The following is a 57671-nucleotide window of genomic DNA, read 5'->3' as shown; positions in this document are numbered from 1 at the left end:
GAGATGTCTCTATTAACTGGCAAGACTTGATGGCTTACAAAAACGACTTTGTTGCCAAAATGCCGAAAGGTGTGGAGAAAGGTTATGAAAAAGCGGGTGTAGACATGTATCACGGAGCAGCCAGCTTTGAATCGGAAAACACTGTCCGCATTGGAGACAACCTATTGGAAGCAGATAAAATTGTAATTGCTACAGGTGCTCGACCTGTAATCCTGAATATACCTGGAGGTGGCTTACCCATAGACAGCACAGATTTTCTAAACTTGGAAGAGCTTCCTAAGGAAATTACTTTTATAGGAGGTGGATATATAGCGATGGAGTTTGCTCATCTGGCTGCCAGAGCAGGAAGTAAAGTAACCATAATTCACAGAGGTAAAACGCCTTTAGAAAACTTTGAAGCTGATATCGTGAAGCATTTGGTAAATGCCACTGAAGAATTGGGAATTGAGCTTCACCTTGAGTCTGATGTTATCGCAGTAGAAAAAACCGATAACAGGTTTACAGTAAAGGCAGCATCAAAAAATGGTGAAAAAACTATTCAAACGGACTTAGTTGTCAATGCTGCCGGTAGAGTGCCTGAGTTGGATGGCATGAACCTTGAAAAGGCTAATATTTCTTACAGCAAAAAAGGAATACAGGTAAACGAATTCCTTCAAAGCAAAACCAATCCATTAGTCTACGCAGCAGGAGATGCTGCTGAAAGTAATGGACTAAACCTCACACCTGTTGCTGTTATGGAAGGGCATGCCGTAGCAGCCAATATTATTCGTGGTAATTCCAAAACACCCGACTACACCGAAATGCCGAGTGCGGTATTCACCTTACCAACTTTGGCATCTGTAGGGATGACGGAAAAGCAGGCAAAAGAATCAGGTTTAGAATATCGGGTAAAAGATGGGTCAGCATCAAACTGGTACAATGCCAAACGGATCAATGAATCAACTTATGCGTATAAAGTCCTTTCAGACAATGAGGGGTACATTTTAGGAGCACACATTATTGGTCCTCATGCGGAAGAAATGATTAACCTTTTTGCAATGGCTATTCGTGGAAAGCTTACGGTTTCTGACATACGGAACATGGTTTATGCATATCCATCGATGGGATCTGATATTGGGTCGATGGTGTAACTGAAATTAGAAAAACCAAGCAATTTGTTGTTTACCACCCCGGAAGGAAACGTACCTTTAGTAAAACGCGAAGTATTATGATACCCAAAGACCTAACAAAGGATATAAAAACACGATTGCAAAGCATAAAAGGCCAAATGGATGGTTTGATAAAAATGCTGGATGAAGGGAAAGATCCGGAAAGAATCCTCATACAGTTCAAAGCTGCAAAGAGTGGCTTAGATAAAGCGCACTACCTTTTATTGGATGAAACATTTAGAAAATCTCTGGCCATTAAGATATCAGAAACTTCAAGTGCCTGTCCTGGAAATTGTGGTAATGAAGAACAAATAGAGATGCTGCGACAACAATTTCCTGCCATTGAAGTGGACGACCTCACCGAAAAAATGAAAGAAATTTCGCGACTAAAAAAGCACCTGGATCGATTCAATGAGGTGGATAAAAAATAATTTCTAAACTTTTTCTTGGAGACCACCCCATAGCACCTCGTACGTTTGTTTCAGCTTTTATTTAAACCCAAAAAAGAATAATAATGAAACGAAATGTAGAAGTATTTACTGCCAATTGCCTGGTATGTGATCCCGTGGTATCTATGGTCAGGGAACTGGCATGTAATGATTGTGAGATCACCATTTATGATTTGGTGAAGCAGTGTGAAGACAAGACCTGTCTGAGCAAACTGGAAGAATATGGGATCAAAAAAGTACCTGCTATTGCTGTGAATGGCAAACTTTTATCGTGCTGTGAAAATCAGGGGATTTCTAAAGAAGAGCTGATTAAAGCGGGTATAGGACAAGGGTAAAAACAAGTAAGGCACGGCTTACCTTATTTATTTTCCCTTGATTCTGTGCTGGTAAGGGAATTCATCAATGTAGTGACAATTAAAATAATGGGAGTCTTAAAATCACTAAAGCAGGATTTCGTCAGCATCGCATCCTTGTTTACATCAGTATCCACCTTACTGTGCTGCGCCCTTCCGTCATTACTCGTGGCGGTGGGTATGGGAGCGGTAGTGGCCGGAATGGTTTCGGACTTTCCGGCATTGATCTGGTTGAGTAAATACAAGGAATGGACTTTTCTGACGGCAGGTATTTTGATCGGGTTCAACTTTTGGCTGTTTTATGGCCGCAAAAGAGACCAGGTCTGTGAAATAGACGAATATGGCAATGAGACACCATGTGATACAGCCGCCCGGTGGAGTAAAATTATCCTATGGATATCCTTTGGCTTATACCTTCTCGGACTATTCTCAGCTTACCTGCTACTACCAATTCAACAATTTTTAGGACTTTAAAATAATACGATGAAAAGAACAGCCTTTTTAATATTACTAACTGTTACAGCCATTTCTAAGGTCAGGGCTCAGGGACACGGGCCCCTTTATGGTTTACAAACCCCCACCTTGGCAAAAGGAGGATTTGACTTTAATGCAGCAGCTATGAGCCTGGCTACCGAAGATGATCAATCCTTTATGCTTAGGTACATCTGGTCGTATGGCGTGACGGAAGATCTGCAAATTAATATCACGACATCCACCATGGTCAACAGATTGTCTGAAGCACCCAGAACAAGAAGTAACAGCAACATGCCGGCAAATGGCGACATAGAAGCATCTGTATGGTACCGTTTCTTCTCCAATGCATTTGGGGTTGGCAAACGCTTTGAATCCACGGCTATTTTAAGTGTTTCGACACCTACCGAAGAAACCAGGAGTGGTATCAATGTAAGCAACTCCATTCATGGAGCAATCTCTACCGGTTATGCTTCACGTACCTGGTATGCCTGGGTTGGCGGTGGTTATCAATATTATTTTGAGGAAGGCAATGATCAATTAGGCGACCTGCCTTACGCAAGTCTTGTAGTCGGTTATCGGCCAAACATTTTTATGGGTGATTATCCAAAGCCGGACTGGAGGGTATTTGTGGAATCGCTGGCGGAGTTCCCCGGAGCTAATACCAGTGAAGGTCAGCTTACCCCCGTTGATCAAAGAGGGGAAAAAGTTATGCTTGGACCTTCGTTCCTGGGGCTTTATGGAGCCTGGGGTATATCCTTTGGAGCATTGTTTCCGGTCTATCAGGATGTAACACAAGGCCCAAAAGAGGAATACAGGCTTTCAATGAACATTAGTTATTGGTTATAAATTTTAAAAACAGAAGAAAATGAAAAGATTAGGAATAATAGCATTGTTGACAATTTTTAGCTTGAGCGGTGTAATGGCTCAGTTGGTCAAAGTAGATCAGGAGGTTTTTGGAATGGATTGTGCTCCTTGTGCCTATGGCCTGGAGCGTGGACTTAAGAAAATGGATGGACTGGAAAGTGTAAGAGTAAGCCTCAATGACGGCAAAGCCTATCTTACGCTTGCTGCCACCAATGAACTGACCTTGCAAAAAATCCAGGAAGAAGTGAAGAATAATGGATTTTCAGCCAGAAATGCTGAAGTTACGTTAAAAGGAGAATTACAGAAAGAGCGAAATGTATGGAAAGTTAAGGTTAATGGAGAAATATTTATAGCGAGTGCTGATACTTCAGGTGACGTACTAACAAAGCTCAAACCTGGTAAGATTTGGATCAAAGGGTTTGTAAAAGATGAGGAGGATGGTGAGATAACTGGTATATGGGAAATCAGAATTATTGAAGTATTAAAATCTTAATAAAGCCAAGGAAATGGAAAATTTTGACAGAAAAAAACATTGGGAAGATATCTATCAGTCAAAGCAGTTGAATGAGGTAAGCTGGTTTCAGCCAACCCCGAAAATATCTTTGGATTTCATAAAACAACTCAACGTACCCAAGAGTGCTAAAATTATTGATATTGGTGGTGGAGATAGTTTCCTGGTTGATCATTTGCTTGGCATGGGGTATCAGGACATTACGGTGCTGGACATTTCTGAATCAGCCCTTACAAGGGCAAGGAAGAGGCTTGGTACTCTTGCCGATAAAGTGAAATGGATAGTGGCAGATGCTGCGACTTTTGTAGCAGCCGGACAATACGACTTCTGGCACGACCGTGCAGCCTTCCACTTTCTGACGGAAGAACAAGATATTGCGAGCTACTTGGAAAATGCACAAAGAAGTATAAAGCCAGACGGAAGGCTTGTGCTAGGCACTTTTTCAGAGCAAGGCCCACAGAAATGCAGTGGGATAGAAATCAAACAATATTCAGAATCAACTATGACCGCCCGCCTCCGGAAATTTTTTGAGAAAATAAAATGTATAACGGTTGATCATAAAACACCCTTTGATACCATTCAGAATTTCACCTTTTGCAGTTTTAGGAAATTACCGATAGATCCTATTTAATACTGAAATGGAAAAAGAAATTACACTCGAATCGACCATCACTTGCACCAACCGTGGGCATCAGAAGGGAGAAACCATACCAACCGATGCATGCCAGTATTTCTACGAATGCTGTCATGAAGTTTTGAAACCAAAAGAGGGTGACTGTTGTGTGTATTGCAGCTTTGGAACAAACCTTTGCCCGCCCATTCAGGATGGTGGAAACTGTTGTGGAAGAAACAAATAAATGAATCCATTCAAAATTTATTTCCAAAATGGGATTGGGGTCTATACCGGTAAGGTGGTAGAAACAAAACCACACAGCCACCATGCCACCGAGATCATTTATGGCTTGGAGGGAAGTTTCAAGGTGGCTGATGCTCAAAATAATGAAAATGAATACAGACTGTCGCTGATACCTCACGATATCAAACATCGATTCATTAATACATCAAACATCACCCCAATTTTCATTTATTTGGATCCGTTTCATTATTTGTCACGGCAGCTTGAGAGGAGCTATTCGTTAAATAAGGTAATTGTAGGGGTTGACAATTTGCATCGGTCATCAACCATGAACGACATTCGTTCCTGGGCTCTCGGGAGTGACGTAGATATTATTGTCCTAATCACACAACTTATCCATGATTTAGCAGGGTATGCTTCCCATACCATCACCATAGATAATAGGATTGTAGAAAGCACGGAACACATCAGGAATGCACTACATGATGGAATTAGCCTGGCTGATATTGCTGAAAAAGTTCATCTCTCAGAAAGCAGGTATGCTCATCTGTTTAAAGAACAGGTTGGAATCCCATTTCGAAGATTTGTGTTATGGACAAGGCTGCAAGCAACTGTTGAAGCTATCATGAATGGGAAATCTTTTACGTCTGCGTGCTATGTGGGTGGTTTTGCTGATCTACCTCACTTTTCAAAGACCTTTGTGGACATGTTTGGGGTTTCACCCTCCAGTGTGTTGAAAGCTTAGCAGGTTTATACAAGCTATCAATATTCGAACTTTTCATTTTTGCAGACTACTAAAGGTACGCAGATATGAAAAAATTCTTTCAATTCAGCATCTATCCGGTTTTTATGATCTCTGCATGGGGCCTGATCCTATGGGCTATGCAAACAGGTATAAATCAATACTTGGCTACAATCCCTATCATTGCACTCTTCGGTGTAATTGCTCTGCTTCTGGAGAGATTCATGCCCTTTGAAAAAGAATGGGTAAATGGAACAGATTGGAACCTTGATTTCACCTACTACATCATTAATTATTTAATCAAAGTGTCTGCTCAGTTTAGCTTTATTTGGCTATCAACGTATGTTGTTTTTTTTGATTGGTTCCCCACTGATTTACCCTTTTGGGCGCAGGTGCTTTTAGCCCTAACGATCATAGATTTTTTCTTGTTCTTCGTTCATTGGCAGAGTCACAAGTACCAATGGCTCTGGAAACTGCATTCTATCCACCATAGTTCAGAACGTTTATACTTTTTGAATGGAGAAAAACGCCACGCCATCCATCAGATTTTAGAGGGTGGACCCGGAATCATTGTATGTCTATTAATTGGTGTTCCTCAGCCCGTTGTAGTAGCGGCATTGGCACTTCTAGCTATCAACATGATGATGCAGCATACCAATCTTGATTACAAGGCAGGGATATTAAAGAAATTTTTCTGCGTAGCAGAGTTGCACCGTTGGCACCATCGTGCAGATTATAAGGATGCACAGGTAAACTATGGTGCCTGGCTCACGCTTTGGGATTACCTCTTTAAAACCAATTATGATGATCCAAAGATTTATGACTCAAAGGGTATTGGTGAAATTGGTATTAAGGAAGAGCCGGATTATCCTAAATCCTACATAACTCAAATGATTTATCCCTTTAAGAAATGAGGATCAAACTGAATTCTATATTGCTTTTTTTTCAAATAGGTCTAACTATTAATGTAATAGCTCAAAAAGGCCCAGATAGCATTGTTGGGAATTGGGTTTCGTCCGATGGTGTCAGGACTGTGCGCGTATACAAAGAAAAAGATAAGTACAAGGCTGATATTATTAAGTCCAATAATCCAGAAGAGACGGGGAAACTGATCCTTTGGAATCTTGTTTATGATCTTGAATCCAGGGAATGGAATGATGGAAAAATCCAGCTACCTGGTATGTCACATGAAGTGGATTGCTTTATTGAAATGAATAAAAAAGACACCATGAAAATAACGGGGTACCATGGTTGGCGAATCTTTGGGTCATCTGAGGTATATATCAAAGAATTATAGTTTAGATTTTTTTATTTGTTTCAGGGAGACATAGCTGGTATTCAAGCCCTATAGTTATGTGCGGAGGTGTGTGGTTTGACAAAGGAACGTGTAATTCAAAATGTCCTTCTCATTGATCTTTAATTGTTTCTTTATCTATTCCATAGTAGTGCTTTATGATGATCTCTACACTCTTTCCGCTGATTTCTAAAGCGGACTTTGGAGAGATTCTTTTCTTACAACAAAGGGATATAATGGTTTTGATAGCTATATGAGAAGTGATTATTCCCCATTTGGGAACGTACTCATAAGATTTATTTCCTGATACTGATTTGATCAATTCCACTTGCTTGTTGATGCCAGCTTTTTTACAGGCTTCTTTTATGTAGGCGTTAAATTTTTGATCTGATAGAGTGGGAAGTTCATGGTTGTATTTATCAAGAATCTGTATTTGTCTTTGAGTTAGCGGCACAAATAGATCTTTCTTATTCTCATAGGCTCTCATTTCAATAGAACCATCATGAATGTGATTTTTTTAGCCTTTGCAAGTCAGAATAGCTCAGGCCTGTGTAACAGTTTAATACAAAGACATCTCTAACCTTTTCGCATCTTGCTTCCTTAAAGGTGAAGGTTGCCAATTGATTGAGTTCTTCGATACATTACGGATATTCTTGTTCAAATTCGTCACGGAATATTCACTTAAACTCCACTGCAGAATCGGCTGGATGTCCCACTCAATTCCGCTGCTCATTTCGCGCTCTCTTTTGCTCACCCAATTCACCACCGAATTTGCTTAGCGAAATTTCACTTATCTGCTCAGCCAATTCGCTCTTAGGAGAGAGCGAAAAGATAGCGACTTCACCCAGCCAAATCTATTGTATGTATGCTAGCCAGAATGAACAAATCTTATTTGGTTCTTTTCGTGTAAAAACGTCAGGATCAAGTAGTGAATAAAGTACTACTTTTTTATTTTTTACAGTAACGATATGCAAGATCAAACTGAAATTATTTGCTCGTTTCGCTCAAGATCTGCTTTCTTTTTTTTCGTTCATTTTGCTAGCGAATTTTGCTTCTCTTTCGCTACCGAAAATTCGCTGCTCGGCCGCTCTTGTTTTCGCTATCAGTTTGCTTAATTCCGCTCATCAGATTTTGGTGAAATGTGATGCCTCAGTAGGTCAGGTTTGGTAAGCCATTTCGGTGCAATCATTGGCATAGTTCTGTCAATGAACTATTCTAATAATAAAGAATCTAATTCTGAGAAGCTCAGGAAGATTCAGGCAGAACTCGACGATCTATATTCTAAAGGAAAGCTGAATGTTGAGTACAAAGTTCTGGCTATCGACATGGTTCCAAAGAAGGGTACGATAGTAAAACTTAAATGTTTGTTATGTGATATGGTGAAGGAAAGGAAGCTAGCCCATATTCGAAATCGTCCAGATAAAGGTGGGTGCATCTGTAAGCGAAAGCATACAGAGAAGAAGATCTTAAAGAAGCTCCAGAAAGTACTCGGAGACGATTATGTCGTAAAAATGGTATTTAGAAAGCAAACAACTTCAGATGAAGCCAAGTACACCAAGAAACCTTTTCATGCACATATCTATGATAAGAAGTGGAGGTGTACGCACCGAGATGTAAATGTGAACAACATCTTTAGCAAGGGAACTCTACCTATGACCTTTAAGAGAATTCATGATAAGGAAGTCTCCTCTTCTGTGGAATCTCTTTGGCAATCGCTTAAAGTAAAATTTGTTGCTCGTCCACAGAGACTCTTAAAAAAAGGAGGGAAGAAACCGTACTGTCAGAGCATGATTTTCCCTTTCGTGAGATGTACAAACTGTGGTGAGGAATATTTCAAAAGGTTTTCAAGGTCTAAGAAAACAACACGCACATTCTGCTGTGGGCTAGGGGGTACGACAGGGAAACGTGAAGATTTTATAAAGAGGTGCAAACGAAATGAAGGCAAGGGATTGCTTTACTTCTGCTACCTGCGACATCCATTAGGGTTTGAATATATCAAGCATAAAGCGGGTCTTATTGTGACAGCTGATGATAAAACAAGGCCTTATGGCAGCTTCAACCCGGATTTAACAAAAACCTACATGGGGTTTGTTTATGATGAAACTGAAGAAGATCTGACTGAGGTTCCAATCGTTTATACCCCCGCTTTATCTACAAGCCCCCCGGGAACGTACCCCATAGAGCTTTACGGAGGAGCTGCGGATAATTATGAGATCAGTTTGATCAATGGAGTACTCACCATTGAAGATGCATTGGGGTTGCTAAACAATGAGGCATTAATTACTGTGTACCCCAATCCTGCCGCCGATTATTTCACGCTTTCAGATTTCAATTCTGAGTTAGATGAACTGAAAATATATGATTCTAAAGGCGCCTTAGTACATATGTATGATCAGAAGCAGGATAAATATAATGTAGCTCATCTGAACAAAGGCGTGTTTTTAATCATGATCAAAGCAGGTGATGGTAATTATATACATCGCCTGATAAAAAAATAGCGCCTTTCAAGCTCGGATAGCTGATCCTTTTTGGCTTCTTCCGGGTCTGCGTCAAACGTGGTAAAATCCGGAAGATCCTCTTCCAGGTAGCTTAATACATTGCTGCCATACTGGGCGAGCACATCATCAGAGTAATTGTAATCTCTCATAGTTTTAGTGAGTATAATTTATAGTGTGAAAAAAATGATTTACTAACAACGCATTGTAATAATCGCTAAAATAGTATTTTATTGTAAATACGTTATTCGCAGATCAGATTATTTTACACACCGCTTAGTTACCGGCAAATCCTTGTAGGTATCACCAACTATCTTGTAGGTATCATCAACTATCTTGTAGGTATCATCAACTATCCTGTAGGTATCACCAACTATGTTGTAGGTATCACCAACTATCTTGTGGGTATCATCAACTATGTTGTAGGTATCACCAGCTATCTTATAGGTACCACCAACTATCTTGTAGGTATCATTGGCTATGTAGGAGGTATCACCAACTATCTTGTAGGAATCATTGGCTATGTCCCGTCCTAAAATAAGTTGACAGGTTTTACATTAATTCTAAATGTGGTTTACAATGATAAACCATAATCCTAATTGTACTTTACCAGCATTACTGTAATCCTGGGATAAGTAGACAGGCTAAGATCTGGTCCTGTTTTAGGTTGTCATCTTATTCGTTAATCCTTCATTCTATTGTCATGGGTTTATGTAATCCTTTAATTGATTGACAGTCATTTTATTAATCCTGATCAGTCTTTACACTTACTTTTTTAGTACTGGATTTGATTGACAACTCCTCTGCTTCGTCCTGACTCCAGTTGTCAGCTCCATGTGCCTGCTCAGGTGTTTGGCCCTGCAGACTGAGGTGAGGACGCCTGGTGTTGTAGGAGGCTACTGCTACTTCAACCAGCTGCCTGGCTTTTTCTTCACTATCGATGGCCTTACACAAGTCATACTCCTGTTTGAGGATCCCGTTGATCCGCTCGGCCAGTGCATTTTCATGCGGGCTACCCTTAGAAGCCATACTGATGGCTATACCCTGGGTTTTGAGCTGGTTCACATACATATGCGAGCAGTATTGCACGCCCTGATCACTATGATGGATGAGCTTGCGATGGGGATACTCCCGGTTGCCAATGGCCATCAGTAAAGCTTTGAGCGAACCTTCTACCGAAAGGTCTTCGTGAAGCCTGTAGCCCATGATCTTGCGGGAGTGTGCATCGGTAATGAGATTGAGATACATGAAGCGATCTTTGACCTTCACATAGGTAATGTCGCTGACCCAAACGTGTTCTGAGTGCTTAATATCCACGCTTTTGACCAGATTTGGGTAGCGACGGAAGCCGTGGGTGCTGTCGGTGGTACGGGGTTTTCTTCTGTACCTGCGACGAACTTTTAATCCATAGCTGTCCATAATATCGAACAATTGGTCTCTGCCTACACTCATCCCTTGTTTACTCAATTGTTCATTGAGCAGGGGAAGTAGCTTTCTTGATCCCAGGCGTTGATTACCAACGCGTGCTCTGATTTCTGTTACTAATTCCGCCACAATGGTGTAGAAGGCAGCTCTATCTGTGCTGCGTTGGTGGCCTTTGTAATAGGCCTGTCGGCTAAATCCAAGCAATTGACACAGGTACGCCATGCCTCTGTCAGGATGTAAGGCCCGCATTATTTCGACTGCTTGGATTCTGGCTTTTTTCGGATATCGATGTTGAACTGATCCTCTGCCACATCAATGAGCGTCTCCAATGCAGCGACCTTCATGGTAGCCAAGTCTAAGGCCTTTTTAAGTGCCTCAACCTCTTCTTCGGAGGTAAGTTTTCCTTGTTGCTGCTTCTTTGTCACTTGATCTAAGATAGGATAATATCCCAATCGATTCAATAAATCTCGCTTTATACTCCACAAGCTGCCCGATGGAATACCGTGCTTTCTAGAAATAAATGTATCACTCTCCTGATTGGCTATAAGATCATCTATCACTTTTAACTTGAAGGCTATTCGGTACTTACAACTCTTGTACTTTCCTATGTCGTTCTGTGCTAACTCTGTTTTCATTTTTGACACTGTTTTGTGTCAACCTATTTCAGGACGTGACCCTATGTAGGAGGTGGATTAGCTAGGTTATCTTGGTGATCCCACGTTTCGGTGAGAATGGAAAGTGTGATGGCAAAGAGAGCATACGGGCACAAGTGGACACTTACGCCAGTGAGGGGGTGCACTAGCTAATGTATCTTAGTTTAAATTTGAATTGTATGGTTTTAAATTGATCGATTGACATTAGGTACTTATTTCCTAAATAATGGAATATATTTAAGAATGATTGAACTAGTTTCACTTAATGTTTTAAAAAAATGTGCTTGATTTGGAATTTTTGACATATATCTAAATTGTAGGCAAAAAAGGAAATCAATTAATGAAGGAATCAAATACGAAAGAACCCAGAGATTCTAAACTAATAAAGGCTTCACCAACTAAAGACTTATTCATTACTATGTTGGTCAGAGATTTAACTCTAAGAGATGCTATTGGTGACTTGGTTGACAATTCGGTAGACGCTGCGAAATCTATTTCAAACAATGGAAGCTATAATGATCTTAAAATTGACCTAACTGCTTCACCTGAAAAATTCATTATCGAAGATAATTGTGGTGGTTTCTCAGTAGATGTGGCTAGAAACTATGCATTTTGTTTTGGAAGGCCTTCAGGTTATCCTGAAACACCAGGGTCTATTGGAAGGTTTGGTATAGGTATGAAAAGGGCACTTTTCAAACTGGGAAGGAATTTTAGTGTTGAATCAACAACTACAAATTCATATTTCAAAATGTCTGTAGATGTTGATAAGTGGAATAGCGATAAAAATACCTGGGATTTTGAATTTGATGATTTTAAAGAAGGTGATGATGTGAAGTTTGATAAACAGAATACAGGCACAACAATAGTTGTTGAAAATCTTCGAGAAGATGTTATGAAACAATTTTCTGATCCCAACTTCATCAAGAAGTTGCGTAGCGAAATTGAACTAGAACATCTTTATGCAATTCATAAAGGATTAGAAATGAAGTTAAATGGCAAAAAGTTGAATGAGAGACATTTAGATTTCATAGACTCTGAGGAAATTAAACCAGGCTATTGGGAGCATTCATTTTATGATGGAAACCTTGATGTGAAAGTTTACTCAGGAATTTCTAAAGATGAAGGAGCTGAAGGCGGATGGTATATATTTTGCAATCACAGACTGATTGTCGGCCCTGATACAAGTTGGATTACTGGATGGACGGGACGAAAAGGAGATGGCGTTGCAGAATACCATGATCAGTTTCATCGATTCAGAGGTTACGTTTTTTTTGATGCGGAAAATGCTGAACTTCTTCCATGGAATACTACTAAAACAGGTATGGACCTAGATTCTCCAGTCTATAAAGCTGTTCGAATGCAAATGATTGAAATGATGAAGCCTGTTATGACTCTAATGAATATTTTGAAGAAAGAAAAAGAGGGCGATACTCCAGAAGATGAAAGGGTATTCAATAATTTAGTTACTTCACTGCGACCAGTACCGCTATCAGAAGTAATGACTGATGAAAATAAGCTTCCTGATAGCTTTTCATTTCCTACACCAGTTCCAAAGGAGAAGAAGACACAAAAAGGGACGAGAATTTTGTACTACAAACCCTCTGACGAGGTTAACAAAGTCAAAGAAAAACTAGGTATAACCTCCAATGCAGAGGTCGGAGAAAGAACATTTGAATATTTTGTTGATATGGAAATAGCTGATTAATATGTCCAAGAATCAAAGCAGCAGTTACGAAAAGATCAACTATAGTCTTCGACCCGGAAAGGCTATTGAAAGAAAAATATTCTGTGAAGCACTAGGGAAATTATCCCATTTTAGCAATTTTGAGAATTATAGATATATTGGATTTGGGTCAACATATTTCAGTGATTTTTCATTGATTCACAGAAGGCTGGGTATCAACGATCTGATTAGTATTGAAATGGACTCTGAAAACAGTGAAAGATTTGAATTCAACAGGCCTTTTTCATGTATCAGTACAATTTTCGAACATTCAAATGATGCCCTTCCACGGCTTAAATGGTCAGATCCAACAATACTATGGTTGGATTATGACTATAAGCTTGATAGGACAATGCTTCAAGACATTAATACTTTCTTCACAAGAGCGGTTCCGGGAAGTTTTTTTATCATATCCTTGAACATCAGGCCTGATGAATCTGATAAACTGGACGCTAAAAATCTGAAGAAACATAGAATTGAAAAGCTCACTCATCGAGTAGGTAGGGAAAAACTACCGGCTGACATTAATGAAAGAAACCTCGGTATAAAAGGTAATATTGATACTATTCATGAAATCATATCTGATCAGATAAACGAAATACTTCTCTCTAGGAATGGATTGATTGATGAAGATGAGGAGAAAATCAATTTTGAGCAAATATTTAATATCTACTACAGGGACGGTGTTCCCATGCTTACAATAGGTGGTATTATTTTTCAGTCCAAGCAAAGATTCATTTTTGATGCGGCTAAGTTTGATGAATACCCTTTTACAAGGAATGGGGCTGAACCTTTCGAAATCATTGTTCCCAGTCTGACATTTAAGGAAATATATACTCTTGATGAACTCCTTCCGGATCAGATCGATATGCAGGATGGAAAAATAAAAGAGGAGGCAAAAACCAATCTGCCTACCTTAAAACCAGAAGATATTAAAGAGTATTCGAAGATTTATAGGTATTTTCCAAGGTTTGCAGAGGCGAACTTTTAGGTAATGTTGGATTAAAAAATGCATAAAGTAATTGATTTGTTTGCTGGAGCTGGGGGTTTCGGTTTGGGTTTTAAACTTGCGGGATTCAATCATATAGGAAGTTTGGAAAAGGATTTATGGGCAGTTGAGACATTGAAATATAATAATCCAAGCTCAACTATAATACAGTCAGATATTAGAACGTACATTGATAAAGATCTTATTCTAGATGCTTTCCCTGAAAATCCTGATGTACTCATAGGCGGACCACCATGCCAGGGATTTAGTGTTGCTGGACCTCTTAAAGATCCGAAAGATCCTAGAAACTCATTGTTTAGGTTTTTCTCTAGATGGGTTGGGATACTTAAGCCTCCTGTCTTTGTAATGGAGAATGTAAAAGGTATTTTGACAAGAAGAAATTCTGAAGGAAAATATGTTCATTCAATAATTGAGGAAGTATTTAAGAATTACGGTTATAAAGTTGAAATATGGAAATTAAATGCAGTTGACTATGGAGTTCCGCAATCTAGAGAAAGAGTGTTTTTTGTTGGGAATATCTTCGGTAAGTCCATTGGTGAACCTGAAGTAACACATTCATTTGAATCGCATACTTCTACTAAAAAATTTATAACTGTAGGTCAGGCAATTTCTGATTTACCAGTTATTAATGCGTGTGAAGGAAATGAAGTTCAAGAGTATAATCAAAGCGCAAGTAATGAATATCAGACATGGTGTAGAATTGATTGTAATCAAGTTTTTAATCATGTTGCTATGAAGCATACAAGTAGACTCGTTGAAAGATTCAAACTGATACAGCAAGGAACATCAATTGATGAAATCGAGGATAAGTTTCAAGTAAGAAAACGGAACGGTAATGGGAAACTATCAAACAAGAAGTACAACTCCAACTATCGACATTTGATTGAGAATCAAGTTTCATATACTATTCCTGCACACTTTTATTCAACTTTTATTCATCCCAATATTCCAAGGAATATCACCGCACGAGAAGCTGCAAGAATTCAATCATTTCCAGATTCTTATATTTTTAAGGGTAAACGAACTCAAATATCAAGTAAACTGCTTAAGAAGCAAGGTAGAGATATTGAGGATAATCTTTCACAATACAACCAGATTGGTAATGCTGTTCCACCTTTATTGGCTAAAGCAATAGCAATCAGAATACAAAATTTTCTAGATGACCAATGTGAAAATGATACCGCTCGCAATACATTTTTAAAAGAAAACCCATTCTAAAATGATTTGACTAAGCATCTGTAAGGTGATTACCACCCATTTAGCACAATCCCCGCAGGTGCGCGTTTGCAACGCGTGCAACAGAAGTATCTACCTTTTGGTCATGACGGGATACCTTTCTAACCCTTGTCTAGCGCAATCCCCACCTACCGCAATCCCTCGCTTGTGCTTTTCAAGGAACAGCTCACCTCTTCTCATCCACTTTTCGACCAATCATTTTTCAAATCCTAAACATATTATCGGCCGGTGTGTTATTTTGCCATCGCAGAATGAAGCGTGCGTTTAGGTGTTCCAAAAAAGAGGTTTTCTATTAGCAATCATATGTGTATTTCTCTATGCTCCATTGAGTGCTCAGGTCACTTTAAATGGAGATGACCGCACGTATAAAATAAACCCTGACATCTCGGTCTACGCCACTCCGGATACCATCTCCGGGATAGAAGCCTGGAAGAGGATAAGCAATGGAAGTCTTGCATCCATTCCTCAAAAAGTAAACCCGGGAATCAGCAACTCCGCCTACTGGATCCGAATTTCCATTATCAATAACTCCAAAGAGTCACAGTTCTACCTGGAAGTGGACTATCCGCAGCTGGACTATCTGCAGCTTTTCAAAATTGCGAATGACTCTGTCGTTCCCCTTTATGAAACGGGTGATCGGTTCGTTTTCAGTGACCGTCCCATCATTTATCGAAATTTCACTTTCCCTATTTCCATTCCTCCGGGAGCGGAAGGCGAGTATCTTTTGAATATTGACAAGCGGCTGTCAGCCACACGCTTCCCAATGACGCTGTATGAGGATGCGGCCTTTTGGGATATGTACAATCGCGAGACCATCTTCTATGGTTTTTGCTTCGGGTTTCTGGCACTCGTCACTTTGCTGTCGCTCCTCATAGGCATTCGTCTGAAGCTGAATATTTTCTTCTGGTATGGGTTTTACATCCTTACCTTCGGCCTTAGGTGCTTCGCCAAACTGGGGTATGGTTATCAGTTCATCACCTCCGCCTATCCGGAATTCAACACGCACTTTTTCCCGTTCACCACACAGCTGTCCATGATCTTCCTGGTCATGTACATTCAGCGCTATTTCGATACTAAACAGCACATGCCGGCCTTCAACAAGGTGATGGATGCTGTGCTTTGGCTGTTTTTAATCAGCTCATTGGTCTGGGTTTTATTCCCCGGATTTATTGTAGCTGTTGCTCCTGTGTTAATTTCCATGCGATATGTCGTATTGGTGCTAACCATCATATTCGCCTATACAAGTGCAGTTAACCATCTCAGCATTGATGCTTTCAGGTCCAAAGTATTCCTGGTTGGATATTCTGTTTTTTTCCTCGGTGTGATCAGTCAGATATTGATTGAATACGGGGCAATCAGGTCTTCGCTGGTGCCCGGTGACATGCTTTTTGTCGGCTTCTTTATAGAGGTAGGGGTGCTTACTTATGCGATGGTGTATTTGATCTTTGGTATAATCAATGAAAAGAGCTCACTCGTAAGCACGAATAAGAAGCTGACAAAGATGGTAAATCAAATGGAGCAGGAATCAAAACGTGACAAACCTGCATACGTGGTTTTAAAGAGCAAAGCGGTGGTGGATCCCAGCAGGATACGCTTCATCCAATCAGATGATCATTACCTGGAGTTTCACCTTAGTGATAAAGCAAGACCAGAGGTGGATCGCAATAAATTGAGTGCAGTACTTGACATCCTTCCACCACAGTTTGTGCAGATCCATCGTTCCACCATTGTAAATCTAGAGCATGTGAAAACCATATACGGAAGCTACCTTTTGCTTAAGGATGGAGAGGAGCTGAAACTTTCACGTACCTATAAACCGAATTTAGAAGAGCGTCTGGCTAAGTAGCACCTGCATTTCGCGATAACCTTTGTGTCACTCACGACAAAAACTTGATATAACCGAATTAAGGGTACTTAATTAGGGGTATCAATAAAAGTTTAGCCTTAGTATGAGAGTTACAAAAAGTGTGATAGAGGATCAGCTTACCAATCGTGAAATTCAACTCATCCGTTGGTTGAGGAAGGGATATTCACGGAGTGAGATTGCCGATAAAATGGCCATGAGTGTGCACACCTATGATGGGTATCGTAAAAACATCAGAGTAAAACTTCAAATTAAAAGTCAGGCCGACTGGGCAGAAGTACTGATGCGGGTAGCATAATAGTAATATAAGAACCTTCTATTCGAACGATTTGGGCTAGTGTCTGTTTTGTAAGTAGGACTAATTGTTTAACTAACTAAAAACTCACAGACATGGAAGAAGCTAAAATACTAGACGAAGCAAATATTGATCACAAGAATAAGTATGAGGAGGCAATTAAGACTTTTGCAGATAAGCTGGAAGAGAAGATAAACTTCCTAAAAGGCAAAGCTGACAAAGTTGAGCACTCAGCCAAGGATACATACAATGAGAGAATTGAACTCCTGAAGCAAAAGCGAGAGGCCTTATCTAAGGAATACGAGAAAGTTAAAAATACAGGTGAAAACAAGTGGCAGGAAATTAAAGGCGAAGCGTCTGAGAAGGTAAAAGAAATCAGAACTGAAACAGAGACGGCCTACACTGGAATCCGTGACGGGTTTTCATATCTCTTTGGAAAGTTTAAGAATTAAAAATTACATATTTTGATGAGCCGACATTTTTGTCGGCTTTTTTTATGCATTTCAAAATGATCTTTTGAGGCCTCAAAAACATAAAATTCCTTTTTATATACTTGCCTTTTTTAGAAAAATCAAACCCTAAAATAAGATGAATAAAATACTATTGTTGATTTGTTTAGTAGCCGGAATAGGACTGGCTAAAGCCCAGGATGAAGCGTCATTCACAGATGAAGAGTTGACCAAATATGCAACCGTCATGGTGTGGGCCCAGATGGAAAAAGAACAAATGACTGAGACCTACAATGATTGGATCAATAATGATGAAACATTAGAGGCCGCACGATTTGTGAAAATCAAATCAGCAAACGGAGACTCATTGAAATTGCAGGAAATAAAAGTGACAGATGAAGAGATAGTTGCCTTCGAGCAAATTCAGGTAAACTACGATTCGATGACCGCTTCTTTCAAAGAAGTGTACGTTGGGAAAATCAAAGAAGACATTGGAGCAGGATTGTACAACCGACTGAAGAAAGCGATGCGAGGAGATGCGGATCTAAAAGCCAGATACCAGGCGGTATATGATGGGTTGATGAATGAGCAGTCTGCAACAGAAGAGGAGGACGAATCTGAAGAGTAGCACTACTTTTTAGCCAATGAATAGCGAACCTCATCCTGATCGATGAGGTTTTTTTATGGGTGAATTAATGATATTTAACTCTTCGGATCATTAATTTTATTACAATGAAACTCACCCTATACCTGTTGATGCTACAAATGGCGGTGGCTTTGGTTTCACAGTCTTTACAAGACACTGTGAAACTCCAGGATTTAATGGATCAGGCAGATTATTACTCGGATAGAAATTTTGACTCTTGTTATCTGTATTCCCAAAAGGCCGTATCTCTTGCTAAAGCGATAGGAAATGATAAGTGGCTGGGGCATGCCTACAATACACATGGGGATTACTTCTTAATGAAAACTGAGATTGACTCAGGCATCTTCTATTATAAAAAGGCAAAAGGTTTTTTTGAAAAATCAGGCTACATACGAGGTGAGTTAGATACGATGAACGGGATCGGATCCATGCTTTACAATGGCGGTAATTATCAGGAAGCACTGGATTATTTGATAGAGGCATTGACCCGGTTGCAAAAAGGCAACTACTCATTTGATCAACTGGAGGCCGCTTTGATGATAAACGTCGCACAAGTGTATCAAAACCTCAAAAACTATGAGAAATCTAACGAATACAATCAGGCTTCACTAGAGATTTTGCAAAGGCTGGGAAATGGTCCGGGCGTGGCAAGCGCAATGGGGAACATGGCTTTTAATTTGATTGAAATGGAGGAGTATGAGCAGGCCCTGGAGGTTGCCAATGAAGCCAAACAGATTTTTGGAGAGACCGACCTCATAATGGGGGTTGGGGCGTGTAATTACGTGATTGGCAAATCTTACCGAAACCTGCAGGATTTTGAAAAAGCGGAGACAATTCTGTTAGAAGCTTTGGGTCAGCTTAGGTCATACGGTGATCCATACCTAACGATATTAACACTGATAGATCTTGGTCGGTTATACAATGAAATAGACCAACTGGAGAAAGCTGAATTACATTTAGAGGAGGCACTCTCCCTTGCGAAAGAAAATACGCTAAAGCCGGAGCTCATTGATATTTTTCATGAGCTGTCAACACTCTATGAAAAATCCGGTGCTTTTGATAAAGCACTTTTTTATACCCAAGAACACTTTGCCATTCAGGATAGTCTATTCAATGAAAAGATAAGTGCCCAAATGGCAGAAATGGAATCTAAGTATCAATCTGATCGCAAGCAGCAGCTATTGGAAATTCAAGATCAACAGTTGGCTAAAGAGGCTACATTGAGAAATGCATTGATCGGAGGGGTGGTATTAGTGCTGATCATCTCAGGGTTGATCTATCGAAATCAGCGATTGAAAACAAAAGCGCTATCTGAAAAAGAAGCGTTGCTAAAGGAAATACACCACCGGGTGAAAAACAACCTTCAGGTTATTTCCAGCCTTTTGAACATGCAATCCAGAGGTACTGAAGACGAGGGGATGAAAGAGGCGATCAGAGAAGGGCAGGCCAGGGTAAAGGCTATGTCACTCATCCATCAAAAGCTGTATCAGAATGAAAACATCTCTGAGATAGACTTTGAAGACTACAGTCAGCAATTGTTAAGTCAATTGGATGCTGTATATAAAAAGGCTGAAAAGCAAGTGAAACATGCCATAGATGTTAAGGGAATATCGTTGGACATTGATACGGCTGTACCACTCGGTCTTATCCTAAACGAACTCATCTCCAATGCTTACAAATATGCATTTGATGACGTAGATGAAGGTGAACTGAAAATCACATTGGAACGAACAGATGATAAACACCTACAGCTTGAAGTGGCGGACAATGGCATAGGGTTACCTGCTGATTTCAATATTGATACAGCCAAATCACTTGGGCTAAAGCTGGTCAATATCCTGACAAAGCAACTAAAGGGTACCTTGCAGATTGAGCGAGGAACCGGAACGAGATTTTTAATTCAATTTTCTGAAATAAATCCTAAAGTCGCATGAGTAAGGTCAAACTGCTGATTGTGGAAGATGAGATGATCGTGGCGGAGGATATGCGTCAGATACTGGACGATCTGGGGTATGAAGTGGCAGGGGTGACTGGTGATCCGGCAGAAGCCAAAAGGTTGTTATCGGCAACCGAACCTGATATTGCTTTGATCGATATTACGCTTGGTGTAGATCAGCATGGCTTGGAGTTAGCCAAATATGTGAGGGATGAGATCAATATTCCATTCATCTTTTGCACCTCTCATGCCGATCAAAAAACCGTCAAAGAAGCAAGCGGGCTACATCCGAATGGATATCTGGTGAAGCCATTCGATGAAAATGACCTGTACTCATCCATAGAAGTTGCTCTTTCCAATTTCGCTGATAAGGAAGTAGGGAACAGTGAGAAAAACGAAAGCCTGATCATCGATGAATTTCTCTTTATCAAAGAGGGCAATCTGTATGTGAAAGTGTTGGTTAAGGACATTACTTATTTATCACCGGAAGGAAATTATACCAATATTCATATCGAGGGAGGAAAGAGATATGTTGTGAGATCCGCTCTGAAAGATTTCCATCAGCAATTGCCAGAAAATCAGTTTTTTAGAACCCATCGATCATACGTTGTGAATATTGAGAAAGTCTCTGCAATTAATTCAACCCAGGTGTTTATTAATGATGAGGCCATTCCACTGGGGAAAAATTACCGCGATGATCTATTGAATAGCATCAAGAGGCTTCATTGATCACTCCCTACATTTTATTCAGATACATAATAGGGCTGTTCATCCCAATTAATTGAAGCACCCTGTTAGGGCAGATAGCTTAGCTGAAAAGTGTCTGCCATGAGAAAATTCATTTTTGTTTTAATCGCGTCATTTGCCAGCAGTTTGGCATTTGGTGCTTTCCCTGAGATTGTCCAGCGTATAGACCGACAAAGATTGCTGGACGGATTTAGCCCATATAGCATTGATTTGAGTGAAGTATTTAGCGATCCTGATGGGCAAGTTCTTACTTATCAGGTAGAGAGAGGATGGGATGAAGTAATAACTGTGGCTATTGAAGGAGACCAGATGACCATCTCTCCAACGACCGGTCTTGGGGTTGCTAAAGTAACGGTTAAGGCTACTGATCCAGATGAGGAATCCAGTCAGTTTAGTTTCATCGTTCAGGTTACTGAACCTGACAATCAAGATCCTGTACTGGATAGTGCGATCCTCAATGTAACGGCCTATTACAATGATATGATGGGGGACTTTAGCTTCTATGCAGAAGTAGATGTTGATCAAAATTTTTCAGATCCGGATGGTGACAACCTTACTTTTAATGGAGATACAGACCTGAAATCTGCTGTAATTACCGTAGTGGATGGCAGCCTTCGGATAGCAAGTAGTAGTGGAGGTGGGGGTGTATTTGATATTTTCGTTAGAGCTCTTGATGGCAAGGGTGGAGTAGCGGTAGATACGTTTTTTATTCATACCTATTCTGACTTTGATGGTCCGTTTGTTCTCAACCCATTGCCACCACAATATCTGCAAAAGGGTTTTGAGTCTGAAGAGATTGATATAAGCAGAGTCATGTTCCTGGGTTCTTTGGAAGTGCTGGAAGAAGTGAGTGCAAGCGCTGCTGATGAGTCTATAGTGAAGGCCTCTTCCACCTATATGTATCATCCTACTACCGTCGTGGTGGAGGAGGAGGGCGCAGGTGAAACCGAAGTAACCATCAAATACCAATTCACCAGCTTTGCGATCGAGCATACTTTTTCAGTTGTAATAAATGCTCCTCCCACACTGGTTTCGTCGATTGAGAATTTATCTTTTGTAGAGGGGTTTGGTACAGCATCCGTTGATTTTCAAAGTGCTTTTACAGATGAGGATGAAGATGAATTGGTATTCGCAGCTGAATCATCAAATGAAGCTGCTGTGGAAGTGAGTATTGCTGAAGGACAGTTACTAATCACTGAAATGGGGTTAGGAGAATCTACCATTGAGATAACAGCAACAGATGGAAAAGGCGGGGAGCTGGTAGTTGATTTTGTGGTATCGGTGACAGAACCCCCACTGGCTGTGAACAATGGCCTAAATGATGTTCATGTGTTTCCCAATCCGTTCAGTGATCGAGTGAATATTAAAGGATTCCCTGAAGGGTTTCAATTTTCAGTCTATGCAACGGATGGAAGAGAATATTACTCACAGAATTCACAATCTGGCCGATCCATTGACCTTTCCCCGCTTGCTACCGGGCAGTACTTCATGAGGATAACTAACGGACGACAAACTAAAACCATCAAACTAGTGAAGAGCAACTAAGTGAAGCAGCTAAGGCAGACCCGATCAATTAGATTGATTGGTGGTGACCCTGATGAGAGATCGTCAGGGTTTTTCTGTGTTTAGTTAGAGAGTGTTCATCCCTTTGTCAGGCTCTTTTACATACATGATTTGACCAGTTATCCCTAAAGATGGAATCTGATTCTATCCATACCTAGCTTGATCGCTAAAAATATCTGCGAACCATCCATGCAACAAATTCCTACTCATGTCTGGATCGGGTGAATGCCTTTTTGAAATCTAAAATTTTGAAAGAAAATGAAAACTGCCTTAATCAAACTATCCTTTTGCATGATCACTTGTTTTTCTTTTACAATTACAAGTGCTCAATCCATTTACTATTCCCTGCTGCCAGATTTGACACAATTGACCTATTCTGGAGACCAGATTGACGTACGTACGCTTACAGGAACAACTAGCATAGGGTTTGTGTCATCTATTGAATTTGATGATGCAGGCAACAAAATGTTCTTTACAGATGGCACGTTGGATAATGTGTTTGAAACCAACCTTTCTTCACCTTATGATATAACATCTGCTACAGAAGTTACTAATACACTTTTTTTTGGCACTGTAGATGGTTTTGTAGATGATATGGAGTTTTCGCACGATGGACATAAACTCTTTCTTCTAGGGACGGCCGGCATCCACGAGTATAGTTTGAGTATCGCCTATGATATTGCCAACGCTTCTTTTGTCCAGTCGCGCGATTTTGTCAATAATTACAAAGGAATGCGCTTTAATGATAACGGCACCAAAATGTACTTGATTAGTGCAGATGAATTCATAAAAGAGTATACGTTATCGAGTGCGTATAACCTGACCAGTGCCACAGAGTCGTATGAACTGAATCTGGGTGCAACAGGAGAAACTAATGCACAGGACCTCTTTTTTTCAGCTGATGGATCAAAGATGTGGATAACAGGGGTCGTTCGTTCCAAAATATTTGAATATGAATTAGCCACCCCCTTCGGTTTATCTACTGCCACCCTAAAAGATGAATTTCTCTTTTCATCCCAGGAACCAACCGCTACCGGGCTTACTTTTTCCAAGGATAGGAAACACGCATTTATTTGTGGTGCCATCTCAAGGAAAATCAGCAGGTTTGACTTTGATCCGGCAGGTTTTCTAGAAACAGAAGATCCATCTGACCTTTCTGGTAAATTGGTGGCCTCCATTGCAGGAGGTAACTTCACAAATGCCGGCGCAACACTTAGCTTACTGGACGATTATACTTTACCAAATATCAGCTTCCTGAGCTCGTCATTTGATGTTCGTCAAAGTGGGAGACATGTAGTACTATCTTTGTCTGGAGAGATGGATCGCTACTTCGAGATAGACAATATTTCCTGCATAGAAGTATCATTTACTGACGAGGCTTTTTCTGGGTTAACTGCTGACGAAGTAACTAATTCCACAGCGTCAACAGGAATAGGAATTAGCTTTCGAAACAATCTCACAACTCTCATACAATCTAGTGTAGAGCCTGTCACAAACGATCCTGTTGTATACGCTACGGTTTACTTTAGTAGATCCATCCCCACTTTGTCGCCCTCAGACTTCATGGTAACGAATGGCTCTATTCAAAATATTTTAACTGCAGATGGCACAGAGTATGATATTGAAATCGTGCCCACCACCGATGGGAATGTATCAATATCTCTAGGTGATGGTGCTGTACAATCTGCTGAGGGATACTTGAATGAAGCCTCAAATGAGTTGATTTTTGAATATGACGCTACTCCTCCGCAAGCATCTATCTTCAGTAACCAAACGGGACGCACCAATGTAGCTTCCTTTGAAGTGGTTATTGATTTTGGTGAAGGTGTAGATGGATTTTCCTTGGAAAGTTTTGACGTACAGAATGCGACTGTAGACAATTTCTTCGAAGAAGATATCGGAGAATACATTGTCACCATCTCACCTCTCGATGAGGGGGAAGTCACTGTTTCAGTAGGAGATGGAGTCGTCACAGACGATGCGGGGAACGTTAATTTTGGCGATAGTTATCAAATAATTTATGATACTTCCGGTCCGATCATGGAGGTAACATCAGGAATTTCTTCCCCTACCAATGCGTCTGAATTAAGTGTAGAAATCCTTTTTGACGAAACTGTCTTTGACTTTACGACAGATGATTTGGAAGCAAGCAATGCCACACTGTCCGGTTTTACTTCCGTAATTGTGGGCATATCATATGAGTTGATCGTGCTGCCCACAAGTGATGGTGAGGTAGTTCTGAACTTACCTGCTGGACGAATAGCAGATGATTTAGGAAATACGAATAGCCATCATTCGTTTTCTATTGCAATGGTGGATTATACCTCTCCTGAGGTAAGCTTTACTACCGATTTTGGATCGGTTTCTACTTCAACCACATTTGTCATTGAAGCCACATTTTCTGAACCCATAGCTAACCTTGAAGCTGCTGATTTTGAAACCTCAGCAGGGTCAGTTGTAAGCGTCAATCAGTTATCAGCGCTTAGCTACGAGTTGAATATTGAATCAGAGGAAGGAACTGTATTTACACTGAGCATGAATGAGGGGGTAGTTTCTGATCTGGCGGGAAATGGGATAGTACCTGCATCCATCACCATCGAAGTGGAAAAAGCATTGGGATTGGAAAATAGATCGGCTATTCAGGTGTATCCGAATCCCGTAATGGATCAACTGAAGGTGTCTTTTAGGGATTCCAGAGAGGGGAAACTTGTACTCTATAATTTGGAAGGAAAAAAGGTATTGGATGTGCGAATTTTTAGTGAAAAAAAGGTGGACGTATCTCACTTACCTTCAGGACTATACCATGTAGTCTTGCTGGATGGTGAGCGTTTGTATCAATCAAAACTGTTGAAAAAGTAAAAGGTCGATTAAAGGAGCTTTAAGCCATTCGGTTGCAGGGAGATCAACTTTTTCTTATAAAGAATCCCCACTGACCGCTTGAAGTTCTTTTTACTCATCTGCAACAATGATTGAATCTCTTCTGGGTCACTTTTGTCGTGGAGTGGGAGGTAGCCATCATTCTTTTTCAGCTCATCCAGAATCTGTTGTGCCCCCAGTTCCAGGTTTTCTAAACCTTCTTTCCTGAGGCTGACATCTATTTTTCCATCAGGTCGGATGGTCTTTACAAAGCCCTTGATTCGGTCGCCTTCCAGTACATCATGGAAGAGATCGTTTTCATAGATCAGCCCTTTGTAGCGATTGTTTATTACGACATTTACACCCAGGTCAGTGGTGTTGGCAATGAGCAAATCCACTTCCTCACCTTCTTCAACTAATGGCTCGGTATCGAAGTATTTACCAACCTTAGCAGTAGCTGCTACACGATCCGTTTTTTCATCCAGAAATACATAGACCAGGCACCATTGACCTTTTTGTAGTTTGTTTTTTTGTTCACGGAAGGGGACCAGCAAGTCTTTATCAATGCCCCAGTCCAGAAAGGCACCTACATTTCCCGTGTCTTTCACTTTCAGGTAAGCGAACTGATTGACCTGAGCAAAGGGTTTTTGGGTGGTGCAGATAACCCGATCTTCAGAGTCCCGGTAGATAAACACCTTAACCTCATCACCCTTTCTGGTACCAACAGGGATATACTTGGTAGGTAACAATACATCCTCACGACCATCTGTGAGATATGCTCCCGGATCGGTCAGTCGATCTACTTTAAGTGTTTGGAAAGTGCCTATTTGCATAGCGCAAAAGTAGCTCCATATTTTTTAGATGTTTTTCAGAAGCCTGTTAGCTTCTTCAATGGCTCGTTTGTCTTCCAGGTACATCTCTGACCGTGGTTTTCTTTGAGACACCTCTTTAAAAAGGTTGATAGCTTCCGTTTCATCCCCCTTTTCCTTCAATGCTTCGGCATAGAGCTTTACATTGGTTGGGTTTTTTTCAGTTGTTTCATAAGCCAAACGCAGAAGTTGAAGTGCTTTTTCTTTGGATGGCCAGGTGAGGACAAGAGGCACCTTGGGTATTTTAAGATGCATACCTCCCAGTAGTCTTTTTGCCCCTGCCTCGGCAAACGTGCTGTCTTGTTGATCAACCTCCTTCAGGACGTTTCTCATCTCGTCAGTGATTCCTTCCTTGTGTGCCTTAATCATACTGATGGACTGTCCCCATCTTCCAAGATTTACTGCATAATAGTATTTGATGCCCACGTGATTGGGATTTGATTCAATGCTTTTCTTTCCTATCTCAACAGCCTCTTTGAAGATTTTTTCTTTGCGTTGATTGGAAAGACTGGTAAACGTTCCCTTAAATTCATAGGCACGCAAAAGAAGTGCTGTAGCATCCGGCTCATCCGCCTTAGACAAATGTCTGATAGCCCGATTGATAAATCGCTTTTTGGCAACCAGGCCGTTCGCCTTGTCTGCTCTTTGAGCGAAGAAGTTTTGTCCTTTCTCAAAGTGTGATTGACCACTAACCCAAAGGCTTATCAGTAAGAAGCACAGGAAGATTAGAGATTGTTGTTTCAAAGCTTCATCTCCGGTATATCACCATCAACAACCAATCTCCCAGCTGTGGCATTTTTGATTTCTTCTACAGAAACACCGGGAGCTCTTTCTCTTAGTTTAAATCCTTCCGGGGTTATATCCAGCACGGCTAGATTTGTGACAACTTTATTGACGCATTTCACACCTGTGAGGGGTAAGGTACACTCCGATAGTAGCTTTGATTCTCCAGCTCGGTTTGTATGCATCATAGCCACAATGATATTCTTGGCAGAAGCGACCAGGTCCATCGCACCACCCATGCCTTTCACCATCTTTCCGGGGATTTTCCAGTTAGCGATATCTCCCTGATCGGTTACTTCCATAGCCCCAAGTACAGTAAGCTGGACGTGCTGTCCTCTGATCATCGCAAATGAAGTGGAGGAATCAAAAATAGATGCTCCGGGTAGGGTAGTAACGGTTTGCTTACCCGCATTAATCAGGTCTGCATCCACTTGTTCCTCCGTAGGGAAGCCACCCATGCCGAGCAGTCCGTTTTCGGATTGAAACTCGACACTGATTCCCTCGGGGATATAATTAGCCACCAAAGTAGGGATACCTATGCCCAGATTTACATACCAGCCATCTTCCAGTTCCTGTGCGATTCGTTTCGCAATACCATCCTTATCAAGCATAATTATCCTTTTTTGATTGTTCTCTGTTCAATTCGTTTTTCGTATTTCTCACCCTGGAAGATTCGCTGTACAAAAATCCCCGGAGTATGGATGAAGTTTGGATCTAGCTCTCCCGGCTCTACTAGTTCCTCCACTTCTGCAATCGTGATTTTTCCTGCCATTGCCATCGGTGGGTTAAAATTCCGTGCGGTTCCTTTATAGATCAGGTTGCCCGCTCGATCACCTTTCCAGGCTTTGACGATAGCGAAATCAGCCGTAAGTGCTGATTCGAGAATGTGTGGTTTACCGTTAAACTCTCGTACTTCTTTGCCTTCTGCAACCTCTGTTCCATATCCTGCTGGGGTGAAGAAAGCTGGGATGCCGGCACCACCTGCTCTGCATCGTTCCGCTAATGATCCCTGCGGGATAAGATCCACTTCCAGTTCTCCGCTAAGCATTTGGCGCTCAAACTCAGCGTTTTCTCCTACATAGGAAGAGATCATTTTCTTGATCTGCTTTTTCTGGAGTAAAAGTCCCAGTCCAAAATCATCAACCCCGGCATTGTTCGAAATGCACGTCAGTCCCTTGATATTGGCTTTGACGAGTGCAGCGATGGAGTTTTCAGGGATGCCGCAAAGCCCGAACCCTCCAAGCATCAGGGTCATATTGTCTTCAATTCCGCGGATGGCTTCTTCCGCATTGGCTACTACTTTATCAATCATGGTTTGAAGTTATGGCGAATGTGCAAATTAAAAAAGCCACCCACAGAATTGTAGGTGGCTTGATCAAATATTTAAAAATCCTTATTCATCCTTCAAACACTCCACAGGATTTACTCGTGTGGCTTTGATGGTTTGATAAGAAATGGCCAGAAGGGTCAGTAGTGCTGCGGCTATCGCTGGTAATAGAATAATGAAGACTGAAATAGAAGTTCGATAGACGAATGTTTCCAACCAGTCATTCATAAACCAATAAGCGATTGGAAGACCGACCAAAAATGCAATACCAATTAAAACCAGAAAACGGTTACTAATAATCATCCAGATGCTGGTGGTTGAGGCCCCCAATACTTTTCTGACCCCTATTTCTTTGATCTTGGTTTCGATGATGAACCCAACCATTCCAATCAATCCGAGACAGCCAATAAGTATGGCAATCACTGCGAATACTTTGATCATGGTAGCGAGCCGTTCCTCGTTTTGATATTGCTCATCAAAAAGATCATCAACGAACCGATAGTTCGCATCGGTCTCAGAGTCAAATTGAGCATATACTCCCTCGATATAATCGAGCGTTTCCCGCATATCGTCACCGGATAGTTTCAGGCTAATTCTGCGATACCTATCCATGTTTACGAACAGCATAGGCACAATTGGGCTGTGAAGAGACTCGAAGTGAAAATCTTCCATCACCCCAATAATTCTACCTTCAGAAGGACCGTACCCAAGCTTTTTACCTACTATTTCAGCTGGATCTTCAAAACCCAAAGCCTTAGCGGCTGCAAGATTTATGATGTAATATCCTGTAGATATGGTGTCCGGTTGTAGCACTGTTTCTGTTCCTTCACGGAAATTTTCACCGGCAAGAATCTCTATGCCATAGGCATCAAGAAAATATCTATCAGTCGTGACTACAGGTAATCTGAAATTGGTAGCCACAGCAGAGTCACCTTTGAAAAACCTTGAGCCCCAGCTATCAGCTAACCGACCAGTTGGAATTCGTGAGGAGTAGGCTGCTTTTTCAATCTTAGGATTTTTTAAAAGCTCATTCCTGAAGGTCTCCGGGTTGTAGTCTCCTCTTGGCAAAAACAAACTTAGCATTTGCTCTCGATCAAAACCCGGGTCGGAGTTTCTAATGAATCCCATCTGACTCTCAATCACACCTATGGCGAAAATGAGGCCAATCGTTACTATGTACTGGAAGGTGACAAGGAAGGAGCGGAAGTTCCATTTGCTGGCATTCATTGCCTGCTCGCCTTTGAGTGCTTGTACCAGATTTATCTTAGATAAGAACAAAGCAGGGTAGAGACCGGCAAGTCCGCCCACAAGCAACATTAAAAGGATTAGTCCTATGAATATGTCTGGTTGGAGGATGGGGTTGAAAGCAAGTTCTTTTCCCATAAAATCATTGAGGTATGGGAGTGCCCATATAATGAGCAAGACAGCCAGAGGGAGCGATACAATAACAACCAAAAGGGACTCAGACAGAAATTGCTTAATTAGAGATGATTTGAAAGCGCCTATTACCTTTCGAACACCCACTTCTTTCATTCTTCGGGAATAATGAGAAGTCGCGATATTCATGTAATTCACACAAGCTACCAGCAGAAGAAGTATTCCAATTACACTAAATATATAGACCTGATCGATTGAACCGTTTGTTTCAAATTCGCCTTCAAGATTTGAAGTAAGATGGATATCTAGCAGAGGCTGAAAAACAAAATCATAATAATCTCTGGCATAATAACCGGGCTGAAATTCACCCATGTATTTATCCCAGAATTCTTGATTGGCACTCGTGGTTAATTCAGGAATATTAGCTCCTGGTGTAGTTCGGATATAAGTCATCCAATTGTAGTTTCCGCCCACATTATTGGCTGCATCTTCGCCCATAATCATCTCCACAAACCGGATAGGAGCCAGGTAATCGAAGTGGAAGTGTTGCTGTTCCGGCATGTCTTCCATTACGGCAGTAACTTTGAAAGGAGCGCCTTGTCCATCTCTTTCGAGGGTGATTGTCTCACCCAGAATATTTTTCTCTTCCCAATCAGACCCGAATATCTTAATTGCAGTGGATCGGGTGAGTACCAGGGAATAGATATCCGGAAATGCGTTCTCCCGATTACCAGCTATAAATTCAAAACTGAAAATATCGAAAGCATCCTCATCACAAAAAATTACTTGTTCCCCAAGAAACTCCTGCTCCTGGTATTTCAGGTCAGGAAAAGCCCAGGGATAGAAGCGTGTAGCATGTGTTATTTCACTGTAATCTTCTTTTAGCCTGCTAGCATGCCCACCAGATGCAAATGCCCAGTGCCGACTTAGGTCACCATCAATAGTATAGTTTTTAACCGTGACCCGATAAATATTCTCAGCATGTTCATGGTGTTTGTCATAGCTGAGTTCGTCTTTAACAAAGAGTGCGATTAATACAAATGCAGCAAGACCTGTTGCTAGGCCAACCACATTGATTACAGTACTGGATTTATATTTCCAGAGGTTTCTTAGTCCGATTTTAAAGTAGTTTTTGAACATAGTCGTTTCCTTTTCAATTGAGTTTTGAGCTTCTATTTTTTTTGCCATGTCTGGCTTAAAGAGCCGGATGATTTGCCAGTTATACCAGCGCCTCGCCCGGCTTAGTCCTTTGCTTTTGATTAGTAATTGATATTCCTCTTCCAGATCTCCCTGCACATCTTCGTAGTAGTCTTCCTTTAGAAACCATGCTAGGAATTTGGTAGACCAGGATGGGGGAGAATGCCGCTGCTTATCCATGCTTTCGAGTATTCATATGATACATCAGGGATGGCAGACCAAAGTTTCATTCGTGTTTCTTTGGTATAGTCCAATGCTGCTTTCCCTGTTTTTGTCACCTTAAAATAACGCTTTCTCTTTCCTCCGCGAATAGCTGTGGCTTCACCAAATTCAGATTTGAGGTATTTTTTCTTTTCCATCCTGCGTAGCGCAGATTGAAGGGCACTCACGCTCACTTTTCGATCCAAACGATTTTCTATTTCTTCTTTGATGGACACTCCATAGGCATCATCATGAAGGATGGCGACAGTTAGCAAAACAATCTCCTCAAACTCACCAAGTTGATACTCTTTCATTTAGTTCAAGATTAAATTTCTAAATGTAAACTTAATAATAAAATTTCTAAACGTAAATAATATAAAAAGGTTGAAGAGGAGGGTCTATCAAAAGGGCTCGAAGATAAATCACTCCAAATATGATTTCTTATAATGAGATCTTGACCTCAATTAAACATCCCTATAATCCCCTCAAGGGGATATTCCTCCTTTGAATCGGGCCGACGTTTCGGGGTTGAGGGGGATTTCAATCTGATTATTTTAAAAATCTCGGTTTAGATAAACGGAAAGGGCACAAAAAAAACCGCCCCGAAGAATCGGGACGGCCTACAAATTGATCTAACTTATTTAAAAATTAGATTGTTAGCTTAAAGTTAACAGGAACAGCAATTAATCCAACAACAGGATCGCCATTTGAATTTTTTGCTGGCTCAAAGTTAAGCTTTGGTAATATTTCTTTTACAGCATCTCTAAGTTCCGTGCATGGGTATTCTTTGAAATGCTGATTGATAACCTTTCCGTGCTGATCAATTTTCAAGGTCACCAGTACCTGACCTTCAATGCCTTTTTCTTTACATGAAAGGGGGTATGTAATGTTGGAGATTACTTCTTTATAGTTCACTGGCTTAGGATTTTCAGCTTTTCCTTCACCGTTATTGGCCTGTACTCCAAGTACGAAAAGTGCCATTGCTATAGTTAATAATGTCTTCTTCATAATCTCCTGTTGTTTTTAATGTTTCTTTAATGTTAAGCTAAGAACGATGTAATGTTACCTAATGTTTACTTTAAATCAAAATTTAGGTAACACACAGTTAACATTAAGTTAACATTGGATAATATTTTCGGTGAAATGTGGTTTTATGAGGTTTAATTACCACTTTGTGGATAACTATTTTCTGATCTACTGACAGTTAATCTTGCGTGCAGTTATTTTCGTAATATGTCACTCACCATCTATCGATCATCTGCAGGTTCCGGAAAAACCTACACACTGGCCAAGGAGTACTTAAAACTAGCCCTTAAAAGTCCGGACTATTACCAGAAAATCCTGGCAGTCACGTTTACCAACCGTGCGGCTGAGGAGATGAAGGAGCGTGTACTAGAGTTCCTGATTGATATCTCAAAAGGTAATCATGAGCTGATACCTGTTTTTGCTGAGGAATTGGAGAAGTCTTCCGATCAGGTAGAAAAAGCAGCTAAAGAAGCACTTACTCACTTACTCCATCACTACGGGTATTTCAATATCACTACCATTGACACCTTCTTTCATCGGGTGATCAGAGCTTTTTCAAGGGAGATAGGTCTTCAGGGGAGTTTTGGCATTGAGCTCGATACCGATAAAGTGGCTGAGTTCATTACTTCTCACGTGTATCAGGGGGTAGAGGAGAATAAACAACTGCGTGACTGGCTGTTAGACTTTTCTATGAGCAAGGTGCTGGATGGTAGCAGCTATGAGTTTAAGGATGATGTAAGTGAGCTGGCGCGGCAACTCTTTAAGGAAGAGTTTAAGAAACTGCCCAAAGCACAATTTGATGACGAGCAGGCACGGGAGAAAGTGAAAGAGTTGAAGGGAGAGCTGCTCAAAAAGAAGTCCATCTTCGAGAATACCTTGAAGAAATATGGTGAGGAGTTTTTTGACTTAGTTGGAAATTCAGGAATAGACCTGGACGAATTTGTCGGAGGCAAAAAAAGAACCATTCCCAATTTCTTTGAGCGCCTGAAAAATGGAGATTTCTCCATCAACAAAACGCTTACAAGCGCCAGTGAGGATGCCGGGTCATGGTCGACGAAGACCAGTGCAAAGAGAGACCTGATCATTCAGTTTGCAGAGCAAAATGGCATTCCACTATTAAACAAAGTGATCCAATACGCAGAGGAAAATGAGAAGGATTATCTGACAGCTAAAGTTATCCTTCGGCATTTGTTTACCGTTGGGTTGATCACGAATCTGTCGCAACAGCTACAAGAATACAAAAAGGAAGAGGAGGTGATTATGATCTCAGATCTGCCGGACTTCCTTTCGCAGATCATTGACGATTCGGGTTCGCCTTTTATCTATGAGAAAGTAGGCACCCGCTATGCGCATTTTCTGATTGACGAGTTTCAGGATACGTCACAGTTTCAATGGAACAACTTTAAGCCGCTGCTGGAAGAAAGTTTGGCTTATGGGAATCAGAATGTCATTGTGGGAGATGCCAAGCAGTCCATCTATGGTTGGCGTGGCGGAGATCCGACCTTGCTGCTCAAAGGTGTGCAACAAGATATACCCGCAGAGGTCGATCCATCTAAAAGCACTAACTGGCGGAGTGCCCGAAATGTGGTGGAGTTCAATAATCATTTGTTCAGCAAACTCCCAGAGATCATGGTCACTGAAATGGGGGAGGCGATCACGGAGGATGAGCGTGATACGATCTTATCAACTTATCAGGATGTGGAACAAAAAGTGGCTCCTAAACATCAGGATTCAGACGGACTGGTTCAAGTAGAATTTCTGGATGCTGAGCGCGGCGAGTGGAAGCAGCGGGCGATGGAGCGCACCACGGAAGTCATTGAACAATTGTTCAAAGAGGGTCATCAATTGAATGACATAGCGATCCTTGTCCGCTCCAACCGGGATGCATCGGACATTGTGAGTCATGTGCTGGAGTACCGAAGAAACACCGAGGACACCAAAGTTGAGGTGATATCCGCCGAGGGGATGTTGCTGGCCAACTCTTCTGTGGTACAACTATTACTCTCTGCATTTAAGCACTTGATCCATCCGGAGGATGCGAGCATTCTGGCCGACCTGGTGTATCGCTATCAGCAGGACAGTAAAAACAAGCACTTTGAATCGCATGCTGACTTCTCCAAACTTTCGAAAGGTGGCCTTCCTACAAGCTTTACCAAATTCAAGCAACACCTTTTACACCTTCCGATCCTGGAACTAACAGAAGTGCTGATCCGGTGCTTTGAACTTGATAAGGTGTCTTCGGAGTATGCCTACTTGCAGGCTTTTCAGGATGCCGTGCTGGAGTACAGCAAAAACCACCGTTCAGATCTCAGGCTTTTCCTGGAATGGTGGGAAGATGAAAGTAAGAAACGTTCGGTGCAGTTGACCGGTGCACTGGATGCGGTGGAGGTGATTACCTCGCACAAATCCAAAGGGTTGCAGTATCCGATAGTCATCGTGCCGTTTTGCAACTATCGCTTTGATGCAATGTCCCAGCCCATCTGGTATCAATCTCCATATGACAGCAACGAAGCAGTGCCGGTGGATTATAAATCGGAGCTGGATAAAACCTACTTCTCTCCAAACTACAAAAAGGACTTTGCCAAGTGGCACCTCGAGAGTATGAACGTGCTTTACGTCGCTTTCACCCGTGCAGAAAACGGGCTCTATGCTTTTTGTGAGCCACCTCCGAAAAAGCAGGATGGGATGTATGGAACCGCTTCCAAACTACTATACAAATACTTCGATCAGGAGCAGCCGGAAGGATGGAAGGCGGCATCTAATATCTTCCACCGTGGCACACTTCCTATCAAACACCGTGAGAGCAGTGATGAGCTAACGGCACTAAAAGGCTACCCAACGTATAAATGGAGTAATAAGCTGACGGTGCGCAAAACGGGGAAAGCGTATTACGACGATGAAGTAGAGAAGCAGCGAAACGAAGGTATTCTTCTGCACCAGATTCTTTCAGAGATTATCCACTGGGAGGAGACAGCTGACGTGCTGGACCGATATGAGCGAGCCATGCAGATTACTCAGGAAGACCGCAAGCGCTATGAAACGCTGATCAATAACCTTTGGACTGATGAGACGATCAAGAGCTGGTTTAGCGGGGAAGGAGAGGTGAAGACCGAAGTGGTGGTGCTACCTAAAGACGGAGACACCAAACGGATGGATCGGGTGGTGATCGACGGTAAGAAAGCTACGGTGGTTGACTTCAAGAGTGGCCGACCTAAAAGCGAAGACAACCGTCAGCTAAAAGAGTATGCCGCATTACTCTCAGAGATGGGCTATGAGGTAGAAGGGTTTCTGCTGTATTTGAAGAGTGGAGAGGTTAGGCATCTATAATTTTCTCTTTGGAGAGGGTGTTTTTTGTTAAAGCACTTCCCTTTGATTGGAGGTTTATCATTCCTCTCATTCTTCGAGTAGTATGTTCCTTAGAACTCCATCTACCTGGTTCGCACTAAGACCAACACTCATTTTTGGATGATATAAAAGGCGAATTAGATCTTTATCAATTTTAGAATATTCAATGACTTTTGTTGAAAAAGCTTGCTGAAATATACTTTCGGAATATAAGAACGAATCTCTGGCCAGTCCTAAAGATTGTGTTAATTCTTCCCTAAGCAGATGTTTCTGTTCGATTGAGTTAGCTCTAAAAATGTCTACATACATGTAACCGGTGTAGAGTTCGCTCGAGCCATTCCAAAAAATGGTGAATAAACCCCAGTTCGAATCAATAAGGTTTGATTGTGATGGAAAAATTTCAGAGTAAGAAGCTCCGGAACCGAAATGAATGTAGAAATTGGATTGAACCGAGTCATTTACTATTTCAACTGAAAAGCCTGAAGCAGTTAAACCATTTATATCCTTGACAATGATGTCTAGTTCTGATAGAAGTTCAGATGTTGGATTTCCTCCAACATATATTTTCATATCATTATTCCATCTTCTTGTGATTTTGCTTGCTTCACCGAATTCAAAACCCAGAGCTACCTCTTTAAAATAATTGATTACATCAAGCCCATAATCAGTTAGTTCTGAATCAGGTAACACGATTTCATCCTCTTTGGAACATGAGAATGTCAGGAGGGATAAAACAGAAACAAACAATATCACTTTCTTCATTTCAGGCAGTGTGCTTAATATTTAACTATATACTAATACTCTCAAAAATAGTTAAATCAAAATTTAACACGTTATTTGCCACGATCTAATCATTAACTATTAGAAAGTGTATTACCTTATTCCTTCCCGATCCAGCAGATACATCATAGCAGCCATGCTGGCAGCTCCTAGTTCCAGCTCGCGCTGGTCTACGGCCTCAAAAACGTCTGCCGGGGTGTGGTGGTAGATGAAATAACGCTGAGTACTTGGTCTCAATCCGATCAGCAGTGTACCCTGAGATCGGAGCGGACCGATATCCGCCCCTCCGCCGTTCTGATCAAAATCCCAAACCCGGTAGGGCAGGAAGTAGTCCCTCCATGCTTTGACTTGTTCGCGTTGTTCTTCCGAACCGGAAGTAGAGAAACCCAACGGCTGAAAGCCACCGGAATCCGACTCCAATGCAGCTATGTGTTTTTCGCCTTTTTCTTTTGCTACTCGGGCATATTCAACGCCTCCTCGCAGACCATTCTCCTCGTTCATCCACATGACGGCACGAAGGGTTCGTTTGGGTTTGATGCCCAATGCTTTGAAAAGCCGTACTGCCTCAATGGCCTGCATGCATCCACTGCCGTCATCATGGGCGCCTTCACCCACATCCCACGAGTCGAGGTGACCGCCGACAGCTATGATCTCGTTCGGAAACTCAGTGCCTCTCAGCTCACCGATGACATTATAAGAAAGCACATCGGGAAGCATCTGGCAGTGCGTCTCGATGTAGGCATTTACTTTTTGCTCTTTCAATACCTGGCTGAGCAGGTCAGCGTCATTGGTGCTGATGGCTACAGCTGGAATCTGGTTGATCAATGCTTTGTATCGGAGTGATCCCGTGTGAGGGATGTCGTCCTGCCGGTTGGTTACCGATCGAATGATGATGGCTTTGGCTCCATATTTTGCCGCTTCAGAAGCACCTGAAGATCGCTGGATCACCGCGCCACCATAGGCGCCAAAGGTGTTAATAATGGTGGGATCCATTTCACCATTGTAAAAGACAATTTTGCCTTCCACCTTTTTACCTAGTTCATTCACTTCATCGATCCCACTCACCTCGATTACTTCTGCCAGCACACCGTCCGGACCGGTACCTACCGAATTGCCCAGTGCCAGGGCATTGAAGTTGATTGTGCCGTGTTTATCCGTATCAACAGCTCGTACAATTTCCTTCTTTCCGCGTACCCAGTGGGGCACCATTACCGGTTGCAAATACACGGTATCGAATCCATACGATTTCATGAGGTGACGGGTATACTCAACTGCAGCCGCTGCTTGCGGAGAACCTGATAGGCGGTGACCAATTTCTTTGCAGAGATACCTCAGGTTTTCATAAACGTGACCATTGGTCAGTGTCTCATCATAAATCTTTTTGATTGTTTCCTCATGTTGTGCGAATGAAAGACACGGGATGAGTAGTAGGAGTGTAACTAATTTCTTCATAGGATTGAAATTAGTCCAGCCAGCACAAATGGAAAAATGTTAATTGATGAGTGGCCTAAATTTCAGATAGAAGTTCGGGCATCACCCGATGCCCTCCATCATACCAGTGTAGTTCGGGTTCTCTACCGAGAGCGCTTTTTACTACCTCATTTTGTTTGGGGATCATTTCATCCTTGAAATACACATCTTCCTTACTGGTGTAGTAATGGATGCCTTCTTTGCCTGATAAATATGCCCAGTCCTTCGGGTCCGTATCCGGAGGGAACGTGCCTGCCCAGATAATCATTTTGCTAAAGGGATTTTTGGCGTAAGCAGCGTATCGTCCCATGGTGGCAGTTCCCTGGGAGAAGCCGAAATAAACCAGCTCTTTGCCTGAAAGGTCAAATTGCTCAAGTACCGCATCGATGTACACATATTGGTTTTCAATTTCCGTCAGCCGATCTTCTTTGGTCATCCATGAAGCGCCCACTCTCCCATAGACGCCATCCAGGTAATACTTAGACAAACCCTGAGGAGCAATAATGAAGTTCTTCTCAGGATCCAGTCCTTCAAACTTCTTGATGAAATATTCCGCCAATTGTCCATAGCCATGAAAAACCAACCATATGCGTTCGGTTTTATCCGTAAGTTCGTTTAGGGTGTAGTAGGAGGCTTTTGTAGAAAATTTGATATGGTTTTGCACAACTGGGTTATACTTGCGTTTTTTTAAACTTAAGTAATAATGATTAGAATTTTTTATGTCATTCTTGTTCTGGGCTCGTTAAGTGCCTATAGTCAAAAATCCGGTTTCAAAGGTGGACTGAATATCGGTAACGAAAAGGCCACACAAGGCGGGAATTCAGCAACTGCAACAGCAAAGTTATCATTCATGTTAGGTGTCTACACTGAGGCTAAATTGAGTGAGCAATTTTTTTTAAGTCCCGAATTGGTATACAGTATTGATGGGGGGAAAACAGAAGGTTTTGGGGATACTTTCACTGATAATTTCAGCTATTTATCAGTTCCATTAATGCTTAAATATTATGCAACTGAAAAATTCAACTTGCATGTGGGTCCTCAATTAGGTTTTTTATTAACTGCAAAAGTCAAAAGCAGTGGAGGTACCGCTGATATTACCTCATCGTTGAAGAAAACTAATTTCAGTATGGCTTTTGGTGGAGAGGGTAATTTAGGTAGCGTTAACTTGGGATTAAGAATGATTTTGGGACTCACAGATATTGCAAATGATGAAGTGTTTGGTGATGTTGAATATAGATTGAATACTATTCAAATTTATTTGGCCGTTCCTTTCTAAGAATGTTGAGAAAGACCTGATTCTTCATTGGGTCTTTCTCATCCCGCCACCCATTGCATCATCAACCCACATAGATAAGCCCCGTACGTTCCAAGTACATATCCAAGCACCGCCATCAATACACCAACAGGCGCAAGCGATGGATGAAATTCTGAAGCAATAACCGGTGCAGAAGCGGCACCTCCCACATTTGCCGTGCTACCAACTGCAATAAAGAAATAGGGCGCCTTGATCAGCTTAGCCATGATGGCAAGTAGCAAAACATGGAATAGTATCCAGGTGATGCCCAGGAAGAAATACCCGGGATTTGAGAAGATGGCTAATATGTCCATGTTCATCCCGATGGCTGCTACCAGAATATAAATAAATGCTCGTCCGATCCTGGAAGCACCTACGCCTTCCAGTTGACGTGCCTTGGTAAATGAAAGCCCCACACCCAAGGCGGTTGCAATTACCACAATCCAGAAAAATCCGGAGGTGAGACTATACTGCTCTAGTGCTGGAAATTGCTCCAGGTATGGAACGATCAGGTCGCTGCAAAAATGAGCAAATCCGGTACAGGCAAATCCGACCATAAGCACCTTCATCAGGTCGGTCAGATTGGGAATCTTAGCGACACTGGCCTGATAGTCCTCCATTTTCACTTTCAGTGCCTCAATAGCAGAAGAATCGGCTTTTAGTTTTCTATCGATGAGTTTGGTCACTGCTACACCGGCGATTAGAACGCCCAACCAGGCATTTCCGACAATGATATCTACGGTCACCATGGTAGAGAAAAGCTCATCGTTCACCTGGAAGACTTCCTTCATGGTAGCCTGGTTAGCTCCACCGCCAATCCATGAGCCGGCAATGGTGGTCATGCCTCGCCATACTTCATTGGGTGCGACACCCCCTACCAGATCAGGCGCAATTTGAGAGAAAATGATGATCGTGAGCGGTCCACCGATCATAATACCGACTGTGCCGGTCAAAAACATGATCACGGCCTTTGATCCGAGTTTTGCTATTTCTTTCAGGTCAACACTGATGGTGAGCAGTACCAAACTGGCCGGCAAGAGGTAGCGAGAAGCGACGAAATAAAGATTAGATTGCGACGGATCAATAAGCCCCGTAGCTTTCATCAGCGAAGGAAGAAAGTAGCAGACAAGCAGGGCAGGGATGTACGAATAGAATTTTTTCCAGAAGGGATGATCCAGAGACGAAGTATAAAACACTGCTCCCAGCATGAGCATCAGCATCCCAAAAATTACGGCATCATTTGTGATCAAAGGTTGGTCCATGTTGTCGAGAATTAGACTCAAGGATAATGATTTCCTTGAGCATATCTATGATTATTTTATTTTTGAAAGAAAAAACAATTATGGGAAAAGGCGACAAAAAAAGCAGAAGAGGAAAAATTTGGAAAGGGACTTACGGTGTAAACCGACCTAGACCTTCAAATAAAAAAACAGCTGAACAGCCAGCTAAAAAATCATCCAAAAAGAAATAGTCAATGAGGACATTGTGGCTGATCTGCACCATGTGTTTGATGCATGTGGTAGTGGGGCAAAAGACATACGTGGGAGTGAAGGCAGGCGGTCATGCATCATCGGCGTTCATCGAGCATACGATTTTCAATATCAACATGAATACCACTTTCCTGCCTGGTGCGAATGGTGGTGTTTTTATCAGGTATTTGCCAAAAGAAGGAGACTCATTTTTAAATTCCGGTATCCAGCTGGGAGTCAACTATGTGCAGAAGGGATGGAAACAGGTTTTTCTTCCCATAGAAAATCAGCCATCCTATACAGCAAGGATGACCTACGTAGAAATACCATTAGAAGGTATTGGATACTTTGGAGGTAAGAATAAATATTTTTTGTCTGCTGGTCTTCATTTAGAGTTTCTAATTGATGATGATCTGGACCTACAACCAACAAGTACCAATCTCATTTCAGACTTCTATACATATGATGAAGCCAGGGATCGAGAGGTTGGTTATGGAGCCCGACTTGCCGGGGGCATGTTTAGGGATTTTTCCTTTGGGACGTTGCAATTAGAGGGATTTTTTAGCTACAGTTTCAGTAATTTTATTGATGCAGGAGATTTAACAACTGAGACACCAGATATATCCAATCACTGGATGCTAGGGTGCACGATAGGTTATATGATCTCTTTCGGCAAGAATGCAAAAGATGAAATGGAATAAAAAAAAACTGAATTCACTCAAGTACATGAATGTGCTTGTGCTTCCTATTGTAGCCTGGATTAGTTTTAACTCACATGGATGGCTGACCTATCTACCATTGTTAGAGTCGTTCGTTTTTATACCATTGTTGGAACTAGCCTACAAGCCGAATCCACAAAATCTCACACCTGAAAAAGAAGCCCAGCGCAAAGATGATCCGATATATGACTGGCAACTTTATATCATGGTACCTATCCAGTTTGGATTGCTCATTACGTTCCTGTTTTCTATGCAGGAAGCCGGACTCACATTAGTGGATAAAATTGGCAGGATTACAGGGATGGGTTTGTTATGCGGGGTGATTGGCATTAATGTGGCTCATGAGTTGGGACATAGAAAAAAGTGGTACGAACAGCTAATGGCAAAAGCACTATTGCTCACCTCTCTGTATATGCATTTCTTTATTGAGCACAATAGGGGCCATCATAAGAATGTGAGTACGAAGGAAGATCCATCCTCGGCAAGGTATGGTGAGATGCTATATAGTTTCTGGGTTCGTTCGGTCGTATTTGCATACCTCTCAGCATGGAAACTGGAGGCTAAGCGACTGAGTAAGAAAGGAGTTTCCGCTTTCTCTATACAAAATGAAATGCTCCGGTTTCAATTGATTCAAATTGTATTCACGCTCACCATTGGTTTTGTTTTTGGCTGGGTGGTGATGGGTTATTTTATACTCGCTGCAGTAATGGGCTTTTTGTTACTTGAAACAGTAAACTACATTGAGCACTATGGACTGGAGCGTGACAAGAAAGGGGAGGTGTACGAACGAGTGATGCCCCATCATTCATGGAATTCTGATCACATGGTCGGGAGGATTATCCTATTTGAGCTTTCTCGTCATTCTGACCACCATTACATCGCCAGCCGTAAGTATCAGATACTTCGCCATATTGATGAGAGTCCACAGATGCCTACAGGCTATCCCGGCATGATGATATTGGCAACAATTCCTCCTCTGTGGTTTGCCATTATGAACCCCAAAATAAAACGAATAAAAGAACAGGACTTAGCTCAGGCAGCTTAGAGATTCAACCAGTAGTTGAGTTTGATAACGAGGGCCCTGTTCCGAGTTACAAAACCATCCGTTAGATAATTATCTGTGTAGACAATAAATAAATCCGATACAGGTTTAAAACGCCACTGAAAACGTGAATTGTGTCCAAGGTTTTCATCCTGTGTATTGTATTGAACGAAGGTTGTGAAAAACACTTTATTCGTTAGCGTGAGATCTATCCGTGGACCAATCAGGATCAAATCAGAGTCATTGTATGGATCTGGCAAATCGACTCGATTGTAGTTAAAATTCATCTGGACCTGCAGAACAGGCGGTAGGCGATAAGTAATACCTGATCCCAGACTAAACAACCTGCCGTTGTAAAAACCACCATTACTGACATCCAGGGAATAAATGAAATTTTTTCTTCGATCTGATCGATAGAAAAACCGATACCTGTACCACGAGTAATCTGTGTCTTCAGCCAGTTCCTGTCCCTCAGAGCCTGACGGATCGAAGGAACGAGTAAGTGTCACCAGATTCCAGTTTGTACCAACCTCCATGTATGAGGTATTTAAAAAAGAAAACCCATACTCCAGTGATGCGTCATTATCTAGCTGATTTCCACTGTTATCTGTTACTCCGCCAAAATTTAAGGCCGGTCCATGTCGCTGAATTTTTCCTTCGGAGAACCAATTCCAGTTGGTTCCGGCACCATAGGTTGTGATGCCTGTTCGTGGTACAAACCCGACCTCAGCATTGTGATTTTCTCCAATACGTGTGAAGTTAGTTCGCCAACCGAATTTTGGCGTTTGGTATCGAAGGAAAGCACCTGTGGAATATTTATTGTCTTCTTTTTCAGGATCCACTGATTGGTGATAGTAAAAGTCACCTATCCATCTATTGTCTTTAGAAGCCAGGTCATAATCCAGACCATAGACGTAATTATATGCCGAGAGGGTATAAAGCGTATCATCCGGGTTGATCACTTGACCCTGTCGGTTTAAAACAGAATTATTCTCCACCCGGAATGAATCTAAAGCTACCTGTCCCAGGTTTGTTCGTCCTACGAAAATTGCACTAATGCGGGAGCGTTCGAATACCTGTCTTTCAATTTTAACAACCGAATAGTTTTGTGCAGGTGAAATGTCAGTGCTGGTTTCATCTTCATTAGTAACCATATCCAGCAATCCTATTCGCCATTTACTGCCAATTTTTCCACTCAATCTGGCACCAGATATAATAGGTACATTTCTTCGAGATTCTCCTGAACCTTGAATGCCAATTCTACGGGAGAAAAAGGGACGGGTGTTTGGAAATCCTCCTTCTGCAAACAAATCCTGGTTTTCAAGAAAGAATTGTCGTCGCTCTGGAAAGAAAATTTCAAATCGCTGAAGATTTGTTACCTGCTGATCTACCTCTACCTGCGAAAAATCGGGGTTGAAAGTCAGGTCCAGGTTAAGTGAACTCGACACGGCTACTTTCGCATCGAAACCTACATCTCCGGACGTTTCCCTTGACTCGCCTCCTTCGTGATTTTTTCCGGTCCTACCTGCAATGTATGGTATGAAGGAAATATTTGGCCCTGCAGACTCTGGCGGGTTATCCCATTCTATGGTTCCACTAAAATTCATATTGCTGGGGCTATACCCTTGAGGTACCCGGATCCAACTGGTTCGTTCATTTCTTTTTTGGTTGTTTCTCAACACCTGAATATTCCATTCAGAAACGTTATTGTAGCGAATAGATTTGAAGGGAATCGCCATTTCAACAGACCAAAAACCATCGCCATGAAAAACTTCGCTAAACCATTTATTATCCCAGTCATCTTGTACCCTTCCGTCCAATAGTACGAGTCCTTCACGCTGGACATTATCGGGAGTCACCTGAAAAGAAAAGGCATTCGTTCGATCGTTATACGGATCGATATAAACTGCTACATTATCGTTTTGGTCATAGCCGAAATCTCTTCGAAGGGTAGTTGTAATAAAATCGCCTTCAAGATTGTCGTAACAAACGATACCTATGTATACATTTTTACTATCGTAAGTAATGCGAAATAGCGTGGAATCCCGGGCTGGTTTTGAGTCAGTTGGATACCATTGATAGAAATTACGCCCCACATCGGCGGATACCCACGCTTTTTCTTCTAAAACCCCGTCAAGGAATATGGGGCTTTCTGTTTGTTTTATTTGATAAGAAGTTTCAATTGCCTGATTTTGGCTCCAGGCTGAAAGTAAGCAGATAACAGATAATATTAAACTACCCGTTATCCTCATCCATCGGGATTAGATGCTGGTCTGCTATAGACCGCAGGAAATTCTTGTTGGAGTTAATACTTGGATCTTTGTAAATGTAAGCCGATAAATCTGCGATTACTCCTGGCTTATACCCTAAGTTCAAAGCGACTTTTTCACAGAACCTAATCTCATTAGAGTGCACTTTTCCGTCTGCCTTCATCATTCTTATGATATTAAAAAGGTAATTGAATTTCTCATCAGGAGGAAGATTTTTTAGCTTTGGAATAGGGAGTGGATTGTTGATTAACTCGGATGTTCTTTCCTCAGAGATTCCGAGACCATCAGCGATAAATAAAATCAGACGGTATTCCTCTTCAGCCACTACATTATCTGCCTTGGAGAGGTGAGCCAGAATGCTAATTTGTTCTTCGTTCGATAACATGACGGAAATTTAGTTTAAAAACCTTAATCCTTTCAAACTTCTGAAGCCAGTCATAAAAAAAACAACAATTTTTATCTGCCGCTTGTTTTTTAAAAGTAATTACAATTAGTTTAGCGATTCAAATGATTATGACAAACAAATATTGGTGGTGGCATATCGACAATCCTGATTGTTGACGAGCCGCTGCTGTGTTTAAAAATATCTAAACCCTGACAGTTATCGTCAGGGTTTTTTTGTTTCTAGCCATGAGTAAAATAAGTATTAAAACACGCGAACGAACGATTTTAGCAGATACCATCACGCCTGTAAGCATCTATCTGAAACTCAGGGATCGGTTTGCTAATTCATTTCTCCTCGAGAGTTCCGATTACCACGGAGCAGAGAATAGCTTTTCCTATATCTGCTGTGCACCGTTAGCATATATCAGAACTGATGGGGTGACGGTTGAGAAAAAATTGCCGGGAGAGAAGGTGCATAAATATGCGCTTGAGAATCTGACCGAAGAGCTAGAAAGTTTCGCATCGTCTTTTCAGTCTGGGAAGTCTGAAGGGTACATTAAGTCCGGACTGTTTGGGTATTTCAGCTATGATGCGAAAGCTGAATTCGGTGATTTATCTCTTAAGGAAAAGGACGTCACTATACCGCTTGCTCAATACCATTTATTTCAATTCATTATCGCGCTTGATCACTTTAGGAATGAGTGTCATATTATTGAAGCGTACGTTGATGAACCAACAGATGACTTATTTGATGAAGTAACAGCTTTGATTCAACAAAGGAACCTTCCGGGATATCCTTTTAAGACAACTGAGAAGAAGACGTCAAACAAGACAGATGAGGAATACCTGGAAATGGTGAAGAAAGGAATACATCATTGTCATGTCGGAGATGTGTTTCAGGTGGTACTCTCAAGGAGCTTCAAAGTACCATTTCAAGGTGATGATTTTCAGGTTTACCGGACTTTACGGTCGGTCAACCCATCGCCTTATCTGTTCTATTTTGATTATGGAGGTTTTAGGATTTTCGGATCTTCTCCGGAAGCCCAGATTGTATTGAAAAATGGGAAAGCAGAGATTCACCCGATAGCTGGCACTTTTCGCAGAACAGGAAACGATAAAGCAGACTCAGAGCTGGCAGCCAGGCTTATGGAGGATCCTAAAGAGGATTCAGAGCATGTGATGTTGGTAGACTTAGCCAGAAATGATCTAAGCAGAAGTTGCGATAATGTAAAAGTAGAAACCTATAAAGAGGTTCAGTACTATTCACATGTGATTCATCTGGTTTCAAAGGTTACCGGGGAGATCAGAAAGGACGCATCTTTCATGAACATCGTTGCTGAGACGTTTCCGGCAGGCACACTTTCAGGTGCCCCTAAAATCAAGGCGATGGAAATCATTGAAGAAAATGAGAGAACACCTCGTGGATTCTACGGCGGGGCGGTAGGTATTATGGACTTTGAAGGCAACTTTAATCACGCCATTATGATCCGTAGCTTTCAAAGTAAAAACAATGTTCTGAAGTTTCAAGCCGGCGCAGGGGTGGTAGCACAGTCTAAACCAGAAAACGAACTTCAGGAAGTATTTAATAAAGTGAGTGCATTAGAGCATGCAATTAAACAGGCAGAAGAATTATGAAGAAGGTATTGGTTATAGATAACTACGATTCTTTCACCTATAACCTGGTGCATATCCTTCGGGAGCTTGGAGTGGAAGACACGATGCGAGTGGTTAGGAACGATGAATTTCAGTTAGATGAAGTTGAAGCATTTGATTATATCCTACTTTCTCCGGGTCCTGGACTTCCAAAGGATGCGGGCTTAATGCCTCAGGTAATAGAGCGATATACGCCTACAAAAAATATTCTTGGCGTATGCTTAGGACACCAGGGGATAGCTGAGGTGTTTGGGGCGAAGTTGTTAAACCTGCCGCATGTTTTTCATGGCATGGTCACACCGATTGAGATTATGGGAGAAGATGAGCTATTCAAAGGTTTGCCCTCAAAGTTTAATGTGTGCCGATATCATTCATGGGTAATTGAAAAAGGAAGTTTGCCTGAATCCTTTGAGGTAACAAGCGTAGTAGAGAATGGAAACATTATGTCAATAAAGCACCGAGAATTCAATGTTAGAGGAGTTCAGTTTCATCCGGAATCGATCATGACTGAGCACGGAAAACAGCTGATGAAAAACTGGTTAGAGCTATGAAGGAAATTTTAGATAGACTGATAAATAACCAGACACTCTCACGAGAGGAGGCCAAAGAGGTATTAACCGGGCTTGCAACGGGCCAATACAACAACAGTCAAATTGCGTCTTTTCTGACCGTCTACCTGATGCGTGCCATTCGGGTTCAGGAGCTAGAAGGCTTTAGGGATGCCATGCTGGAGCTGTGTAATCCAGTAAACCTGGAGGGTTATAACACGATCGATGTGTGCGGAACAGGCGGTGATGGTAAAAATACCTTTAATATCTCAACGATATCCTCATTTGTTGTAGCTGGAGCCGGAGTGAATGTAGCTAAACATGGAAATTATGGGGTTTCATCAGTTAGTGGATCGTCCAATGTGCTGGAATACCTGGGTGTAAAATTTTCAGGAGATGCCGACAAGATGAAACGTTCAATTGATGCTTCCGGGATCTGTTTTATGCATGCGCCATTGTTTCATCCGGCCATGAAAAACGTGGCGCCAATTCGTAAAGAACTGGGAGTGAAAACGTTCTTCAATATGCTGGGACCAATGGTAAACCCGGCGTTTCCACCCAATCAATTGGTTGGTGTTTTTAGCCTGGAGTTGGCTCGTCTATATGGCTACCTGTATCAAAATACGGACAAACATTTTTCAATCGTCCATTCTTTGGATGGATATGATGAAGTGTCACTAACCAGTGACTTCAAGTTGATTTCAAATCGATCTGAGGAGCTTGTCTCTCCGAATAATATAGGGTTTGACCTGTTGGTTCAAGAAGAACTTCACGGAGGAGAGACCATTAAAGAAGCGGCAGACATTTTCAATAAAATCCTGGGAGGTGAGGGGACTGAAGCTCAAAATCATGCGGTTCTTGCTAATGCGGGTTTGGCCATAGCCACAACGAACCAAACTCCCATACTGGAGGGTATCGAGGAGGCCAGGGAATCGCTAAATAGTGGTAAAGCACTTCAATCATTTAAGAACTTTTTAAGCATCAATAATTAATGGACATCTTATCAGAAATAGTAGCCAACAAGCGAAAGGAAGTTGCATCCAGTAAAGAGCTTTATCCAACCAAATTACTCGAGAAAAGCATCTTCTTTGAGGGGCAACCCGTTTCATTGAAGAAATATCTGAAACGCGAAGACAAGTCTGGGGTTATCGCTGAGATTAAGCGAAAATCGCCCTCTAAAGGTGAGATGAATAAGCATGTATCAGTGGAGAGAACATCAATAGGATATATGCAGGCGGGAGCATCCGGACTATCTGTTTTGACAGACAAGAAGTATTTCGGAGGCGATCCGGAAGATCTGAAAGTGGCTCGTTCCTTTAATTTTTGTCCCATTCTTCGTAAAGATTTTATGATCGATGAATATCAAGTCATAGAATCGAAATCATTAGGTGCGGATGTAATTCTTTTGATAGCAGCAGTATTGAATAAAAGTGAAATTGAAAAGTTAGGTTCACTCGCTCAGAGTTTAGGTATGGAAGTGCTGCTGGAAGTGCATAATGAAGATGAACTCAAAAAGAGCATTACCGACACAGGGGTCGACCTGATCGGCGTAAACAATCGTAACCTGAAGACTTTTGAGACAAACATTCAGACATCTAAGGATCTATCGTCCTCTATCCCATCTGATTTTGTGAAGGTTTCTGAAAGTGGGATTTCAAACCCTAAAACCATTAAGGAATTAAAGGAGTACGGCTATGAAGGATTTTTGATTGGAGAAACATTTATGCAAACCGGTCGGCCTGAAAAGGCTGCTAAGGAATTTATTAGACAATTAAATCAACTCACTACCTCTCTTGAGAAAGAGTGAAACGATTGATCATTATAAATCTGATGCTTATGAAATATTCGCAGATATTAGAGTACGCAAGATCCCTACGAAAGAATCGAACACCCGCTGAGAAGATTTTTTGGGCAAATGTTAGAAATCGGAAGTTCAAGGGATTAAAGTTCAACCGTCAATTCATAATTGAGCATGAGGATAGGTCCTATTTTATTGCTGATTTCTACTGTCATGAACATAAACTAATTATTGAGGTCGACGGTGGAATTCATACTCAACAAATTGAATATGATAAGATCAGAGAGGATATACTTTTTGATTTAGGCTATAAAGTGCTTCGATTTAAAAACGAAGAAATCCTAAATGATTGGATGAACGTGGATGAAAGGCTTGCGGCTCAACTCACCCCTAAACCCTCTCTTGAAAGAGAGGGGAAAGAATTCGAAGAATTCAGGGGAGAGTCAAAAAACCTAAAACTAAAAGTATGTGGCATGCGTGATCCCGAAAATATTAGAGGCTTAATAGATATTAAGCCGGATTTTATGGGATTTATCTTTTATCCAAAATCTCCTCGATATGTAAATGAAATGGACGAGGATTTTATCATGCGTATCCCCATTAGTATTCGTAAAGTAGGGGTGTTTGTCAATGAAACATTGGAACGAATTGTGGAATTAGCTGACAAATACGGTCTCGAGTACATTCAACTGCATGGAGATGAGGATTTAGCATTTGCAAAAAAGCTGAAGGAGAAAGGGCTGAAAATCATCAAGGTGTTCCGGGTAATGGACACGATTCCTTTCGTGGCAAAACAATACCAGGGTATAGCTGATTATTTCCTATTTGATACGGCTTCCATGAACTACGGAGGATCGGGTCGTCATTTTGATTGGAACATTCTAAAGAACTATAATCTGGAAACACCCTTTCTACTAAGTGGGGGCGTGCAACTGGAAGATATCGAAAAGATAAAAGCTATGGAAGTGAGCCAGCTAGTAGGGGTCGATGTGAACAGTCGATTTGAACTAGAGCCTGCGAAGAAGAATCTGGATATGTTAAGAGAACTGAAATCTGTTTTATGAGAAAGTTTGATGTAGACGAAAGAGGATACTATGGAAAATTTGGTGGGGCATATATACCTGAAATGCTCTATCCAAACGTGGAGGAATTGAGACAAAAATATCTGGGTATCATTGATTCAGAAGACTTTAAAAATGAGTTTGACTATTTACTAAAGACATATGTTGGGCGACCAACGCCACTCTATTTTGCCTCGCGATTGTCTGAGAAATACAAGACAAAAATCTATTTGAAGCGAGAGGACCTTTGCCATACCGGAGCTCATAAAGTCAACAATACAATTGGTCAAATATTGCTGGCAAAACGATTGGGTAAGTCAAAGGTCATTGCTGAGACTGGTGCTGGCCAGCATGGAGTGGCAACAGCTACCGTTTGTGCGCTGATGGGAATGGAATGTGTTGTATACATGGGAGAGATCGATATGGCCAGGCAAAAGCCCAATGTGGAACGGATGAAAATTCTGGGTGCTGAAGTTCGGCCTGCCGCATCTGGTAGCAAAACACTGAAAGACTCGACCAATGAAGCGATGCGTCACTGGATCAATAATCCCAATGACACGCACTATATCATCGGTTCCGTAGTTGGTCCTCATCCATACCCGGACATGGTTGCAAGGTTCCAATCTGTGATCAGCATGGAGATACAGCAGCAGTTGCAGGAGGTTGAAGGTAAAAACGCTCCTGATCATGTGATTGCATGTGTAGGAGGAGGAAGCAATGCGGCCGGAGCTTTCTATCACTTTCTGGATGATGAATCAGTCAATTTGATTGCTGCTGAAGCAGCGGGTTTAGGAGTTAACTCAGGAAAGTCAGCTGCTACAACAGCACTCGGTAAATCGGGTGTGCTTCATGGAAGTAAGACACTTCTCATGCAAACAGAGGATGGGCAGGTAGTAGAGCCATACAGTATTTCTGCAGGGTTGGATTATCCTGGCATTGGACCCATTCACGCGCATCTTTTCGACGCTGGTCGAGCTGAATTTTACAGCATTACCGATGAAGAAGCGATGATTGCGGGAGTAGAATTGAGCAAGCTCGAAGGAATCATTCCGGCCATTGAATCTGCACATGCGCTGGCTGTTTTTGGAAACAGGCAATTTGGTAAGGACGAAGTGGTGGTTGTGAATTTGTCTGGTAGGGGAGATAAGGATTTAGAGACTTACATCAAATGGGGGAAGTACTAGAATGAATAATCAATTAGTCATGAATCGAATTGATCAGGTATTTCAGGAGAAGCGAAATATTCTGAATGTCTATTTCACAGCAGGGTTTCCAAACCTTAATGACACGTTACATATTGCCAAATCGCTGGAAGAGGCCGGGGCTGATATGCTGGAGATAGGGATGCCATTCTCGGATCCACTTGCCGATGGACCCACCATTCAAAACAGCTCTCAGAAAGCCCTCGAAAATGGGATGACGGTCAAGTTGCTTTTCGAGCAGTTGAGTTCTTTACGAGAACACGTTTCGATTCCGGTATTACTTATGGGGTATGTCAATCCAATCTTACAGTATGGGATGGAGCGATTTTGTGATGCCTGTGCCGAGACGGGTGTTGATGGAGTTATTATTCCTGATTTACCAATGCAAGAATATCTGGAGCTCTACAGGGATCAATTTCAGGCAAAAGGAATTCATAACATATTTCTCATTAGCCCAAATACCTCAGAGGAACGAATCAGACAGATTGATAAGCAATCCAATGGATTCATTTATGTGGTTTCGTCTTCAAGTATTACCGGAGCTAAAAAGGGAATTCAGGAAGGTCAGACAGCATATTATCAGCGAATCAAATCAATGAAGTTAAAAATCCCACAATTGATCGGGTTTGGCATTTCTGACAAGGAGACATTTGAGACGGCCTGTGAGTATGCCAACGGGGCAATTATTGGCAGTGCCTTCATCAAGCAGCTAAATGAGGATTCATCAAAAAAAGCAATAACTGGTTTTGTTAAAAATATAAAAATGTAAAACAATTCCCCCTTTGAAGGGGGGTGAGATGGCAGAGGGCGATAGGAGGGAGATGTTTAATGGGCTGACTGATAAAATATATGATCATACAATTAGAAAAAGGAGTAAATGGAGAAGTGCTGAATTCTGTGGAAAGAGAACTTCATGCATTGAAATACAAAACCACCCATGTACAGACACAGTACGGGAGTTACTTAATTGGAACAGGTAAAAAGCAGTTTGATATTCGAAAAATCGGCCACCTCAAGGGTATTAAAGATATCCATGTAGTTTCTGATGACTACAAACTGGTTTCCACTAAATGGAAGGTGAATCCCACCATCATTGATCTGGGTGATAATGTGAAAATTGGCGGAGGGCATTTTTCATTGATGGCCGGACCCTGCAGTATAGAGGGCGAAGAAAACATTATGGACACCATTAATTTTCTCAAGGCAAATGACATCAGGATTATGCGAGGAGGAGTGTATAAGCCAAGAAGTTCACCTTATTCCTTCCGAGGTTTAGGGATAGAGGGGCTTAAGCTGTGGCATAAGCTGGCTCGGGAAAATGGAATTAAAATCATCTCCGAGGTAATGCAGGTGTCCCAAATCGAAGAGATGCACGACTATGTAGATATTTTTCAGGTTGGCGCCCGAAATACACAGAATTACAACCTGCTTGATGAGCTTGGAAAAGTGGATAAGCCCGTTTTGTTAAAGCGCGGTATCTCAGGCACAATTGATGAACTTCTTCACAGCGCGGAGTATATTTTTTCCGGAGGAAATGAGCGCTTACTCCTTTGCGAGCGGGGCATCAGAACCTACGAAAAAGCTTCTAGAAACACATTCGATATCAATGCGATTCCAATCCTGAAAGAGAAGTCACATCTTCCGGTGATCGCTGATCCATCGCATGGTATTGGTATACGTGATCATGTGGGACCTGTAGCGATGGCAGCTACGGTAGCTGGTGCCGACGGTGTGATCTTCGAAACACATTGCCGACCTGAGGAGGCCTTCTCGGATGGGCAGCAAACGCTGGATTATAATGAAGCATCCAGATTAATAGAAAAATTGAGGACATTAAATGAAATAACAGCTAACTAGGATGAGACAGATTTACGAAAACTACACACAGGAAGACTTTGAGGTCTGGAAGATCTTATTTGATCGCCAAATGAAACAATTCCCCACTCATGCCTGTGAAGCTTATCGGGATGGACTAAAGATTGCCAATTTTGAGACAGGAACCATTCCGGATTTTAAAGAAACCAATCAAATCCTTCAGGATACTACCGGGTGGCAGTTAGCCGTGGTTCCGGGTATTGTACCTGACTACACCTTTTTTGAGCTAATGGCTAATCGAAGGTTTCCTGCTACTACCTGGTTGAGGAAGATGAAGGAGCTGGATTACCTGGAAGAGCCTGACATGTTTCACGATGTGTTTGCCCATGTTCCTCTTTTGACCAATCAGCATTTCGTGAACTTTTTGGAAGAGCTAAGTAAGATTGGATTAGAGTATGTTGGAAATGATTATGCTATTCAGCTCTTGTCACGCGTATACTGGTTTACGGTGGAGTTTGGTTTGATCCAGGATCCAGCTGGTTTAAGGATCTATGGAGCAGGAATATTGTCTTCTGCAGGGGAGACCAGGTTTTCCCTAAGTGAGAAGCCACCAAAGCATGCTTTTAGTATCGATCACATGCTGGATACGGCCTACCGAAAAGATGTCTTTCAAACCGAGTATTTCATCACAGAATCCTACGAACAGCTTTATGATTCTATTCCGGAGATCAGAAAGCTGATGGCTGAAAAACTGAAGACAGTTGCTTAAAGATGTGGATAAGCTGGTGGAAAAGTGATGGAAAACTTGTTGAAAACTAGATAGTTACATTCTTTGGAGATGTAAAATTATGGTCTACATTAGTATCATCAAACAAGGGATAGGAAACTGAAACCGAAGGTTTCCAGTCAGACAAAGGGAAGTTGATTTTAAGTTTGGCTTGGGTCAACGAAGTTTGAATGACTGCCGAGGAAAAGCGGTCGCAGGGGCAACCCTCGAAGGCACATCCAAAGGGATTCCGAACAGTAGTTTGGAATATTGCAGTTGCTACGGCAGTTGCAGTATTAAAAGGGTGAAAATCGTTCTCGATTTTTCACCCTTTTTGTTTTTTATGCATACTCCGTATTTCTTCTGATTCATTAAATCAATCAAATCTTTATCTTTAGGGAAACAATCGCCTAGCCAAATGAAGAAATTTGACGTCTGTGTCATAGGTGGTGGGCCTGCAGGATATGCAGCAGCCATGAGAGCCATCGATTTCGGTAAACGTGTAGCATTAATAGAAAAAGATAAATTGGGTGGAGCCGGAATCCATCAGGGAGCACTTTGGAGCAAAACCTGGTGGGAAATTTCCCGTGAAGCCCGAATGATCAACCTCCATGGAAACACGCTCAATCTGAATAGTACAGAATTCAGCTTTGAAAAGGTTAAGGGAGAAGTAGCCCAGGCTGTTGCACAGCGAGTGGATTTAATGACCCATCACATGGAAAACATCAACCTTAGTTTGGGTGATGAGCTATTCGAATATATTCACGGTACGGCTAAGGTGACATCTAAGAATAGGGTTGAAGTAATTGGAAACGGTCAGGATCAAACCATCGAAGCGGATTATATCATTTTGGCAACTGGCAGTGTGCCGAGAAAGCTACCACATCTACCTATAGATGAAGAGATCGTTTTCACTTCTGATGGGCTAAGTAACCTTACTAAATTCCCTAAATCAATCGTGATTGTTGGAGCCGGGGTGATTGGTTGTGAGTTTGCTACTATCTTTTCCAACTTCGGTCATACGAAAGTTCACCTCATTGACAAAGGGGATCGAATTCTGCCATTTGAGGATGAGGATGTGGTGAAGGTGATTGAAAAGAACCTTGAACTGAAAGGAGTTCTCATTCACAGGAATTCCAAGTTGATAGACATGAAGGTAGATGGGGAAGAAGTGGTGTATATCCTCGAATATGACGATGGGAGTAAAGAGAGTTTCCGGGTAGAAAAAGGACTTATTTCCATTGGTCGGGTGCCACAATATGACAACCTGGTAGACGACAGCATTGGAGTGGAAATAGACAATCGAGGTATTAAAGACGATCTCACACAGACCTCTGTTTCAAATATTTATGCAGTAGGAGATATAACAGCAGACATTTCACTCGTCAATGTTGGAGAGTTAGAGGGTCGATATGCGGTTGAGCGAATATTTGGTAAGCCAGAGCAACCACTTATTTATAAAAATATCTCTTCGATCATGTTCTTGGATCCAGAGATTGCCGGTGTAGGAATGAATGAAATTCAGGCCAAAGAAGCTGGTTTGGAGTACAAGATGGTGAGTTTGAACTACGAGACGATCCCTCGTGCTACAGCGATGAGAAATACAGAAGGATTTATCAAAGTGCTGGTAACAAACGATGAAGCAATGAATATTCTAGGTATGCGTGTAGTAGGTGAACACGCATCGAGTGCTATTCAGGCTGTAGCGTTATTGATATCACAGGATAAAAGCATAAAAGAACTTGCTGAACTTATTCATCCTCATCCTTCCATTATTGAGGGAATCCAGGAGTGCGGTAGAATCCTGATGGGTAAGCCGCTTTTCAAACCGCGGGTATTGAGAAGTGCTATCAGATGTCAGGTGTGGGATGGAAAAGGGTATCACGATCAGGTCGGATAAAAAAGAAGAAAGGAGCTGTGAAGCTCCTTAGCCATTATTTAGGAAAATTATTATTTGTACTTGTCAGCTGTTTAGCCATTGCAGCTCCGATTAGCGACTCCAAAGGCGTGCCTCCTTGCTCTTCTCCTCCAATGATCATGGTCTGAGGGAAAGTCAGCTTGCTTAATTCTGCTGCCACACCCACCGAAGTTTTATACTCCCATTCGGCTCGTTCCTGAGGTGTTAGTCCGGCAGTAACCAGTTTTGCATTTTCATAGGCTTTAGCATCTGCCGAAACCTTCTTTTGCTGAGCTTTGAGCCTTTCAGTTTCCAGAGCGATAGCTGCCAGTTCCTTATTGGTTCGTTCTTGTTTAAGCTTTGTTTCAATCGCAATAAGTTGTTTGACCTGCTCTTTTTCCTGATTAACACGCTCTGCTGCTTTATCACGCTCACCTTCTGCAATGATCCGGGCTTGAGCGGCCTTAGCAGTTTCAACCTTTTGTTGCTCTATCTGCCTTTTAGCAGACTCGTCGCGCTGGGCTTCCAGACGCTGCTTAAAAATCGGCTCAAGGACCACATCGTCTACAATTACCTGAGAAACAATGATATTATTTTCAGTCAATTCGTGAGGGATACGCTTTGGTAGCCCACTTTCAAGAACGAGCTCCACTGTATATCGTGTACGAATCTCTTTGATCTCTCTTGAAGACTCAGTTTTTTGAATATCAGCGTATACCGTATCCTTATGTTCAATTTTAATTACAGCATAAGCACCATCTTTCAGTTGTTCATCCAATGTTTGTCGGAAGCTTTGTGCTTCACCGGAGATATAATCCTGAGCAGCATACATGTAGCCCGTATTATTTGTTTGCTCACGTATCGTTGGGATAAGCGTGTTTTGAACGAGGTTATCCATGGTTCGATATTTTATGGCAAGTGTGATGAAATCTTCTTCATTTGTGGGCAGTTGAAATCTACCTGAGATTTTAACTTCAGCTGTTACCTGATCGATAAACCGGATTGGAATCGGATCCATCAAGCCTTCTATATCTTTAATTTCATCGCCATCTCCTACCACTTTTACATCGATATACTTTTGCCAGGGAACTACTTTAGCAAAACCCCTGAACTTGATTCCCTGATTCATCACTACATCACTATGTCCGGTAGGATATACGAGGAAATATTGATAACCTGGCTCTGCCCAGAAGAATAGGTAGGGCAACATGGCTACCATAAAGCCAACCCCGGCAATAAACAAGGATATTTTCTTAGTGAACATTAAGAGGAATGGGGGTGCCTTTCTTCGGATAAGGACACCATCTTCAATAATATCCTGCTCACTGAGCTGAGGTCGGAAATACAACATAAATAATCCAAAAAGAATGATAAGAATACCAAGTAAGATCATAGGTTTTCAAATTTAAAGGTGAAACATATGCAACTATTTGTATAGTTGCATTTACAAATACATACTATATCTTACGTATCATAGATTGTTTATGTTTCAATATTCAGTTAATTATTTCAATAAAATTAGTATAAGCAGTATAATAGATTTAAATATTAAACTAGTCAGTATATAATATTGAATTTAGGATTTTAATCAAAATATTTCACGTACAATAATTTATATCAGCAGGCATATTTTATGGATATGTATATTTGCTTTAGCAACTATTACTAGTTAAAATTATGTAGCTAGATGATTGTTGGTTTAATGGCGCTGATACAACGCTTTCCAGCCATTAACAGAATCATAACCTTTGACTGATAGTAATTCTATCTGATTTTCAGTAATTTAACTG

General features: G+C 41.6%; 57 protein-coding genes (1 of these 57 cut by a window edge). 39 read left to right on the top strand and 18 right to left on the bottom strand.

Going from position 1 to position 57671, the window contains the following annotated elements; genetic code table 11:
* The 11 genes from ACOQON_RS10455 to ACOQON_RS10405 all read left to right on the top strand — a co-directional run.
* Positions 1-1130, top strand: partial view of an NAD(P)/FAD-dependent oxidoreductase gene (locus tag ACOQON_RS10455; protein WP_350205646.1) — the 3' portion only. The gene continues 211 nt to the left of window position 1, outside the view; only the last 1130 of its 1341 coding nucleotides appear in the window; its start codon lies off the left edge, out of view; it ends in the stop codon at positions 1128-1130.
* Between the two features lie 77 nt (positions 1131-1207).
* Entirely contained in the window at positions 1208-1579 is a 372-nt protein-coding gene (locus ACOQON_RS10450) for a metal-sensitive transcriptional regulator (RefSeq protein ID WP_420575385.1), read from the top strand.
* Positions 1580-1662: 83 nt separating this feature from the next.
* Positions 1663-1932, top strand: coding sequence for a thioredoxin family protein (locus tag ACOQON_RS10445; RefSeq protein ID WP_420575384.1), 270 nt, complete (start codon positions 1663-1665; stop codon positions 1930-1932).
* A gap of 87 nt (positions 1933-2019) precedes the next feature.
* On the top strand, positions 2020-2424 hold the full coding sequence (locus tag ACOQON_RS10440; protein ID WP_350219569.1) for a hypothetical protein: 405 nt from the start codon (positions 2020-2022) through the stop codon (positions 2422-2424).
* 9 nt (positions 2425-2433) lie between these two features.
* Complete coding sequence (locus ACOQON_RS10435; RefSeq protein ID WP_420575383.1) at positions 2434-3270, top strand: hypothetical protein; 837 nt, start codon at positions 2434-2436, stop codon at positions 3268-3270.
* Positions 3271-3289: 19 nt separating this feature from the next.
* Positions 3290-3781, top strand: coding sequence for a heavy-metal-associated domain-containing protein (locus tag ACOQON_RS10430; protein WP_420575382.1), 492 nt, complete (start codon positions 3290-3292; stop codon positions 3779-3781).
* Positions 3782-3794: 13 nt separating this feature from the next.
* On the top strand, positions 3795-4430 hold the full coding sequence (locus ACOQON_RS10425) for a class I SAM-dependent methyltransferase (protein WP_420575381.1): 636 nt from the start codon (positions 3795-3797) through the stop codon (positions 4428-4430).
* A gap of 7 nt (positions 4431-4437) precedes the next feature.
* Positions 4438-4656, top strand: a complete 219-nt coding sequence (locus ACOQON_RS10420; protein WP_420575380.1) for a GDCCVxC domain-containing (seleno)protein — start codon at positions 4438-4440, stop codon at positions 4654-4656.
* Positions 4657-5400 (top strand): AraC family transcriptional regulator, encoded by a 744-nt coding sequence (locus ACOQON_RS10415; protein WP_420575379.1) that lies wholly within the window; start codon positions 4657-4659, stop codon positions 5398-5400.
* A 65-nt stretch (positions 5401-5465) separates the two neighbouring features.
* Entirely contained in the window at positions 5466-6311 is an 846-nt protein-coding gene (locus ACOQON_RS10410) for a sterol desaturase family protein (protein WP_420575378.1), read from the top strand.
* Positions 6308-6694 (top strand): DUF2147 domain-containing protein, encoded by a 387-nt coding sequence (locus ACOQON_RS10405; protein ID WP_420575377.1) that lies wholly within the window; start codon positions 6308-6310, stop codon positions 6692-6694. Before ACOQON_RS10410 ends, ACOQON_RS10405 begins: the two co-directional genes overlap by 4 nt.
* A gap of 109 nt (positions 6695-6803) precedes the next feature.
* Here ACOQON_RS10405 and ACOQON_RS10400 read toward each other — a convergent pair whose 3' ends face one another.
* On the bottom strand, positions 6804-7178 hold the full coding sequence (locus ACOQON_RS10400; RefSeq protein WP_420575376.1) for a hypothetical protein: 375 nt from the start codon (positions 7176-7178) through the stop codon (positions 6804-6806).
* 718 nt (positions 7179-7896) lie between these two features.
* On the opposite strand from ACOQON_RS10400, the gene ACOQON_RS10395 reads away from it, so the two are divergent.
* Positions 7897-9189 (top strand): MBG domain-containing protein, encoded by a 1293-nt coding sequence (locus ACOQON_RS10395; RefSeq protein ID WP_420575375.1) that lies wholly within the window; start codon positions 7897-7899, stop codon positions 9187-9189.
* Here the strand turns inward: ACOQON_RS10395 and ACOQON_RS10390 are convergent.
* Positions 9162-9338, bottom strand: a complete 177-nt coding sequence (locus ACOQON_RS10390) for a hypothetical protein (protein ID WP_420575374.1) — start codon at positions 9336-9338, stop codon at positions 9162-9164. The genes ACOQON_RS10395 and ACOQON_RS10390 overlap by 28 nt on opposite strands.
* A 249-nt stretch (positions 9339-9587) precedes the next feature.
* Between ACOQON_RS10390 and ACOQON_RS10385 the strand changes: the two genes are divergently transcribed.
* A complete protein-coding gene (locus ACOQON_RS10385; protein WP_420575373.1) occupies positions 9588-9722 on the top strand; it encodes a hypothetical protein in 135 nt (44 codons plus the stop codon).
* A gap of 208 nt (positions 9723-9930) precedes the next feature.
* Here ACOQON_RS10385 and ACOQON_RS10380 read toward each other — a convergent pair whose 3' ends face one another.
* Both ACOQON_RS10380 and ACOQON_RS10375 read right to left on the bottom strand, forming a co-directional pair.
* Complete coding sequence (locus tag ACOQON_RS10380) at positions 9931-10833, bottom strand: IS3 family transposase (RefSeq protein WP_420575372.1); 903 nt, start codon at positions 10831-10833, stop codon at positions 9931-9933.
* Positions 10834-10859: 26 nt separating this feature from the next.
* On the bottom strand, positions 10860-11246 hold the full coding sequence (locus ACOQON_RS10375) for a hypothetical protein (RefSeq protein ID WP_420575371.1): 387 nt from the start codon (positions 11244-11246) through the stop codon (positions 10860-10862).
* A gap of 358 nt (positions 11247-11604) precedes the next feature.
* Between ACOQON_RS10375 and ACOQON_RS10370 the strand changes: the two genes are divergently transcribed.
* The 11 genes from ACOQON_RS10370 to ACOQON_RS10320 all read left to right on the top strand — a co-directional run bounded on the left by ACOQON_RS10370 (position 11605) and on the right by ACOQON_RS10320 (position 25591).
* The gene (locus tag ACOQON_RS10370; RefSeq protein ID WP_420575370.1) at positions 11605-12969 is read left to right on the top strand and encodes an ATP-binding protein; all 1365 of its coding nucleotides are present in this window, start codon (positions 11605-11607) and stop codon (positions 12967-12969) included.
* Position 12970: 1 nt separating this feature from the next.
* Positions 12971-13978: an O-methyltransferase gene (locus ACOQON_RS10365; protein ID WP_420575369.1), complete on the top strand. Its 1008-nt coding sequence runs from the start codon at positions 12971-12973 to the stop codon at positions 13976-13978.
* 18 nt (positions 13979-13996) lie between these two features.
* The gene (locus ACOQON_RS10360; RefSeq protein ID WP_420575368.1) at positions 13997-15214 is read left to right on the top strand and encodes a DNA cytosine methyltransferase; all 1218 of its coding nucleotides are present in this window, start codon (positions 13997-13999) and stop codon (positions 15212-15214) included.
* A 286-nt stretch (positions 15215-15500) separates the two neighbouring features.
* Positions 15501-17078 (top strand): 7TM-DISM domain-containing protein, encoded by a 1578-nt coding sequence (locus ACOQON_RS10355; RefSeq protein WP_420575367.1) that lies wholly within the window; start codon positions 15501-15503, stop codon positions 17076-17078.
* Between the two features lie 103 nt (positions 17079-17181).
* Positions 17182-17394 carry a response regulator transcription factor gene (locus ACOQON_RS10350; protein WP_420575366.1) on the top strand — a complete coding sequence of 71 codons (213 nt, stop codon included), beginning with the start codon at positions 17182-17184 and terminating at the stop codon, positions 17392-17394.
* 92 nt (positions 17395-17486) lie between these two features.
* Complete coding sequence (locus ACOQON_RS10345; RefSeq protein ID WP_420575365.1) at positions 17487-17843, top strand: hypothetical protein; 357 nt, start codon at positions 17487-17489, stop codon at positions 17841-17843.
* A gap of 136 nt (positions 17844-17979) precedes the next feature.
* Entirely contained in the window at positions 17980-18468 is a 489-nt protein-coding gene (locus tag ACOQON_RS10340; protein WP_420575364.1) for a hypothetical protein, read from the top strand.
* A 104-nt stretch (positions 18469-18572) separates the two neighbouring features.
* Positions 18573-20420 (top strand): tetratricopeptide repeat protein, encoded by a 1848-nt coding sequence (locus ACOQON_RS10335; RefSeq protein ID WP_420575363.1) that lies wholly within the window; start codon positions 18573-18575, stop codon positions 20418-20420.
* Positions 20417-21151 (top strand): LytR/AlgR family response regulator transcription factor, encoded by a 735-nt coding sequence (locus ACOQON_RS10330; RefSeq protein ID WP_420575362.1) that lies wholly within the window; start codon positions 20417-20419, stop codon positions 21149-21151. The genes ACOQON_RS10335 and ACOQON_RS10330 overlap by 4 nt, the downstream gene beginning before the upstream one ends.
* Before the next feature lie 99 nt (positions 21152-21250).
* Entirely contained in the window at positions 21251-22714 is a 1464-nt protein-coding gene (locus ACOQON_RS10325; RefSeq protein WP_420575361.1) for a T9SS type A sorting domain-containing protein, read from the top strand.
* A 276-nt stretch (positions 22715-22990) separates the two neighbouring features.
* Positions 22991-25591 (top strand): Ig-like domain-containing protein, encoded by a 2601-nt coding sequence (locus ACOQON_RS10320; RefSeq protein WP_420575360.1) that lies wholly within the window; start codon positions 22991-22993, stop codon positions 25589-25591.
* An 8-nt stretch (positions 25592-25599) separates the two neighbouring features.
* Here the strand turns inward: ACOQON_RS10320 and ACOQON_RS10315 are convergent, their stop codons facing one another.
* From ACOQON_RS10315 to ACOQON_RS10285, 7 genes are all read right to left on the bottom strand, one after another.
* The gene (locus ACOQON_RS10315; protein WP_420575359.1) at positions 25600-26421 is read right to left on the bottom strand and encodes a S1 RNA-binding domain-containing protein; all 822 of its coding nucleotides are present in this window, start codon (positions 26419-26421) and stop codon (positions 25600-25602) included.
* A gap of 24 nt (positions 26422-26445) precedes the next feature.
* Positions 26446-27201 (bottom strand): tetratricopeptide repeat protein, encoded by a 756-nt coding sequence (locus tag ACOQON_RS10310; protein WP_420575358.1) that lies wholly within the window; start codon positions 27199-27201, stop codon positions 26446-26448.
* Positions 27198-27854: a 3-oxoacid CoA-transferase subunit B gene (locus tag ACOQON_RS10305; protein ID WP_420578687.1), complete on the bottom strand. Its 657-nt coding sequence runs from the start codon at positions 27852-27854 to the stop codon at positions 27198-27200. Before ACOQON_RS10305 ends, ACOQON_RS10310 begins: the two co-directional genes overlap by 4 nt.
* Positions 27854-28552 carry a CoA transferase subunit A gene (locus tag ACOQON_RS10300; RefSeq protein WP_420575357.1) on the bottom strand — a complete coding sequence of 233 codons (699 nt, stop codon included), beginning with the start codon at positions 28550-28552 and terminating at the stop codon, positions 27854-27856. The genes ACOQON_RS10305 and ACOQON_RS10300 overlap by 1 nt, the downstream gene beginning before the upstream one ends.
* An 81-nt stretch (positions 28553-28633) precedes the next feature.
* The gene (locus ACOQON_RS10295) at positions 28634-31321 is read right to left on the bottom strand and encodes an FtsX-like permease family protein (RefSeq protein WP_420575356.1); all 2688 of its coding nucleotides are present in this window, start codon (positions 31319-31321) and stop codon (positions 28634-28636) included.
* Positions 31273-31656 carry a PadR family transcriptional regulator gene (locus tag ACOQON_RS10290; protein ID WP_420575355.1) on the bottom strand — a complete coding sequence of 128 codons (384 nt, stop codon included), beginning with the start codon at positions 31654-31656 and terminating at the stop codon, positions 31273-31275. The genes ACOQON_RS10295 and ACOQON_RS10290 overlap by 49 nt, the downstream gene beginning before the upstream one ends.
* 334 nt (positions 31657-31990) lie before the next feature.
* A complete protein-coding gene (locus ACOQON_RS10285; RefSeq protein ID WP_420575354.1) occupies positions 31991-32350 on the bottom strand; it encodes a TonB family protein in 360 nt (119 codons plus the stop codon).
* A 225-nt stretch (positions 32351-32575) separates the two neighbouring features.
* Between ACOQON_RS10285 and ACOQON_RS10280 the strand changes: the two genes are divergently transcribed.
* Positions 32576-35695, top strand: a complete 3120-nt coding sequence (locus ACOQON_RS10280) for a UvrD-helicase domain-containing protein (protein ID WP_420575353.1) — start codon at positions 32576-32578, stop codon at positions 35693-35695.
* Between the two features lie 66 nt (positions 35696-35761).
* On the opposite strand, the gene ACOQON_RS10275 is transcribed toward ACOQON_RS10280, so the two are convergent.
* From ACOQON_RS10275 to ACOQON_RS10265, 3 genes are all read right to left on the bottom strand, one after another.
* Entirely contained in the window at positions 35762-36475 is a 714-nt protein-coding gene (locus ACOQON_RS10275) for a DUF2927 domain-containing protein (RefSeq protein ID WP_420575352.1), read from the bottom strand.
* 111 nt (positions 36476-36586) lie between these two features.
* Positions 36587-37945 (bottom strand): M20/M25/M40 family metallo-hydrolase, encoded by a 1359-nt coding sequence (locus tag ACOQON_RS10270; protein ID WP_420575351.1) that lies wholly within the window; start codon positions 37943-37945, stop codon positions 36587-36589.
* A gap of 55 nt (positions 37946-38000) precedes the next feature.
* Positions 38001-38627, bottom strand: coding sequence for an alpha/beta hydrolase (locus ACOQON_RS10265; protein ID WP_420575350.1), 627 nt, complete (start codon positions 38625-38627; stop codon positions 38001-38003).
* A 39-nt stretch (positions 38628-38666) separates the two neighbouring features.
* Here ACOQON_RS10265 and ACOQON_RS10260 point away from each other — a divergent pair, with 39 nt between their 5' ends.
* Positions 38667-39239, top strand: a complete 573-nt coding sequence (locus ACOQON_RS10260; RefSeq protein WP_420575349.1) for a porin family protein — start codon at positions 38667-38669, stop codon at positions 39237-39239.
* Positions 39240-39277: 38 nt separating this feature from the next.
* On the opposite strand, the gene ACOQON_RS10255 is transcribed toward ACOQON_RS10260, so the two are convergent.
* A complete protein-coding gene (locus tag ACOQON_RS10255; protein WP_420575348.1) occupies positions 39278-40519 on the bottom strand; it encodes a DUF819 domain-containing protein in 1242 nt (413 codons plus the stop codon).
* 26 nt (positions 40520-40545) lie between these two features.
* Between ACOQON_RS10255 and ACOQON_RS10250 the strand changes: the two genes are divergently transcribed.
* From ACOQON_RS10250 to ACOQON_RS10240, 3 genes are read left to right on the top strand one after another with little or no spacing between them, the layout of a single operon-like run.
* Positions 40546-40728: a 30S ribosomal protein THX gene (locus tag ACOQON_RS10250; RefSeq protein ID WP_420575347.1), complete on the top strand. Its 183-nt coding sequence runs from the start codon at positions 40546-40548 to the stop codon at positions 40726-40728.
* Positions 40729-40731: 3 nt separating this feature from the next.
* Positions 40732-41427: a porin family protein gene (locus ACOQON_RS10245; RefSeq protein ID WP_420575346.1), complete on the top strand. Its 696-nt coding sequence runs from the start codon at positions 40732-40734 to the stop codon at positions 41425-41427.
* Complete coding sequence (locus ACOQON_RS10240; protein ID WP_420575345.1) at positions 41414-42490, top strand: alkane 1-monooxygenase; 1077 nt, start codon at positions 41414-41416, stop codon at positions 42488-42490. Before ACOQON_RS10245 ends, ACOQON_RS10240 begins: the two co-directional genes overlap by 14 nt.
* Here ACOQON_RS10240 and ACOQON_RS10235 read toward each other — a convergent pair.
* Both ACOQON_RS10235 and ACOQON_RS10230 read right to left on the bottom strand, forming a co-directional pair.
* Positions 42487-44739 (bottom strand): DUF5916 domain-containing protein, encoded by a 2253-nt coding sequence (locus ACOQON_RS10235; protein ID WP_420575344.1) that lies wholly within the window; start codon positions 44737-44739, stop codon positions 42487-42489. The two genes, ACOQON_RS10240 and ACOQON_RS10235, sit on opposite strands and share 4 nt — an antisense overlap.
* Positions 44723-45142 carry a TerB family tellurite resistance protein gene (locus ACOQON_RS10230; RefSeq protein WP_420575343.1) on the bottom strand — a complete coding sequence of 140 codons (420 nt, stop codon included), beginning with the start codon at positions 45140-45142 and terminating at the stop codon, positions 44723-44725. The genes ACOQON_RS10235 and ACOQON_RS10230 overlap by 17 nt, the downstream gene beginning before the upstream one ends.
* A gap of 245 nt (positions 45143-45387) precedes the next feature.
* On the opposite strand from ACOQON_RS10230, the gene ACOQON_RS10225 reads away from it, so the two are divergent.
* From ACOQON_RS10225 to ACOQON_RS10180, 10 genes are all read left to right on the top strand, one after another.
* Positions 45388-46776 carry an anthranilate synthase component I family protein gene (locus ACOQON_RS10225; RefSeq protein WP_420575342.1) on the top strand — a complete coding sequence of 463 codons (1389 nt, stop codon included), beginning with the start codon at positions 45388-45390 and terminating at the stop codon, positions 46774-46776.
* Positions 46773-47345, top strand: a complete 573-nt coding sequence (locus ACOQON_RS10220) for an anthranilate synthase component II (RefSeq protein ID WP_420575341.1) — start codon at positions 46773-46775, stop codon at positions 47343-47345. Before ACOQON_RS10225 ends, ACOQON_RS10220 begins: the two co-directional genes overlap by 4 nt.
* Entirely contained in the window at positions 47342-48334 is a 993-nt protein-coding gene (gene trpD / locus ACOQON_RS10215) for an anthranilate phosphoribosyltransferase (RefSeq protein ID WP_420575340.1), read from the top strand. The genes ACOQON_RS10220 and trpD overlap by 4 nt, the downstream gene beginning before the upstream one ends.
* Positions 48334-49149, top strand: coding sequence for an indole-3-glycerol phosphate synthase TrpC (trpC, locus tag ACOQON_RS10210; protein ID WP_420575339.1), 816 nt, complete (start codon positions 48334-48336; stop codon positions 49147-49149). The genes trpD and trpC overlap by 1 nt, the downstream gene beginning before the upstream one ends.
* A 29-nt stretch (positions 49150-49178) precedes the next feature.
* Positions 49179-50204: a DUF559 domain-containing protein gene (locus ACOQON_RS10205; RefSeq protein ID WP_420575338.1), complete on the top strand. Its 1026-nt coding sequence runs from the start codon at positions 49179-49181 to the stop codon at positions 50202-50204.
* Positions 50201-51385 (top strand): tryptophan synthase subunit beta, encoded by a 1185-nt coding sequence (gene trpB / locus ACOQON_RS10200; RefSeq protein WP_420575337.1) that lies wholly within the window; start codon positions 50201-50203, stop codon positions 51383-51385. The genes ACOQON_RS10205 and trpB overlap by 4 nt, the downstream gene beginning before the upstream one ends.
* 19 nt (positions 51386-51404) lie before the next feature.
* Positions 51405-52172: a tryptophan synthase subunit alpha gene (gene trpA, locus ACOQON_RS10195; RefSeq protein WP_420575336.1), complete on the top strand. Its 768-nt coding sequence runs from the start codon at positions 51405-51407 to the stop codon at positions 52170-52172.
* An 80-nt stretch (positions 52173-52252) separates the two neighbouring features.
* Complete coding sequence (locus tag ACOQON_RS10190) at positions 52253-53260, top strand: bifunctional 3-deoxy-7-phosphoheptulonate synthase/chorismate mutase (protein WP_420575335.1); 1008 nt, start codon at positions 52253-52255, stop codon at positions 53258-53260.
* Position 53261: 1 nt separating this feature from the next.
* On the top strand, positions 53262-53987 hold the full coding sequence (locus tag ACOQON_RS10185; RefSeq protein ID WP_420575334.1) for a phenylalanine 4-monooxygenase: 726 nt from the start codon (positions 53262-53264) through the stop codon (positions 53985-53987).
* A 415-nt stretch (positions 53988-54402) separates the two neighbouring features.
* Positions 54403-55884, top strand: a complete 1482-nt coding sequence (locus tag ACOQON_RS10180) for a dihydrolipoyl dehydrogenase family protein (RefSeq protein WP_420575333.1) — start codon at positions 54403-54405, stop codon at positions 55882-55884.
* Between the two features lie 34 nt (positions 55885-55918).
* On the opposite strand, the gene ACOQON_RS10175 is transcribed toward ACOQON_RS10180, so the two are convergent.
* The gene (locus tag ACOQON_RS10175; protein WP_420575332.1) at positions 55919-57274 is read right to left on the bottom strand and encodes a cell envelope integrity protein TolA; all 1356 of its coding nucleotides are present in this window, start codon (positions 57272-57274) and stop codon (positions 55919-55921) included.
* Between the last annotated feature and the right edge of the window lie 397 nt (positions 57275-57671).

The organism is Ekhidna sp. (assembly GCF_965221965.1).
Taxonomy (GTDB): Bacteria; Bacteroidota; Bacteroidia; order Cytophagales; family Cyclobacteriaceae; genus Ekhidna.
The sequence above is the reverse complement of the archived record's forward strand: the minus strand, read 5'-3'. Positions and strand labels throughout refer to the sequence as shown.

Bases quoted from the DNA above. Each gene is read 5' to 3' on its own strand.
- ACOQON_RS10320 (WP_420575360.1), top strand. From the start codon at position 22,991: ATGAAAACTGCCTTAATCAAACTATCCTTTTGCATGATCACTTGTTTT.
- ACOQON_RS10350 (WP_420575366.1), top strand. From the start codon at position 17,182: ATGAGAGTTACAAAAAGTGTGATAGAGGATCAGCTTACCAATCGTGAA.
- ACOQON_RS10285 (WP_420575354.1), bottom strand. From the start codon at position 32,350: ATGAAGAAGACATTATTAACTATAGCAATGGCACTTTTCGTACTTGGA.
- ACOQON_RS10400 (WP_420575376.1), bottom strand. From the start codon at position 7,178: ATGAGAGCCTATGAGAATAAGAAAGATCTATTTGTGCCGCTAACTCAA.
- ACOQON_RS10405 (WP_420575377.1), top strand. From the start codon at position 6,308: ATGAGGATCAAACTGAATTCTATATTGCTTTTTTTTCAAATAGGTCTA.
- ACOQON_RS10190 (WP_420575335.1), top strand. From the start codon at position 52,253: ATGATCATACAATTAGAAAAAGGAGTAAATGGAGAAGTGCTGAATTCT.
- ACOQON_RS10295 (WP_420575356.1), bottom strand. From the start codon at position 31,321: ATGGATAAGCAGCGGCATTCTCCCCCATCCTGGTCTACCAAATTCCTA.
- ACOQON_RS10330 (WP_420575362.1), top strand. From the start codon at position 20,417: ATGAGTAAGGTCAAACTGCTGATTGTGGAAGATGAGATGATCGTGGCG.
- ACOQON_RS10450 (WP_420575385.1), top strand. From the start codon at position 1,208: ATGATACCCAAAGACCTAACAAAGGATATAAAAACACGATTGCAAAGC.
- ACOQON_RS10395 (WP_420575375.1), top strand. From the start codon at position 7,897: ATGAACTATTCTAATAATAAAGAATCTAATTCTGAGAAGCTCAGGAAG.
- ACOQON_RS10445 (WP_420575384.1), top strand. From the start codon at position 1,663: ATGAAACGAAATGTAGAAGTATTTACTGCCAATTGCCTGGTATGTGAT.
- ACOQON_RS10290 (WP_420575355.1), bottom strand. From the start codon at position 31,656: ATGAAAGAGTATCAACTTGGTGAGTTTGAGGAGATTGTTTTGCTAACT.
- ACOQON_RS10240 (WP_420575345.1), top strand. From the start codon at position 41,414: ATGAAATGGAATAAAAAAAAACTGAATTCACTCAAGTACATGAATGTG.
- ACOQON_RS10275 (WP_420575352.1), bottom strand. From the start codon at position 36,475: ATGAAGAAAGTGATATTGTTTGTTTCTGTTTTATCCCTCCTGACATTC.
- ACOQON_RS10185 (WP_420575334.1), top strand. From the start codon at position 53,262: ATGAGACAGATTTACGAAAACTACACACAGGAAGACTTTGAGGTCTGG.
- ACOQON_RS10205 (WP_420575338.1), top strand. From the start codon at position 49,179: ATGAAATATTCGCAGATATTAGAGTACGCAAGATCCCTACGAAAGAAT.
- ACOQON_RS10365 (WP_420575369.1), top strand. From the start codon at position 12,971: ATGTCCAAGAATCAAAGCAGCAGTTACGAAAAGATCAACTATAGTCTT.
- ACOQON_RS10315 (WP_420575359.1), bottom strand. From the start codon at position 26,421: ATGCAAATAGGCACTTTCCAAACACTTAAAGTAGATCGACTGACCGAT.
- ACOQON_RS10335 (WP_420575363.1), top strand. From the start codon at position 18,573: ATGAAACTCACCCTATACCTGTTGATGCTACAAATGGCGGTGGCTTTG.
- ACOQON_RS10225 (WP_420575342.1), top strand. From the start codon at position 45,388: ATGAGTAAAATAAGTATTAAAACACGCGAACGAACGATTTTAGCAGAT.
- ACOQON_RS10425 (WP_420575381.1), top strand. From the start codon at position 3,795: ATGGAAAATTTTGACAGAAAAAAACATTGGGAAGATATCTATCAGTCA.
- trpC (WP_420575339.1), top strand. From the start codon at position 48,334: ATGGACATCTTATCAGAAATAGTAGCCAACAAGCGAAAGGAAGTTGCA.
- ACOQON_RS10230 (WP_420575343.1), bottom strand. From the start codon at position 45,142: ATGTTATCGAACGAAGAACAAATTAGCATTCTGGCTCACCTCTCCAAG.
- ACOQON_RS10250 (WP_420575347.1), top strand. From the start codon at position 40,546: ATGATTTCCTTGAGCATATCTATGATTATTTTATTTTTGAAAGAAAAA.
- ACOQON_RS10410 (WP_420575378.1), top strand. From the start codon at position 5,466: ATGAAAAAATTCTTTCAATTCAGCATCTATCCGGTTTTTATGATCTCT.
- ACOQON_RS10180 (WP_420575333.1), top strand. From the start codon at position 54,403: ATGAAGAAATTTGACGTCTGTGTCATAGGTGGTGGGCCTGCAGGATAT.
- ACOQON_RS10420 (WP_420575380.1), top strand. From the start codon at position 4,438: ATGGAAAAAGAAATTACACTCGAATCGACCATCACTTGCACCAACCGT.
- ACOQON_RS10375 (WP_420575371.1), bottom strand. From the start codon at position 11,246: ATGAAAACAGAGTTAGCACAGAACGACATAGGAAAGTACAAGAGTTGT.
- trpA (WP_420575336.1), top strand. From the start codon at position 51,405: ATGAATCGAATTGATCAGGTATTTCAGGAGAAGCGAAATATTCTGAAT.
- ACOQON_RS10435 (WP_420575383.1), top strand. From the start codon at position 2,434: ATGAAAAGAACAGCCTTTTTAATATTACTAACTGTTACAGCCATTTCT.
- ACOQON_RS10270 (WP_420575351.1), bottom strand. From the start codon at position 37,945: ATGAAGAAATTAGTTACACTCCTACTACTCATCCCGTGTCTTTCATTC.
- trpB (WP_420575337.1), top strand. From the start codon at position 50,201: ATGAGAAAGTTTGATGTAGACGAAAGAGGATACTATGGAAAATTTGGT.
- ACOQON_RS10255 (WP_420575348.1), bottom strand. From the start codon at position 40,519: ATGGACCAACCTTTGATCACAAATGATGCCGTAATTTTTGGGATGCTG.
- ACOQON_RS10360 (WP_420575368.1), top strand. From the start codon at position 13,997: ATGCATAAAGTAATTGATTTGTTTGCTGGAGCTGGGGGTTTCGGTTTG.
- ACOQON_RS10440 (WP_350219569.1), top strand. From the start codon at position 2,020: ATGGGAGTCTTAAAATCACTAAAGCAGGATTTCGTCAGCATCGCATCC.
- ACOQON_RS10380 (WP_420575372.1), bottom strand. From the start codon at position 10,833: ATGGCGTACCTGTGTCAATTGCTTGGATTTAGCCGACAGGCCTATTAC.
- ACOQON_RS10300 (WP_420575357.1), bottom strand. From the start codon at position 28,552: ATGATTGATAAAGTAGTAGCCAATGCGGAAGAAGCCATCCGCGGAATT.
- ACOQON_RS10340 (WP_420575364.1), top strand. From the start codon at position 17,980: ATGAATAAAATACTATTGTTGATTTGTTTAGTAGCCGGAATAGGACTG.
- ACOQON_RS10430 (WP_420575382.1), top strand. From the start codon at position 3,290: ATGAAAAGATTAGGAATAATAGCATTGTTGACAATTTTTAGCTTGAGC.
- ACOQON_RS10235 (WP_420575344.1), bottom strand. From the start codon at position 44,739: ATGAGGATAACGGGTAGTTTAATATTATCTGTTATCTGCTTACTTTCA.
- ACOQON_RS10415 (WP_420575379.1), top strand. From the start codon at position 4,657: ATGAATCCATTCAAAATTTATTTCCAAAATGGGATTGGGGTCTATACC.
- ACOQON_RS10245 (WP_420575346.1), top strand. From the start codon at position 40,732: ATGAGGACATTGTGGCTGATCTGCACCATGTGTTTGATGCATGTGGTA.
- ACOQON_RS10280 (WP_420575353.1), top strand. From the start codon at position 32,576: ATGTCACTCACCATCTATCGATCATCTGCAGGTTCCGGAAAAACCTAC.
- ACOQON_RS10390 (WP_420575374.1), bottom strand. From the start codon at position 9,338: ATGAGAGATTACAATTACTCTGATGATGTGCTCGCCCAGTATGGCAGC.
- ACOQON_RS10175 (WP_420575332.1), bottom strand. From the start codon at position 57,274: ATGATCTTACTTGGTATTCTTATCATTCTTTTTGGATTATTTATGTTG.
- ACOQON_RS10345 (WP_420575365.1), top strand. From the start codon at position 17,487: ATGGAAGAAGCTAAAATACTAGACGAAGCAAATATTGATCACAAGAAT.
- ACOQON_RS10260 (WP_420575349.1), top strand. From the start codon at position 38,667: ATGATTAGAATTTTTTATGTCATTCTTGTTCTGGGCTCGTTAAGTGCC.
- trpD (WP_420575340.1), top strand. From the start codon at position 47,342: ATGAAGGAAATTTTAGATAGACTGATAAATAACCAGACACTCTCACGA.
- ACOQON_RS10220 (WP_420575341.1), top strand. From the start codon at position 46,773: ATGAAGAAGGTATTGGTTATAGATAACTACGATTCTTTCACCTATAAC.
- ACOQON_RS10325 (WP_420575361.1), top strand. From the start codon at position 21,251: ATGAGAAAATTCATTTTTGTTTTAATCGCGTCATTTGCCAGCAGTTTG.
- ACOQON_RS10370 (WP_420575370.1), top strand. From the start codon at position 11,605: ATGAAGGAATCAAATACGAAAGAACCCAGAGATTCTAAACTAATAAAG.